Origin of the sequence: Comamonas sp. UBA7840, assembly GCF_002501455.1 — a bacterium.
Lineage (GTDB): Bacteria > Pseudomonadota > Gammaproteobacteria > Burkholderiales > Burkholderiaceae_C > Comamonas > Comamonas jiangduensis.
On the sequence record NZ_DLTI01000023.1, the window covers coordinates 114,554 to 171,080 of the forward strand.

A 56,527-nucleotide genomic window follows, 5' to 3' on the forward strand; every position below is an offset into this window, starting at 1 on the left:
AGACCGGTGAAGCGGTCAAGCTGGTCGTGGTCAAAAAAGACGACAGCCTGACCGAGGAAGTGCTGCGCAAGTTCTGCCGCGAGAATATGACGGGCTACAAGCAGCCTCGCGTGATCGAGTTCCGCACCGAACTACCCAAAACCCCGGTGGGCAAAATCTTGCGCCGCGAACTGCGTTGATCGCGGCGCCGTACACTGGCAGCACACCCTTTATCCACGGCCCTTCGGGGCCGTTTTTCATGCTTTGTGATTTCTTATGACGCTTGCAATTTTGAGTGCACTGCCCGAAGAGCAGCATGGCCTTGCGCACGCATTGACCCACCGCCAAGAAGTGCGCCGTGCAGGTCGCCACTTTGTCAAAGGCCGCCTCCAGGGGCTGGACGTGGTGCTTGCACTCAGCGGTATTGGCAAAGTTGCAGCAGCCACCACCACCACCACGCTGATTGAGCACTTTGGCATCGAAACACTGGTGTTTACCGGCGTGGCGGGTGGTATTGGCACCGGTGTGCAGGTGGGCGACGTGGTGGTGGCACAGCATTTCCTACAGCACGACATGGATGTGCGCCCCCTGTTTCCACGCTGGCAGGTTCCGGGCTACCCACACCCTACGTTTCACTGCCATCCCACACTCACCGAGCGCCTGTACCAGGCTGCGCTGGACTGCACCCGCACAGCAGCGCAGTGGAATGAGCCCTTGCTGCAAGGCCGTGCCCCGGCGGTACATGCCGGGCTGATTGCCAGTGGCGACCAATTCATTGTCTCTGCCAGCCTTTCCCAGGCCATGCATGGCGACTTCCAAGCGGCAGGCCTGCATGCTTTGGCCGTGGAAATGGAAGGCGCTGCGATTGCACAGGTCTGCGCGGACTACGGCATCGCTTTTGCGGCGGTGCGCACCATTTCAGACCGTGCCGACGATGCCGCGCACGTCGACTTCCCGGCCTTCGTCAGCGCAGTGGCCAGCCGCTACGCCCAGCACATCGTTGCGCAGTTTCTCAGCAGCGAGCGCGTGTAAAGACGGCGGCCACGCTGCTTGCGGATCACGGATTTTCGCTACGGGATTCATGGGGGAATTTTCTGGCTAATTCTTACAATGGCTGATTGGGCTGCGCTTTCTGAGTGCAACGGTGTGCTTTGATGCACATCTTTCTGCTTTTTCCGTTGATCCATCCATCTTCCAGCGCCTTCATGAAACCTGTGGCCTTCGCCCATCTTTCCTCTTCCGCTTCGCGCAGCCGCTCCGTGGCACGCCGCGTCACGGCCATAGGCATCGCCATGATGGCCTTGATCCTGCTCATTTTGAGTTGGGTGGTCTCTACCATCAGCACCCAGACTGCGCGGGAGCAACTCATCGCCAGCGTCACCCACACCACCGAGGGGCTGGTCGCCTCGATTGACACCGTCGATCAAGCCAACCGCCGCATGGTGGAGCGTGCTTCGTCCGCATTCGCCCGCTACTTCGCGGGCACGGTGGAGCTGGACACCGCAACCACCAGCTTGACGTTGGATGGGCAGGTGCTGAACGCACACTTTGGCGTGGTCGATCAGTTCAGCGAAGACACCGGCGGCGTGGCCACCATCTTTGCCCGCAAGGGCGATGACTTTGCGCGCATTAGCACCTCGCTGCGCAACCTGCAGGGCGAGCGCGTCATGCACACCTTGCTCGATCGCAACCACCCGGCCTATGCACGCATGCTCAGCGGGGCCCCTTATGTAGGACGCGCCAACTTGTTTGGCAAACCTTATATGACGGCCTACCAGCCGATGCGCAACGCCTCTGGTGATGTGGTGGGCATTTTGTTTGTGGGCACCGATTTGAGTGCCTTCCAAGCAGGCATGCAGCAGCAAGTCAGCAACACCCGCCTGTTTGAACATGGCGGGGCGATGGTGATTGCCCCCGGCGCCCGTCTGGAAGATGCGGTGTTCATTGCACACCCCACGCACCAAGGCCAAAAAGTACTGGAAGTAGCGCCCCAAGCGCGCGCCTCCCTTGAGCAATTGGCCAGTCGTAGCGATGGATTTGCGCGTGATGTCACCGCCTTGCTCCCAGAGCAAGGCAGCCACCCCTGGGCTGTGCTGCGCAAGACCCAGGAAGGCTGGTGGGTGATTACCGAGGTGTCCGATGACGAGGCCATGGCCGCACAGCGCCACGCGCTGGTGCTGCTGTGGTGCGCCATGGCCGTAGCCTTGGCGGTATTGGCTGCAGGGCTGCTGTTCACGCTCAAACGGGGTGTCTCCGCACCGCTGCATGAGTTAACCCAAGCCATCACGCGGATTGCGCAAGGCGATCTCACCCACCCTTTTCACAGCACGCGCCGGGATGAGGTGGGTGATTTGATCCACGAGGTGGAAGGCATGCGCCAGCGCTATGTCGACATGCTGCGCCAAGTGAATGTGGCCGCCCACAGCATTGCCAGCGCCAGCAGCCAGATTGCCCAAGGCAATGTGGACCTGTCGGAACGCACGGAAAACACGGCGCAAAGTCTGGCGCGCTCCGCCCAGAGCATCGAAGAAGTCACCCACGGCGTGCGCCAGTCTGCCGATGCAGCACGCCAGGCCCACCAGCTGTCAGCGTGTGCGGTGGAAGTGGCCTCACGCGGCGGGCAGGTGGTCAGCAACGTGGTAGCCACCATGGGCGCCATCAATGACAGCAGCCGCAAGATTGGCGACATCATCGGCGTGATTGATGGGATTGCGTTCCAGACCAACATTCTGGCCCTGAACGCAGCAGTCGAAGCCGCCCGTGCGGGTGAGCAAGGCCGTGGCTTTGCCGTGGTCGCAGGTGAAGTGCGCACGCTGGCGCAGCGCAGTGCAGCCGCCGCCAAGGAGATCAAGACGCTGATCAGCACCTCGGTGGACAAGGTGGAATCCGGTGCACGGTTGGTGCAAGACGCTGGCCAGACCATGGAGGAAATCGTGGGCTCCGTGCAGCGCGTGGGCGACATCATTGGCGAGATTTCTGCAGCGGCCAGCGAGCAAGCTACCCGCATCAGCCAGGTCAACCACGATGTGACGCAGCTTGACCAGTTGACCCAGCAAAACGCCGCCTTGGTCGAAGAATCGGCCGCAGCCTCGCAAAGCATGCGCGAACAAGCAGCTCGCCTGGAAGACGCGGTCAGCGTCTTCCAACTGACGGAGGCCCCAGACGACCACAGCCGCCCCGGCAGCAGCATGCCCCCAGCACTGCTGCAGCCTTAATCTACCCACATCAGCCGCACCTGTGCAGCCCCTGCGGCCACTGCTGCAGCGGGCTTGCGCAAGGGTGCACAATGCACGGATCAGCGGCCTGTGCGCCGCACTGCTTTCGGAGGTTCGCCATGAACGCACGCATGCCCTCCAGTGCTTTGAACACCGCTCAAGCCCTGGAACAAGTCAGCCAGAAGTGGGACAACGACATCGTTGGCCAGCTCAAGGACTACATTGCCATTCCCGCCAAATCCCCCATGTTTGCGCCCGACTGGGAGCAGCAGGGCCTGCTGGACACCGTGCTGCGCAACGCCGCCAGCTGGGTGCAGGCGCAGCAAGTGCCCGGCCTGAATCTGGAGATTGTGCGCATGCCGGGGCGTACCCCCGTGCTGTTTTTTGAAGTGGAAGGCACCCAGCCCGGCGCGAATGCCGCCGATGCCAACACCGTGCTGATGTACGGCCACCTCGACAAACAACCCGAATTTGAAGGCTGGCGCAGCGACCTGGGCCCCTGGACGCCCAAGTACGAGGACGGCAAGCTGTATGGCCGCGGCGGTGCCGATGACGGCTATGCCGTGTACGCCAGCGTGGCGGCCGTGCAAGCGCTCAAAAGCCAGAACGTGCTGCACCCGCGCATCGTCGGCATTATTGAAACCGCCGAAGAAAGCGGCTCGCGCGATCTGCTGCCTTATGTGGATGCGCTGCGCCCCCGCTTGGGCAATGTGGATTTGGTCATTTGCCTGGACAGCGGCGCAGGCAATTACGACCAGCTATGGCTGACCACCAGCCTGCGCGGCATGGCCAGCGGCACGCTCAAGGTCGAAATCCTCACCGAAGGCATTCACTCGGGCGACGCCTCGGGCGTGGTGCCCTCGTCGTTTCGCATCATGCGCCAGGTGCTCGATCGCCTGGAAGACAGCGCCACCGGCCGCATGCTGCCCGCTAGCTTTCACTGCGAGGTGCCTGCCGAGCGTCTGGCCCAGGCCCGCGCCACCGCCGCCATCCTGGGCGAGGAGACCTACCGGCGCTTCCCCTGGGCGCATCACGACTGCGGCGGCAGCACGCTGGTGGCCCTGCCCACCACCACCGACCCGGTGCAAGCCCTGCTCAAACGCACCTGGGAGCCCACGCTGTCCGTCACCGGTGCGGAGGGCTTTCCCACGCTGCAAAACGCTGGCAACGTGCTGCGGCCCTACACCGCCTTCAAGCTCAGCCTGCGCCTGCCGCCCCTGGTCGATGCCGCCACCTGCGTGCAGGAGATGAAGGCCTTGCTGGAGGACAACGCACCGTACCAGGCCAAGGTGACCTGGGAAGGCATGTCCAGCTCCAGCGGCTGGAATGCGCCAGACATGACGCCCTGGTTTGAAAATGCACTGAACCAAGCCAGCCGCGCCCACTTTGGCGCCGACTGCGGCTACATCGGCCAAGGCGGCACCATTCCGCTGATGAATTTGCTGAGCCAAGGTTTCCCCAAAGCCCAGATGATGGTCTGCGGCGTGCTCGGACCCAAGAGCAATGCCCACGGGCCCAACGAGTTCCTGCACGTGCCTTATGCCAAGAAACTGACCGCCGCCGTGGCCCAAGTGATTGCGGCCATGCCCGTGACGCACCCGGCACACGCAACGTCTGAGGCAGGCACAGACAGCACAAGCGCCTGAGTCACCCCTGCCACATCAAAAAAGAAAGCACCTTGCGCAGGTGCTTTCTTGCTTTCAGGGCTTAAAAACCTTGAAGTCTTTATAAATTGAACGCAAGACGCTCACTTTTACAGAGCATCTTCCTCACACAAGGCCGCTGCTTGGCGGGGCACCCAGCCTGCTGGCGCAGCAAGCTCGCCAAACATCACCTGATTGCGGCCCGCGCGCTTGGCGCTGTACAGGGCCTTGTCGGCGCGATCGAGGGTAACTTCCAACATCTCGCCCGCAATATGCTCGGCCAGACCGATCGAGACAGTCATCTGCATGCCCGGGGGGGCATCGGGCATGGTGGTGCCCTCCACCGCCGCACGCACCCGCTGCAGGGTGAGCATGGCGCCCGCCACATCGGTATCGCTGAGCAGCAGCACAAACTCTTCGCCACCCCAGCGCGCCAGCACATCGGAGTTGCGGATGTTGTCACGCACCGTTTGCGCAAACGCTTTCAACGCCATGTCGCCCACGCCATGGCCATAGGTGTCATTGATGCTTTTGAAATGGTCAATGTCCATCTGAGCCAGCAGCATGGTGCGCACACCCCGCACGCAGCGGCGCTGCTCCAGCTCCAGCAGCTCGCGCATGTGGCGGCGATTGATCAGCCCAGTGAGCGCATCGCGCGAGGCCAGCTCACGGTTTTCCTCCAGCGCCGCTGCCAGCTCCTGCCGTTGTTTGCGCAGCCGCCCGCGCAGCTGGTACAGACGCAAACTGAGCAGCATGCACCCCGTCAGCATCAACACCAGCACCAGCGCGTAGGCAATTTCAAGGGCTGGCTCGGTGCTGTTGTCGAGCTGGATGATGAACAGCACCGCCAAGGAAAAAGCGCCCAGTGCATACAGCGACACCGCCACAATTTGCTTGGCGCGCAGATTGAGCGCGGCAAACAGCATCGTCACAGCCAGCAGGCCCGGGACGATGCCGCGCGCCTCCGCGGCCAGCACATAGGCCACCGCACTGCAGGTGATGGCCCAGAGAATTTGCTGGAACGTCATGGAGGGGTCGCGCCAGCGTGCGCTCCAGCCACACCGCACCAGCGCCGCCATCACCGTCAGGCCACCCACCGCCACCACCGACCACCACGCCATCGCCTGCAGCGGCGCCAAACCGGTGTAGCCCAGCCACAGCATGACGCCCGCACTGCCCAGCATGAGCAACACCGCCAACATGGCCATACTGGAGCGAACGCGCAGCGTAGGATCGGCGGAAAACAGCCAATCTATGCCGCGCTGGCTGAGAGTGCACAAGTTGATGTCCTTGGGGTTGGAGGACGCGGCGTCAGATTCTGTCATCCGGGCGTCACTTGTAATATTTGGTTACGTGATTCTGGACAGAGTCTAAAAATCAAACCCCAGGGTTTTCCTTGTGCAATGTGAACTAATGTTTACCTCCCGCAGCACTCCCGACCGAAAGTTAAAGACGGCGCCTTGTCCTACAAAGTGGACAACACCAAGGCTGCCAAAGGAGCCGTTTCTGCACGCAAGGTGCGTGGCCCCAAGGTCACCGGCACAAAGCCACACCCCCGTGCCAGCGCCTCTTCTGCGGCCGTCAAGCCGCCTTCCGGGCCGGACAGAAAGAACACTGGCTGCGCATCCTCTGCGGGCGCCAGCACTTGCTGCAGCGGCTGGGTGCCTGCCGCCAAGGAAAGTACCGCGCGCAGGCCCGGTGCTGGCGCTGGCTGCAGCCACTGCGCCAGCGTGACTGCTTCGTGGATCACCGGCACGCGGTTGCGCCCGCATTGCTCACAGGCCGCCACCGCCACGGCCTGCCAATGCGCGCGTTTTTTGTCCCCGCGCTCGCCTTTGAGCTTGAGCACACTGCGCTCGGCCAGCAGCGGGGTGATGCTGGTCACACCCAGTTCCGTGGCTTTCTCGACCAGCCAGTCCATGCGCTCATTGGCGGTAATGCCGGCCAGCAGGTGCACGGGGCGCAGATTCTCACGGTCTGCAGCCACATGGCTGTCCACACGCACCTGCACATCGCTGCGGCCCATGCGCAAGATGGTGGCCTGCCATTCGCCGCCGGGGCCGTCTTGGCGGCCCTCAAACAAGGTGATGGTGTCGCCGGGCTGCATGCGCAGCACTTGCACGTGGCGGGCTGCTCCTGCAGGCAACTCCACGTCGATACCGGCAGACAGTGGAAGGGGGCAGTAGAAACGGGGCATGGCAGCCTTAAAAAAAGAAGCTGCTGGCGCACAGCAAATAATGATTTCAGATTGTTTTGATTCTGAAACCAAGTATTTACAAGCGCTAGCAGCTATGGTTTTACATGCGCCCGTAGGCGAAGCCTACTTGAGGCTGGATGTTTTCGATCTGGTCAATCAAGCGCAGCAGCGGGCCCAATTCACGGTAGCGGCTGCAGGTCGAGCGCAGGTAGTGGATAAAGCGCGGGGTGTCGGCCAGGTATTTGGGCTTGCCATCGCGCAGCGTCAGGCGCGCAAAAATGCCGGCCACCTTCAGGTGGCGCTGCAATCCCATCCACTCCACAGCGCGGTAGAACTCGCCAAAGTCATCACCCCAGCCGCTGGCGCTCTTGGCGCCCACCAGCCCGGCCTTGCGCGCCTTTTCCCAGTAACGCACGGTAATGTCGATGACAAAATCCTCCTCCCAGGTCAGGAAGGCGTCGCGCAGCAGGCTGGCAATGTCATAGGTGATGGGGCCGTAGACCGCATCCTGAAAGTCCAGGATGGACAGCCCCTTGCCCTCTTGGGCGGGCAGCATCAGATTGCGCGCCATGAAGTCGCGGTGCACATAGACGCTGGGCGCTGACAGGTTGTGCGCCACGATGGCGTCAAACGCTTTGGCCAGCACGGCTTGCTGCTTGTCGTCCAGCGTGACCTTGCGGTGCTGGGCGATGTACCAGTCTGGAAACAATTGCAGCTCGCGGCGCAGCAAGGCCTCGTCATACACCGGCAGCACACCGGGCTTGGAGGCCAGTTGCCACTGCAGCAGCAAGTCCGTCGCTTCGCGGTACCACGGCTCGGCAGCGCGGGGCTGCTCGGGGTTCAAGATTTCAATCAGCGTGCGGCTGCCCATATCGGTGAGCAACATAAAGCCGTTGGCCGCATCCCACGCCAGCACCTCAGGCACGGGCAGCCCCGCCTGCGCCATCAAGGCCTGCACCTGCACAAAAGGCTGGCAGTTTTCTTTGTCGGGCGGCGCGTCCATCACAATCAGGCTGTGGCCGCTGTCGGTATCAATGCGCAAGTAACGGCGAAAGCTTGCGTCCGCCGAAGCAGCGCGTAAACTTTGCGGCCGCAGCGCATGCTGCTGTGTCAGGCTGCTCAGCCATTGTTCAAACAATGCTTGACGGCCGGAATCGGCCCAAACAACGGTAGATGTGGGGAGGATAGGAGCGCTCATGGATAATCCGATTCTACAAACGGCCTGGATCCCCTCCGCGCTTGCCCTCTATCTCCGCCTTGATTGAATGCGCCTGTGAGCCCACACGCTTTTTCTTTGCCCCCACAAATTTCCTCGTACCGCCTGCGTCCGCTGGCGGCGTCCTTGGCAATGGCATGGGCCGCCACGGCGGCTTGGAGCGTGCAGGCACAGAGCGCAGCGCCCAGCCTGTGGGACACCGCGCTGCCCGCGCCGCAGCTGAAATCCAGCAGCCAGCTGCAAGAGTTGATTCCCGCCGCAACCCGCGAACAGCTGCCCTCGTACATCAAAGCCGAGCAAATTTCCGGGCAGGCCGATATCAATGCCGTTTTGGAAGGCGGCGCGGAATTGCGCCGTGGTGACACCGTGATTCGCGCCGACCGCGTGGAGTACACCCTGGCCGATGACACCGTCAACGCCGAAGGCAATGTGCACATCAACCGCGGCGGTAATGTCTACCAAGGCGCAGCCTTGAAGCTGCAAGTGGATGCGTTTCAGGGCGACTTCACCAATGCCACCTACCAGTTTCTGGAAACCCAGGGGCATGGTGACGCAGAGCGCGTGGAATTTATCGACCGCGACAACTCGGTCATCTACAAAGCCACCTACACCACCTGCCTGCGTGACGACAGCGCCAGCTGGGAACCTGACTGGATGATCCGCGCCAATCGGATTACGCTGGATCGTGTGGAAGATGTCGGCGTAGCCTATGGGGGAGCGCTGGAATTCAAAGGCGTGCCCATCCTCCCGGTGCCTGCCATCAGCTTTCCGCTGTCGGACAAACGCAAATCGGGTCTGCTGCCGCCCACCATTGGCATCGACAGCGTCAGTGGTGTGGAATACAGCCAGCCTTACTACTGGAACATTGCGCCCAATCGCGATGCCACCATCACACCTACGCTGATGTCCAAACGCGGCATTAGCCTGGGCACCGAGTTTCGCTACCTGGAGCCCACCTACTCCGGGGTGCTCGATACCCTGTACATGCCCAATGACAAACTGCGGGACCGTGATCGCTGGGGCTACAACTGGCGCCACGTCACCTCGCTGCACAGCCCGGTGGGCAATCTGGGCCTGCAGTGGAACCTCAAACGCGTCAGCGATGACAACTACTGGCGTGATTTTTCACGGATGCCAGGAGACGGCAGTCGCTTCGGCAGTTCCGACCAACGCTTGCTCAGCAGCGATGGGAAACTGTCGTGGAGCTCCGGCAAACACTATGTTTCGCTGTACGCGCAAAAGTGGCAGGTCTTGCAAGACATAGATGCTCCCATCGCCCCACCGTTTAACCGCATGCCACAACTACAGTGGCGCTACGACACGACATCCTGGGCAACCCAGGGTTGGGATGTCAATCTGATGGCGGAAACCACGCGCTTTGAGGCCGATACTTGGGACCAGCAAAAACGCCCCGATAACGGACAGCGCAGCTATGTGCTGAGCCAGATCAGCAAGCCATTTTTGCTGCCTGGTGGTTTCATCACGCCCAAGGTGCAGTTGCATGCCAGCAACTACCAGTTTGATGATTTGTCCAGCGCACGCCCTCGCACCAAGTCTTTCGCCATTCCAACGCTGAGCCTGGACAGCGGATTGGTGTATGAACGTGATACCGCACTGCTGGGGCGCAGCTACTTGCAAACGCTGGAGCCACGTGCGTTCTATACCTACACGCCCTACCGTGACCAAAGCATGGTGCCGCTGTATGACACCGCACTCACTGACTTTAACTTTGGCTCCATCTACAACGAAAACAGCTACACCGGGCACGACCGCATCGCTGACAACAACATGCTGACCCTGGGGGTGACCACCCGCTACCTCAAGCCCGATGACGGCTCTGAAGTGGCGCGCTTGGGCGTTGCGCAGCGGCTGCGCTTTCAAGACCAGCGCGTGGGCCTAGGCTATGACATTTTGGGCGAAAAAGGCTGGTCCGACATTTTGGTCGGCGGCGGTATCACCTGGAGTTCGAAATGGAGCACCGATGCCTTGGTGCAATACAACCGGGACATCCAGCGCACCACCCGCTCCTCCATCAGCGGGCGCTACACACCCGCTCCTTACAAGGTCCTCAGCGCCGCTTACCGCTATCAGCGCGCCAACAGCCTGCCGATCCTCAACCAGGGCAGCGAACAGGTGGACTTTGGCTGGCAATGGCCCCTCAACGGCGGTAATAAGAATGCCTTTGGCGAAGCCACTGGTGCAGGGCGCTGGTACAGCGTAGGGCGCCTGAACTACAGCATGCAGGACAAAAAACTGGTCGACGCCATCGTGGGCTTTGAATACGACAGCTGCTGCTGGATTGGCCGCGTAGTGGTGGAACGTCTGCAAAACAGCCGCCAAGCCGCCAACACCCGCCTTCTCTTTCAAATCGAATTTGTGGGCTTCTCTCGCTTGAGCCTGGGCGCAGATCCGCTGCGCAGCTTGCAAGAGTTCGTCCCTGGCTACCGCCCCTTGCGAGATAGCAATCGCACCGTGCCCAGCCGCTTTAGCAATTACGACTAATCCTTTTATGCGCCACTTGATTTCCTCGCCCCGCCATATCGCCCTAGGACTGGTTTGTGCCGCCGTCTTTTCGGCATGGTCTGCCCACGCACAAGGCATGCGCGCCCAGGGTGGCGACAAAACCCTCTCGCGTGCTTTGTCCACTTCCAGCCAGCCTGCAGCGGTGACCGCGCCGAGCCAAGGTCTGCGCTCGGCAGACTACATTGTGGCGGTGGTCAATGCAGAGCCCGTGACCAACAACGAGGTGCGGGCGCGCATGCAGCGGGTCTTGCAAGCCATGCAAGCGCAAGGCGCCAAACAAATCCCTCCCCGCGATGAGCTCGCCCGCGAAGTGCTGGAGCGCTTGATTGTAGAAAAAGCCCAGGTCCAAACCGCCAAAGAAACCGGCATCAAAGCCGACGACTATGCGGTAGACCAGGCCATCCAAAACATGGCACAGCAAAACGGTTTGAGCCCGGAAGCCATGCGTCGCGAAATGGCCCAGCAAGGCATTTCCGAGAAATCGTTCCGCGAAGAGATCCGCAACCAGTTGCTGATGCAGCGTCTGCAAAACCGCGAAGTCGATGGCCGCGTCAAGGTCAGCGAACACGACATCGACCAATACATGGCCGAGCAGCGCCGCCAAAACGGTCAGACCGACATGGCCAGCGCCACCATCAATCTGGGCCACATCCTGATCGCCGTGCCAGAGCGCGCCAGTCAGGCTGAAGTCGCACAGCTGCAAGCCCGCGCACAGCAAGCGCTGGAAGCTGCGCGCACGGAACCGGATTTTGCAGCCGTTGCCAAACGCTTTTCAGACGGCGGGCAAGCCGTTTTAGGCATGCGCCCTGCCAGCCGCTACCCCAGCTTGTTTGTCGAGTCCGTAGGTGCCACCCCTGTGGGCGGCATTGTGGGGCCCATTCGCTCGGCTGCGGGCTTTCACATCTTGAAAGTGATTGACAAGAGCGCCAGCGGCGTGGCCGCCGTGGTCACCCAAAACCATGCACGCCACATCTTGCTGCGAACTTCGCCACAATTGGGGGAGCGTGAAGCCGCTCAGCGCCTGTCTGATCTGCGCCAGCGTCTGGAAGGCGGAGCCAGCTTTGAAGACTTGGCCCGCCAGTACTCCGAAGATGGCAGTGCCAAAATGGGCGGAGACTTGGGCTGGGCAGGCCCCGGCCGCTATGTACCAGAGTTTGAGCAAGCCCTGAATGCCTTGCAACCCGGCCAAGTCAGCCAGCCCGTGGTTTCCCGCTTTGGTGTGCACCTGATTCAACTGGTGGATCGCCGCCAAGCCACATTGACTCCACGCGAGCAGCGCGAAATGCTGCGCGACGTGGTGCGCGAAGAAAAGCTGGAGAAGGCCCATGCCAACTGGCTGCAAGAATTGCGCGGACAAGCCTATGTGGAATACCGCGAGCCACCCCAATAATTTTTCCGCGTGAAACATATTCCCCGCAAACGTTTCGGCCAGAACTTTCTGACCGACCACGGCATCATCGACTCCATCGTCAAGGCGATTGACCCCAAACCCGGCCAACCGCTGGTTGAGATTGGCCCCGGCCTGATGGCGCTGACACAGCCCCTGGTCGAACGCACCGGCCACCTCACCGTGATTGAGCTGGATCGTGACTTGGCTGCGCGCCTGCGCACCAAGCCCCAGCTCAACGTGATCGAGTCGGACGTGCTCAAGGTCGATTTCACGGCCTTGGCCCAGAGCCTGAACGTGCCCAAACTGCGCGTCGCAGGCAACCTGCCCTACAACATCTCTTCGCCCATCCTGTTCCACCTGCTGGAACATGTCGATGTCGTGCAAGACCAGCACTTCATGCTGCAAAAAGAGGTGATTGACCGCATGGTGGCCGATGCAGGCAACGCCGACTACGGGCGCCTTTCGGTGATGCTGCAATGGCGCTACGCCATGGAGAACGTGCTGTTTGTGCCGCCTGAGAGCTTTGACCCACCACCCAAGGTCAACAGCGCCGTGGTGCGCATGGTGCCGCGCGAACAGCCCGCTGCGCTGAACCCCAAGCTGCTGGAAGAGCTGGTGCAGGTGGCCTTTAGTCAGCGCCGCAAGATTTTGCGCAACACGCTGGGCAAATGGCTGGACGAGAAAGGCTTTGCAGGCAACTTTGACGTGCAGCGTCGCGCCGAAGAAGTGCCCGTGGCGGAATATGAAGCCTTGGCCGCGCAGCTTGATCAAAAATAAGAGCTTTTGGCGCTTGCTGCATAAGCGCTAATGCCATATTTGATCCATAAAAAAAGCGCCCTGATGGGCGCTTTTTACGTGGCGACTGCAGTTACAAAAATGAGTAAAAGCAGCGAAAAGCAATTTTGCGCTCGGCCCAGTAGTCCGCCGCATCGCGAAAGCAATCCAGGAACTGCTCACGCACCTCTTTGTCAAACTTGTGCGCAATCGGCAACTGATCCAGCACCACCACAAAGCCAGGCTGGGGCCCCGCCTTGTGCAAGGGATCGGTCAGGCAGTCGTACAGGGCATCAAAGTTTTTGCCAAAGTGTGCGGGAAAGTGAAACTGCACCGCAATCAAATCCAGCGCATCTTGCTTGGTTTGGGCATGGGCCAAATTCGCGTACAGAAAATGCTGGCCCGTGGCTTGGGCCGCTTGCTGCAAATCCGCAATGCGGAAGGCACGAATGGATTGCACGATGTTGCTGCGCACACCCCGCAAAAGCTGCTGGGGCTCGGGACAAGACGGTGTGTCCATCTCCGTAATTCTTTCTATAGCTCGTAGTTGCCCACCCAAACCGGGGAGCGTAGGCGTAATGGAGAGCGCGCTGCCCCACAAGTTCCCGAATATGGCGGGGTGAAGTCCCCCCTCCAGGTCTAGAGCGCTCATGGCAGGATCTTCCGAAAACTGTTGTAGTGGTCGCTGGTGTAGTAACAGGCTTGCGGCTGCGTCGGTGGCTCCCCGCCACACACAATGCGCCGGGCCCCACGATCTCGGGCCCACGGTGTTTTGACGGTGTATTCGCGGTAGTAGCCCCGTGGGTGGCTGGGCAACAAGCGCTCGCGATTGCCAAACACGGTGCCGTCTTTGTCGTAAGGGAAAGGCCCACCCTTGAAAATCAACCGGTAGGTGGTGCGCGCTTGTGAAGGCAGCTCTGCCAAAGACACCTCGGGAAGCGCTGTCGGCAACGGCCCCCGAGCCTGCAGTGCGGGAACAGCTGCCGCCAGTGCCACCCCCACCACCAGTGCACCCGCCGCCCGACATACCGGACGGACGATTACATTCCGCATCACGCAACACCTTTCAGAAATTCCGGATCAGCCCAGAAATTCGAGGAGCAAGTGTGACGCAGCGATATTCAAATTGCAAGAACAAAGGGCTGATCGCCATCAGCAATCAGCCCTTTTCTGCCATGGATTAACGACCGACGTTGGCGTCTGCAACCGTCAATGCCGTCATATTCACAATGCGACGCACCGTGGTGCTCGGGGTCAGCACATGCACGGGCTGGCTTGCACCCAGCAGCACCGGGCCAATCGCAATACCTCCACCCGCAGCTTCCTTGAGCAGGTTGTAGGAGATGTTGGCTGCGTCCATGTTGGGCAGCACCAACAGATTGGCTTCACCACTCAAGGTGCTGTTGGGCATCAACTTGCCACGCGCTTCGGCGTCCAGCGCCACGTCGCCATGCATCTCGCCATCCACTTCCAGCCAAGGCGCTTGAATGCGCAGCAGCTCCAGGGTGGTGCGCATCTTCACAGCGCTGGGCTGGTTGCTGGAGCCGAAGTTGGAGTGGCTCAGCAGCGCCACCTTGGGCTTGATGCCAAAGCGCATCATCTCTTCGGCCGCCATCATGGTGATCTCAGCCAGTTGCTCTGCAGTGGGGTCGTAGTTCACGTGCGTGTCCACCAGGAACACCTGGCGCTCGGGCAGCATCAAGCCATTCATGCAGGCGTACGTCGTCGCCCCCGCCTTCTTGCCAATCACCTGGTCGATGTAGTTCAGGTGCATATGGGTGTTGTGCCAGGTACCGCAGATCAGTCCATCCACTTCACCCTTGTGCAAAAGCATGGAGCCAATCAGCGTCAGGCGGCGGCGCATTTCGATCTTGGCAATCGGAGCGGTGATGCCCTTGCGCTCCGTCATGCGGTGGTAGGTTTGCCAGAAGTCGCGGTAGCGGGGGTCGTCTTCCACATTCACCACATCGTAGTCTTTGCCTTGCTCCAGGCGAAGACCAAACTTTTCAATGCGCTGGGCAATCACGGCGGGGCGGCCGATCAGGGTGGGGCGGGCAATGCGCTCATCCACCACGATCTGCACGGCACGCAGCACGCGCTCTTCTTCCCCTTCGGAGTAGGCCACGCGCTTCTTGGCGGCCTTTTTGGCCACCATAAAGATGGGCTTCATCACGGTGCCCGAGGCATACACAAAGGTCTTCAGGTGCTCGCGGTACGCATCCATGTCTTGGATGGGGCGCTTGGCCACACCGCTCTGGGCAGCCGCTTGCGCCACGGCTGGGGCCACGATCAGCATCAAGCGCGGGTCAAACGGCTTGGGAATCAGGTATTCCGGGCCAAAGCTCAGCGGCTGGCCCACATAGGCGGCCGCAACTTCTTCGGATTGCTCGGCCTCTGCCAGTGCTGCGATGGCGTGCACGGCGGCAATTTCCATCTCGGTCGTGATGGTGGTGGCGCCGCAGTCCAAGGCCCCACGGAAGATGTAGGGGAAGCACAGAACGTTGTTGACCTGGTTGGGGTAGTCCGTGCGGCCGGTGGCGATGATGGCATCGTCGCGCACAGCCTTCACGTCTTCCGGCAGGATTTCGGGGTTGGGGTTGGCCAGGGCAAAAATGATGGGCGTGGCCGCCATCTTGGCGACCATGTCTTTTTTCAGCACATTGCCCGCCGACAGGCCCAAGAACGCATCAGCGCCTTCGATCACTTGGCTCAGGGTACGCAGGTCTGTCTTTTGCGCAAACTGGGCTTTGTCTTCGTCCATCAGCTCGGTGCGGCCTTCGTAGACCACGCCAGCAATATCGGTCACAAACACGTTCTCGCGCTTCAGGCCCACTTTGAGCAGCAGGTTCAAACACGCCAGTGCAGCCGCACCCGCGCCCGAAGCCACCAGCTTGATCTCCGCAATGTTTTTGCCCGCCACTTTCAGCGCATTGACCATGGCCGCAGCCACGGTGATGGCGGTGCCGTGCTGGTCGTCGTGGAAGACGGGAATGTTCATGCGTTTGCGCAACTCGCGCTCAACATAGAAGCACTCGGGCGCTTTGATGTCTTCCAAGTTGATGGCGCCAAAGGTGGGCTCCAGCGCGGCAATCACTTCCACCAGCTTTTGCGGGTCTTTTTCATCGATTTCGATGTCAAACACATCCACGCCGGCGAACTTCTTGAACAGCACGCCCTTGCCTTCCATGACCGGCTTGGAAGCCAGCGCGCCGATGTCGCCCAGGCCCAGCACGGCGGTGCCGTTGGAGATCACACCCACCAGGTTGCCACGGCTGGTGTACTTGAACGCGGCCGCTGGGTCTTTGACAATTTCTTCACAAGGCGCCGCTACGCCGGGCGAGTACGCCAGCGCCAAGTCATGCTGGTTGGCCATGGGCTTGGTGGCAGCAATCGCAATCTTGCCGGGCTTGGGAAACTCGTGGTATTCCAGTGCAGACTGGCGCAGCAGTGCACGTTTATCGGGCAAGGCGGGGGTGGTGTTCTCTGGCATATCGTCTCGTCTCCCAGGACGCAAAAGTGGTGATTGCACCAATCCATCTTTGCGGTGCAACCTTTGGAATTTATCGAGCCATTGTAGGTGGTTGCTATCAAAAACAGGGGGTGCTCAGGTGCTCCCTAGGGTCAAACACCTTCAACCCAGAGCACCTCAATCGTGGTTCGCGAAATTCAGCAAACCGACAGCCTACAAGCGCTGCACCCGCATAGAAGCCGCTATGCTCGGCATCGTTAACACTACTAAACATTGATTAGGGAATCTAATGAAGCAGTCGGCACATTCTTCTGTTGCGATGTGGCGCGCCACTTTGGGCGCCGTGACTTTGGCTGCGGCCAGCCTCAGCGGCGGCGCCCACGCCGCCGACGCTTACCCCAGCAAGCCCATCACGCTGGTGATTCCTTTCTCGCCAGGCGGCTCGACCGACATCTTGGGCCGTTTGCTGGCACAAAAGCTGAGCGAAGGCATGAAGGCGAATGTGATCGTCGAAAACAAGCCTGGCGCGAACGGCACCATCGGTGTGGACCGCGTGGCCAAGTCGGCCCCTGATGGTTACACCGTGGTGTTGGCCGACGTGGGTGGCATGGCGATTTCCACCAGCCTGTACCCCAAGCTGCCTTACCAGCCCCTGAAGGACTTGGTGCCCGTGAGCCTGGTGGGCCGCAGCCCCTTGGTGCTGACCGTGGGCACCAGCAGCCCGCTCAAGTCGCTGGCCGATTTGACAGCCAAGGCCAAGGCCAACCCCGCCAAGCTGAACTACCCCTCCTCGGGCACCGGCGGCCCCAACCACATGGGCAGCGAGCTGTACGCCATGCAAGCCAATGTGAAGGTGACCCATGTGCCTTACAAGGGCAGCGCGCCATCGGTGGTGTCGCTGGTGTCGGGGGAGACGGACTTCGGCTTTTTGACCGCCGTCACCATCAACGCCCAGCTCAAAGCAGGCAATCTGCGTGCACTGGCCGTGGCCCATGACAGCCGCCTGCCCGCCATGCCTGAAGTGCCCACCATGCACGAAGCGGGCCTGAAGGGCTTCACCGCCGATGCATGGTTTATGGCCGCCGTACCTGCAGGCACACCCCAGCCCATCATTGACCGTCTGTACCAGGAGATTGCCAAGATCCTGCCGCAGGAAGACGTCAAGGCCAAGCTGGACGCCGTGGGCGTGCTGCCCGCAGGCCTGAGCCCCCAGGCGTCGAGCGAATTCCTGTCCAAGGAAATCGTGAAATGGCGTGAAGTGGTCAAGACCGCCAAGATCACGCTGGACTAAGCCTGCTGCCCAGCGGCCCAACCATCCCCTTGCCTTGCCTTGCTGGGCAAGGGGATTTTTTTATGAGCATGCAGCGCTTTATTAAAAAGCAATTGCAATACTTTTAGTCTTAAAAGCTATCTATTACCAGCGCCAGCAGCTACTTTTTTAGATTTTTAGAGATGGTTTGGCGCCATACCTGCCAGCCGCTGCAGCAGCCACGATCCAAACCGCTTCCATGCTGTGGAGGTCATGCATGACTCCTTGGGCTTACGCACATCCAGCGGCAGAGCGCACGGCGCGCTGGGCCTTGTGCTCCCACAGCTTCTCGTGCACAAAGAAAAACAGCATTTGCACCGTAGGCTCCAGCAGGCTCAGCGTCAGGGCCATCCACCAGTCACCCGTCACGGCATACGCCACACCCGCCGCCACCACCAGGTGCACCGCGTAGTAGCTGGCCGTTTTGGCCAAGGTGCGCCAGCGCTGCAGCGGCACGCGCAGCCACGCGGTGTCATGCACAAAGTACGCCACCGCCTGAACGCTGGGCTCTAGCAGGCTCAGTGTCAGCGCAGCCAGCCAGTCGCCCGTCACGGCATACGCAACGCCTGCCGCCACCACAACGTGGACGATGTAATAACTGCCAGTTTTGCGCAGTGCACTTGCGTTCTTGTGCAGCAGATGATGGATGTGGGACATGGCGGGTGACGGAGGGAAGAATGAGCTCAAATGATAGTTAGCAGCAATTAATATTTGAATTCGATAGTCTCTATACCAAGAATAACGACAAGCTATCTGCCACATCCGCTGCCACCGCGTGAAATTTTTTGACCCAGTCTTGATAAGTTGCAGGATTTGTCCTACGCGCCGTGCTGGCAGGGCAAGATACGGCCCCCTCCTTTGCTCACGCTGGCTGCCATGTGGATCCGTTTTCTCTCTGACGACATCGCTTACGTGCCTATGCAGTGGGCATGGATGAACCCCACCCTGGTAGCCGTCAGCATTGCCGTGTCGGTGCTGACCGCAATGCTGGCGCTGGGGCTGGCAGGTGCTGCACGGCAAGGCCGCTACCGCCACCTGTCACAGGCTGCGGGCACTGTCAGCCTGGGTGCGGGCGTGTGGGCCATGCACTTTATCGGCATGCAGGCGTTCACGCCCTGCGGCTCCGGCAGCTTTGCGCTGCTGCACAGCGCGCTGTCTGCGCTGCCGAGCCTGCTGACCGCAGGCTTTGTGCTGCACACCCTCACGCGCCCCGCGCTGCGCTGCAGGGATGTGCTGCTCAGCGGCCTGGTGCTGGGCCTGGGCGTGGCCGCCATGCACTTTTGGGGCATGCGCGCTTCAGAGGCCACGCACTACATGGACTACGCCCCCATGGGCCTGGTGCTGGCGCTGTCACTGGGCATCGCCTTGGCGATTTTTTCCGTCACGGTGTACTGCCGCTTGCAGGAGATTGGCGCGAGCGCTATCACCACGGTGCTACTCAGCGGCAGCGTCATGGGGCTGGCCACCGCCAGCCTGCACTACATCGCCATGGATGCCATCCACCTGCCCGTGGGCTTGGACCCCGCAGGCAGCGTGCCCCGCGAAAGCCCTTGGACCCCGTTGACCATCGGCGCCAGCATTTGCCTGCTGCTGGGCTTTGCGCTGCTGGCGCTGAATATGGCTTTGCGCTGGCGCCAGCTTTTCTGGGACATCCGCCGCAGTGAGGCGCGATTGCGTGCCGTGGTCGACACGGCGGTGGACGGCATCATCATGATTGAAGGCGATGGCAGCATCGTGGCCTTCAACCCTGCGGCCGAACAATTGCTGGGCTGGAAAGCGGCAGACATCCTGGGCCGCAACGTCAGCATTCTGATGCCCGCGCCCCACCGCCAGGCACACGATGGTTATCTGCGGCACCATCTGGCCACCGGCCACACCAACGTCATTGGCTCGGGCCGAGAAGTGCAGGCCCTGCACCAAGACGGCAGCTTGATTGATGTGCGCCTGGCTGTCGGCCCGGTGGCGCAAGCAGACAAGCCCTTGTTCGTCGGCTTTTTGACCGACATGCGCCAGCGCAAAGCCATGGAATCTTCGCTGCTGCGCAGTGAAGAGCAGCACCGCACCCTGATCAGCAACATGCCCGGCGTCACCTTCCGCCGCGTTGCACAGCCGGCATGGCAGCCCCTGTTTCTCAGCACCCCGGTCGAAGCACTCACGGGCTGGCCTGCGGAGGCACTGCTGGCACACACCCAGCCGATGGAGCAACTGCTGCTGGAGAGCGACACTGCCGCACTGCACCAGGCGGTCACTGAGGCGCTGCAAGCGGGCGTGTCCTACGCCTGCGAATACCGCCTGCGCCACCGCGATGGCGACATTCGCTGGGTCACCGAAAGTGGGCGCGGCGTTTACGACGCTCAAGGCCAGGTGCAGTGGATCGATGGCGTCTTGATTGACCACACCGAAGCCAAAGCGCGCAACGCCGAGTTTGAAGGTACGGTGGCGGCCATTAACCGCGCCGTGGCCGTGGTGGAGTACAGCCTGGACGGGCATGTGCTCCACGCCAACCAGAACTTTTTGAAGCTGTTTGGCTACACGCTGGATGAGGTGCAAGGCCAGCACTACCGCCTGCTGTACCCCCAAACCCCCACCTTCCATGCGCAGGCAGCGCACATATGGCGCACGCTGCAGACTGGCGCTTTTGCCAGCATTGAATGCCAGGCGCTGCGCAAAGGCGGCAGCGCTTTTTGGGTGCAGACCACCTTCAGTCCTATCTTGGATGCCAATGGCACCACCTTGCGCATCACCCAGCTGCTGAGCGACATCACCGCCAGCAAAACCCTGGCAGACGCCTTGCTGCAAGCCAAAGAAAAAGCCGAAGCCGCCGCTGCGGCGCGCAGCACATTTCTGGCCAATATGAGCCACGAAATCCGCACGCCCATGAATGCCATCATTGGTTTTTCAGAAGCGCTGCTGGACACGCCCTTGCGCCCCACCCAGCAACGCTATGTGGACACGGTGTACCGCTCGGCACGTTCCATGCTGCGCCTGCTCAACGACATTCTGGACACCGCCAAGCTGGACAAAGGCGCCGTCGACCTGGAGATTACGGATTTCTCGGTGACCGACGTCTGCAATCTGGTGATTGGTGCACAGCGCATTCAGGCCGAGAAAAAAGGCCTGCAACTGCTGCTGCACATACACCGCGAAGTGCCGCGCTATCTGCAAGGTGACGCGCTGCGCATCCAGCAAATCGTGACCAACCTGATGGGCAATGCCGTCAAGTTCACCGAGCGTGGCCATGTGCGCCTGGAGGTGGGCTACGGCCAAGGCACGCTGCACCTGCGCATCCAAGACACAGGCATCGGGATTGCTGCCGACAAAATCGAACACATTTTTGCGCCTTTTGCGCAAGCCGATGCATCCACCACGCGGCGTTTTGGCGGCACGGGGCTGGGTACCACCATCTCGCGCCAATTGGCGCAGGTGATGGGCGGCGATATCCACATCCGCAGCACCCCGGGCCAAGGCACGGAATTTCATGTGCAACTGCCGCTGCCGCAAGGCCAGGCGCCACACAACGTCGCCGCGGTCGAGCCCACGCTCTTGCCCCCCCTGCAAATTTTGGCGGTCGATGACGTGCCTCAGAACCTGGAGCTGCTGCAACTGGTGCTGCGCCGCCACGGCCACACCGTGCATCTGGCCCCCGACGGCCAGGAAGCCGTGCGCATGCGCCAGACCCAGCCCTTCGATCTGATCTTGATGGATTTGCAGATGCCACACATGGATGGCATGGAAGCCGCGCGTGCCATTCGTGCATGGGAAGCGGACACCGGCACCGCCGCCATTCCCATCATCGCCCTGTCTGCCAGCGTGCTGGCGCAAGACCGCATGGCCTCTGACGCAGCAGGCATGAACGGCTTTGCAGCCAAGCCGCTGGAGCCCCACCAACTGATGCTGGAAATCGCCCGTGTGCTGCAGCGCGCCCCGGCCAGCACTGCCGCTGCCGCAGCCACGCCCTTGCCTGCCGAGCTACCGTTGCCCCTGGATGGCAGTGTGGCCGACTGGCACACCGGCATCCAGCTGTGGGGGGGCCAGGCCGCGCTGCGTGCGGCGTGGGTCCGCTTTATGGCAGAGCAGCACAACCGCATGCAAGAGCTGCGCACCTTGGTGCTACACAACGATGCGGCCACGGCGGCGGCCATCGTGCATCGCATGCGGGGTGCCGCTGGCAATTTGGCGCTGCCGCAACTGCATGCGGTGCTAACCGCGCTGGAAAACGCAGCCCACAACCACGATGCGGCCGCGTTTGACCAGCAGTTGCCGGCCTTAGGCTCGGCACTGGCCCAGGTGGAGGCCTTGTTGCGCGCCACCGAAGCCAGTTTCAGCGCAGCCGCACACCCCAGCGCTTTTCCCTCACCGCCCCTGTCGCATGCGGCCTTGGCCACAGCGGAAGTGGTGCAACTGCAGGCTGCATTGCAGGCCATGGCCAAGTCGCTTCAGAACGGCGAAATTGACAGCGCATCACTGCAGCGCCTGGACCAATGGCTGCCAGCCTTGCAGACGGCCCCGCTGCAAGCGGCACTGGATCTGTTTGACCTTGACCAAGCGCTGCACCATGTGCAGTTGCTGCTGGCTTCTCTTACCACTTTTGACCCAAGGAATGTTCCCGATGTTGCCCAGCCATGAAGACCGTAGGCCACGCCTGCTGTTGGTGGACGATGAGCCCACCAATTTGCATGTGCTGCGCCAAATTCTGGCCGACGACTATCGCTTGCAATTTGCCACCGATGGCCCCAAAGCCCTGCAGCTGGTGAAGCTGCAAAAACCCGACCTGATCTTGCTGGACATCATGATGCCTACCCTCAGTGGCTATGACGTCTGCCGCCAGCTCAAGGCCCACCCACAGACCCAGGACATTCCGGTGATTTTTGTCTCGGCCCTGTCCGAAACGGGCGATGAAACCGAGGGCTTTGAGGCCGGTGGTGTGGACTACATCACCAAACCCGTGCGCGCACCCATCGTGCGGGCACGCGTACGCACGCACCTGTCGCTGGTCAGAACCGAGGCCCTGCGCCAGTCGCGGCTGGAGATCGTGCAGCGCCTGGGCCGTGCCGCCGAGTACAAAGACAACGAAACCGGCATGCATGTGCTGCGCATGAGCCACTTCGCCCAGGCGTTGGCGCTGGCGATTGGCTGTTCGCCCGAATGGGCTGAGGACTTGCTGCACGCGGCACCCATGCACGATGTGGGCAAGATTGGCATTCCCGATGCCGTGCTGCTCAAACCTGGCCCGCTTACCGAGGCCGAATGGCACACCATGCGCCAGCACGCGGCGATTGGCGCCGCCATCATTGGCGAGCACGACAGCGGCATCTTGCAGCTGGCACGCAGCATTGCCCTGACCCACCATGAAAAATGGGATGGCACAGGCTACCCCGCTGGCCTGCGGGGGCTGGAAATTCCGCTGGCGGCACGCATCGTGGCGATTGCCGACGTATTTGATGCCCTGACCTCCGAGCGTCCCTACAAACACGCTTGGTCGGTGGATGACGCCATGGCACACCTTCAGGCCCAGTCCGGCAGACACTTTGACCCCGATTTGGTACCCGTCTTTCTCACGCTGCGTGCGGAGCTAGAAACCATTCGCACCCGTTGGCGAGACGAGGCGCCCGAGCCTGCGCTGGAGGACTGCCTTGGATAATGGCGGGCATGACTGTGTCTGCCTTGCCCTCACCCTGGGTGCTGCGCCCCCTGAATGCGCACGATGTTGACAGCCTGCTGCACATCCAAACCATTTGCTACGGCAACGCGTTCCTTGAAAGCCGTGAAGTATTTAGCCAGCGCCTGACGGCGCCGCACCACTGCTCGGTTGGTGTGGTGCGCGCCGGGGAGCACACACTCCAGGCGTATCTCGCGGCCTACTGGTCCACCCTCGGCAAGATAACGCCGCTGGATGGCCACTTCACCCCGGCCACGGCGGGCGATCCCGTGCTGTACCTGCACGATATGTCGGTGCTGCCCGAGCTGTCGGGCCAAGGCGTGGCCCGTTATCTGGTGCAACACCTGATGCACCAAGCGCGCCAGCAGGGACTGCGCCACGCGGCACTGGTTTCCGTGCAGGGCTCCCAGACCTACTGGGAACGTCAAGGTTTTTCTGTATGCCCCGTGCTGGATGCACAACAGTCCATGCACCTTGAAACCTACGGTGATGGTGCGCTGTACATGACAGCAGCGCTCTAATTTCTGATAGTTGCGGTGCTGACTGACAAGCGGCGCCTCCAGCGTCGCGATAATGCGCGCATGCCCAACCGATGGAAACCGAACGTCACCGTCTCTGCCGTTATTGAACGCGACCAGCGTTTTTTGCTGGTGGAAGAAAATACCGCTGACGGCTTGCGCCTGAACACCCCCGCCGGTCACCTGGACCCTGCGGAAACCCCTTTGCAGGCCTGCGCCCGCGAAGTGCTGGAAGAGACCGCCTACAGCTTCGTACCCACGGCCGTGGTCGGCATTTACATGAACCGGTTCATCCGCACCCGCACCGGCTCCGACATCACCTACATGCGCTTTGCCTTTACCGGCGACCTGGGCCAGCACCATGCGCACCGCGCACTGGACGAAGGCATTGTGCGCACCGTGTGGCTCACGCTGGAAGAGCTGCAAGCCACTGCCCACCTGCACCGCAGCCCCGTAGTGCTGCAGTCCGTGCGTGACTACCTGGCCGGCCAGCGCTTTGATACACGCCTGATTCAGGCCGACCCCAGCATCTACAGCGTGCCCGAACCCACGCCGCACACCCAGGATCTGCTGGCGCACCTGAAATAAACCATAGCTACCTGCGCTTACGCAGACTGCACTTCAAACACAAAAGATGCAGAAAGCACCATTTTGCAAGCGCCATCCGCTCTTGTTTATACAGCCCTGGCCCAGCGCCGCTGGAGCCACGTAGTAAGCGGTTAACACCCACGCCCGCCGCGCTTTCTTACCATGGAGGCAGCCCGCACCGAACGGGCCATCCCCCCATCCACCGGAGACCACCATGGCAGGCAAGAAAATTTTGATGATTTGCGGCGACTACTGCGAGGACTATGAAACCATGGTTCCCTTTCAGACGCTGCTGGCCGTGGGCCACACCGTGCACGCGGTCTGCCCCGACAAAAAAGCGGGTGAGCAGATCAAAACCGCCATCCACGACTTCGAGGGCGCGCAAACCTACAGCGAAAAGCCCGGCCACAACTTCACGCTCAACGCCACCTTTGCCGACGTGAAGCCCGAGCAGTACGACGCCCTGGTCATCCCCGGCGGGCGCGGCCCCGAATACCTGCGCGGCTACGAAAGCGTGCGCGCCGCAGTGCGCCACTTTTTTGACAGCAACAAGCCCGTGGCCGCCGTCTGCCACGGCGCGCAACTGCTGGCGGGCGCCGGCGTGCTCAAGGGCCGCACCTGCTCGGCCTACCCCGCCTGCCGCGCCGAAGTCGAGCTGGCCGGTGGCACCTATGCCGACATTCCCGTCGACCAGGCCCACACCGAAGGCAACCTGGTCAGCGCCCCCGCCTGGCCCGCCCACCCGGCCTGGATGGCGCAATTTCTGGCGTTGCTTGGCACCAAAATTTCACATTGAAATTCGGATTTTGCGCAGTGCTGGCAAGCGCTGACAGCTATTGCTTTTGAAAGCGCCTGCGCACAAACCAGCTTGACGCAACCCGCACCGGGCCACACCATGGCCCGGTTGGTTTTTCCGGGAGTGCGCCATGTGCCAAGTCTTTCTCAGCGCGGATCCGCAACTTTGGGCCCACCGCGCCCGTTCCATCCGCCTGCATGGCGTCGCCACCAGTTTGCGGCTGGAAAACCTGTTCTGGCAGGTGCTGCAAGACATTGCCACGCGTGACGGCTACAGCGTGCCCCAGCTGTGTACCAAGCTCTATGACGAGCTGCTGGCCGAGCGCGGGGCCGTCGACAACTTCACCTCGTTCCTGCGGGTGTGCTGCACGCGCTACCTGGCCCTCCAACTGAGCGGCGAGATTCCGCAGGATGTGCGCATCCCCATACGCACACTCACCCAGGCCAGCCACCGCAGCCCACCTACCCCGGCTCACACGCTGCACCATTGAGCCACCTGATGGTGCGGGCGGCTACACACCGCCGCCATTGCGATGGCGAGCACGAGTTGCGAGCGCCGTGGCTGATGGTCTATTGCGATGGCCCGCAAAAACGCGCCTGCACGCCCCCAAGGGGGCCCAGCGTGCGCCACCTGAATGGCCACGCCACAGGTGATGATCCAGAGGAAAAAAACACTCAAAAATGCTTGAACGCTTTGATAGATCAGCGTGAGCAGCTATCAAAACAAGTCATGGTGGTGGCTTGTTTTTGCCGCGCGTCTTATGGGCTGGGGGCCTGCTCCACCGCTTCTGGCTGCAAGAAGCGGCAATGCGGAAAACGCTCACAGCGCAAGAAATAACGCGCCATGCCAGCGCTATCGGGCAAGCTGCGGCGCACCACGCGGCCGCCACAGGCCGGGCAAGGCGCGGGCTCCAGCAGCGGTGCGGCCAGCGTGGGCGGCACCAACGCTGGCTGTGGCGGTGCGGCGGCCGAGTTAGCTGGCGCCAGTGCAGGCTGGCGCGGCACAGCGGGGGCTTTGGGTGTCATCCGTGGCTGGCTGGGCATGACCTTGCGGCGCGCGGTGCTGGTCGGGGGCAGGGCGTGGCGCTGCTGCAATTGCGCGACATGCGCCTTGTGCGTGCGGCGCGTGGGCTCCAAGCGTTGGTGCGACAAGGCGCTCACCAGCTGGGCCACGGCATGGGTGTCCAGCACCTCCTCGCGGTAGCTGCCAATCAGCGCCGTCACCGCCCGTCCCTGCGTGACATGGGCGGGCATGGCGGTTTTGAACTGGCAGTCGCCCGTGAACACCACCACCGAATGCAAGTGCTGCAGCGGCAGTTGCAACAGCTCTTCCAAGGCCTTGATATGGCCCCAGTTCTGGTGCAAGGGGCTGGGAAAGCTCGTGCGGTGGCGGTAGATGGTTTGTGTCCACGTGCGCTGTTTTTCGCCGCCAAAAATCCAGCCCCGCAGGTGCTTGGTCTCCAGCACAAACACGCCATAGCGTGAGATCACCACGTGGTCAATCTGGGTGGTGCTGCCGTCTTGCCGCCGCAAGGTGATGTTGTGCGCGCAGTGGTAGTGCTGCGCATCCAAATCCTGCGCCAGCCAGCGCCGCACCTTGTATTCGCCCCACCAACCCTTGAACGCCGCCGAGCGCACCAGCACCGACAGCAGCATGGCCCCCAGCGCCAGCCCCAAGACCAGCCACATCACACCCTGCACGTGTTGTAGTACCGCAGCCATCGCCATCCTCTCTGAGTGAGCGGCAAGCATAAGGCGCATGAAAAAGGAGCCACAAGGGCTCCTTTACAACACTTCAGTCGCTCTGGGGCGTCAATTCAGCGCCATGCTCAGTTTGCGGCGGTAGCTGTTGACCAATGCGGTCATCTCATCTTGCTCGGCCGTGTTTTTGCCCAGCAACTCAATGCCACCCGCGCTTTTGCCGGGCACCGCATCTTGCTTTTTGGGTTTGGCGGGGGCAATCAGCTCCAAGATGGCGACAAACAGCTTGCGGGCGGCCTGGTCGTTCCACGCCTTGTCGCGCATGATAATTTCCAGCAATTCGTCCATGCTGTGCGTCCACTGTCCTTCCGCTGCCAGCACCTGGGCCTTGGCAAAGCGGGTGTCAAAGTCGCGCTTGTTCTGGGCAATCACGGCGTCGAACTGCGCCCACTCCCAGTTGCCGCGCTCGTCTTGCTGCACAAACCGCATGCACTGCAGCCACTGCTGCAGCGCATCAAACTGCAGCGGCTTGGGAATGCGCTTGAGGGGTTCGTGCAGCAAGTCTGCGGCTTGCTCGTAATCGCCCGTGGTGATGAGCAGGCGCACATAGTCAAAGCGGGCATCGTCGTTGCTGGGGTCGGCCTGCAGGGCTTCGGCCAGTTTTTGCAGCGCAGCCTGGGTGTCTCCCGACTGCAGCAACTGCTCGGCCTCATCCACCTCGGCCTCGGCGGCCAGTTCGTTGGCGCTGGGCAGGTGCTTGTCCAAGAACTGGCGCACCTGGCCTTCGGTTTGCGCGCCCATAAAGCCATCTACCGGCTTGCCTTCCACCATCAGCACACAGGTGGGTACGCTGCGAATGCCAAACATGCCTGCGATCTGCTGGTTGGCATCGACATCCACCTTGGCCAGTTTGAAGCGGCCAGCGTATTCGACCTCCAGCTTCTCCAGCGTGGGCACCAGCGTCTTGCAGGGGCCGCACCATGTGGCCCAGAAGTCCACCAGCACGGGCACCGCCATCGAAGTGGCAACCACCTCGGCTTCAAAATTTTCAATGGTGATATCAATCATGGATCTGTCCCTGTGCAGTGCGCCCGGTGCGCACCGCGTTGTCGTCTGCGCCGCAGCGGCGTACAGCGCGCATTCTCTTCGCAATTGCGCACGATTCCTACACATAAGCCTGTTGCGCGGAATTTCAAGCCTGCGCCAAGGGCGACGCTCCCGCTGAGCACGCGTCCATCGAGGGATGGCCTTAAAATCGCTGGCTCCACTAGGCCGGGCGGTTTGCCCTGAAGAACATGAACCCCATCCAAGTTGGCGTGGTCATGGGTTCCAGCAGCGACTGGGACACCATGCAACACGCAGTTGCCATCCTCCAGCAATTCGGTATCGCTTTTGAAGCACAGGTCGTGTCGGCCCACCGCATGCCGGATGACATGTTCCGCTTTGCCGAGGCCGCAGCCGAGCGCGGCCTCAAGGCCATCATCGCCGGCGCCGGCGGCGCGGCCCACCTGCCCGGCATGATTGCTGCCAAGACCACCGTGCCCGTGCTGGGCGTGCCTGTGGCCAGCCGCCACCTGCAGGGCGTGGACTCGCTGCACTCCATCGTGCAAATGCCCAAGGGCGTGCCTGTGGCGACGTTTGCCATCGGCAACGCCGGTGCCGCCAACGCGGCGCTGTTTGCCGTGGCCCTGCTGGCCAACGAAGACCCCGCGCTGCGCGCCAAGCTTGAAGCCTTCCGCGTCGAGCAGACCGAAGCCGCGCGCGCCATGACCTTGCCGGTGAACGCATGAGTGCCAATGACACGCAAGTGATCCTGCCCGGCGCCACGCTGGGCGTGCTCGGCGGCGGCCAGCTGGGCCGTATGTTTGCCCATGCCGCGCAGGCCATGGGCTACTTCACCGCCGTGCTGGACCAAGACGCCACCAGCCCCGCCGGCCGGGTCAGTCACCACCATGTGCGCACCGGTTACGAAGACGCGCAGGGCCTGGCCGAGCTGGCCCAGCTGTGCGCGGCCGTGACCACCGAATTTGAAAACGTACCCGCCGACTCTTTAAACAAGCTGGCCGAGCGCCTGCCCGTGTCGCCCGCCGGCTCTGCCGTGGCGATTGCCCAGGACCGCGCTGCCGAGAAGGCTCACTTCGTGAAGTGCGGCGTGCCCTGCGCGCCCTACGCCGTGATCGAGACGGCCGAGCAACTGGCGACCGTCAACGACGCGCTGCTGCCCGGCATCCTGAAGACCGCGCGCATGGGCTACGACGGCAAGGGCCAAATCCGCGTCAAGACCCGCGACGAGCTGGTGGCGGGCTGGAACGAACTGGGCAACGTGGCCTGCGTGCTCGAAAAAATGCTGCCGCTGGCGCACGAATGCTCGGTCATCGTGGCGCGCGGCCGTGACGGCACCATCGTCCACCTGCCGGTGCAGCGCAACCTGCACCGCGACGGCATCCTGGCCGTGACCGAGGTGTATGAAGGCAATCTGCCCGCAGCGCAGGCGGAGCAAGCGGTAGCCGCTGCGAAATCCGTAGCTATCGGCCTGAACTACGTGGGCGTGCTGTGCGTGGAATTCTTTGTGCTGGACAACGGCCAGCTGGTGGTCAACGAGATCGCCCCGCGCCCGCACAACAGCGGCCACTACAGCCAGAACGCGCTGGACGTGTCGCAGTTCGAACTGCAGGTGCGCTGCATGACCAACCTGCCCCTGGTGCAGCCGCGCCAGCACAGCGCCACCGTGATGCTGAACCTGCTGGGCGACCTGTGGTTCAAGGATGGCGACACCGCCCAGACGCCCGCCTGGGAGCAGATCCTGGCCCTGCCCGGCGCCCACCTGCACCTGTACGGCAAGGTCGATGCCAAGCGCGCCCGCAAAATGGGGCACCTGAACATCACCGCGGCCACGCCCGAGCAAGCCCGCGCGACTGCGCTGAAGGCCGCCGACATCCTCGGCATCCCGGCGTTTTAAGGAACTGACGTGATTCTGGATGGAACGCTGGACGCGTCGGTGCAAGCTGCTGCGCTGGCCCTGCAACAAGGCAAGCTGCTGGGCTTGCCCACCGAAACGGTCTACGGCCTGGCCGCGGACAGCGACAACGACGCCGCCGTAGCGCAGATCTTTGCCGCCAAGGGACGCCCGGCCAACCATCCGCTGATCGTGCATGTGGCCGATGCTGCCGCCATCACCCGCTATGCCCAGGCCGTGCCGGTCTTTGCGCAGCAACTGATCGACGCGTTCTGGCCGGGGCCACTCACCTTGATCCTGCCGCGCCTGCCGCAGGCCGCCAAGGCCTCGACCGGCGGCCAGGACAGCGTGGGCCTGCGCTGCCCCTCTCACCCCGTGGCGCATGCGGTGCTCCAAGCATGCCAGCAACTGAACCCGCCGGTCTGGGGTGTCTCCGCCCCCAGCGCCAACAAGTTTGGCCGCGTCAGCCCCACCACGGCCCAGCATGTGGCCGCCGAGTTTGGCGACGAGCTGCTGGTGCTGGACGGCGGCCCCTGCGAAGTGGGCATTGAATCGACCATCGTCGACTGCACGCGCGGCGTGCCCGTGCTGCTGCGCCCCGGCGCCATCACGCGCGACGATATTGAACGTGCGTGCGGCACCCGACCACTCTCGAAAGAAGAGCTGCCTGCGCAGACCCCACGCGCGTCAGGCACACTTTTGGCTCATTACGCACCGAATGCCAAGGTGCGCCTGATGGAGGCGGGGCAGCTGCAAGCGGCTTTGGAGGTGCTGGGTGCGGCGGGCAAAAACATTGCCGTCTACCACCGCAGCCCGCTGAAAACGGCCGCCCCCGCCATCCATTTGCGTACCATGCCCGATAACGCCATGGCCACGGCCCGCGAGCTGTTTGGCACGCTGCGCGACTTTGACGAGCTGGGCGCCCAACTGATCTGGATCGAAACCCCGCCCGACAGCGCCGACTGGGAAGGCGTGCGCGACCGCCTGCAGCGCGCTGCGGCAGCTGGTTAACGCCAACACCCCAGTCGCGAAAAAAGCCGGTAGCACATCAACGGTTGCTACCGGCTTTTTTTTGTGTGACCTACGCGCCACGGCACAGCGTAACGGTCGCCCACGGGCAGCCCCTCGGTTCTGGGTAAGGCGCCTCAGGGAGCGCCATTAATCCTGCGCCACCCAGTCCACCAAGGCATCCATGACGGGCCGCGCAGCACCGGCATTGGGGTGATTGATCAGGGCCACCAGCACATAGCGCTGCCCACTGTTGCCATGCACATAGCCCGCCAGGGCGTTGGTGTCACGCAGTGACCCAGTCTTCAAATGCGCGCTGGCACTGGCTTTGCTGCGGCGCAGCGTGCCATCCATGCCCGAGATCGGCATGGAGGCCACAAATTCCGGCATCACCGACGAGCCCCACGCTGTTTGCAGCATGCGCCCAAGCGCCTGCGCGCTGATGCGCGCATGGCGGCTCAAGCCGGCACCGTTTTCTACCTGCGGCATCTCTGCCGCTGGCCAGCGCAGCTGCCACCACTGTGCCAGCGCCGCACGCCCTGCCTCCAAGCTGCCCACGCCCATGCGCTCTTTGCCCAAGGTCAGCAGCACTTGCTGGGTCATCACGTTGTTGCTGTATTTGTTGATATCGCGCACCACTTCCGCCAGGGCGGGGGACTGGTTTTCCCACGCAGGTTTCAGCCCTGCAGGCACCACGCCGTCGCGCACGCTGCCCGTGAGCTGCCCGCCCATGCTGCGCCACATGCCTTCCACAGCCTTGAGGGCAAAACTGTTCGGGTCTGGCAAGGCGATGGCCCAGTTTTTATCGCCGCAGCTGGCGGGGTAACGGCCTTGGAGCTGAATGCGCTGCGGGTCACTCCAGTCCGCCTGCAGCTGGCTGCGCCAGTCACCACATGCGGTGCCGGGGGGCGCCAGTGGCACACTGGTGGGTGCCTGCAGCTGCCCCATTGGCAGCTCATAGTGAATGCGTGCCACGCCCGCTGCCCCATCGGGGATAAAGCCCAGCACCTGCGTTTTGTAGTTGATCAGCAGGGCATCCGGCCCCGCGTTGTAGGGCTTGAACGGCTCACCATCAAAGGCCGCTGCATCATGGCCCTGCACCTGAAAGGCCGAGCGGTCCACCACGATGTCGCCCACAATCACTTTCACGCCCATGCCTTGCAAGCGCCCCAGCATGAGCCACAGACGCTCGGACACCAGCTTGGGGTCGCCAGCGCCCTTGATATAGACCGTGCCACGAAAAGCGCCGTTGTCCACCACGCCATCCAGATACACCGGGGTGCGCCACACATAGGTTGGGCCCAGCTGCTCCAAGGCAGCATAGGTGGTGACCAGTTTCATCACCGATGCGGGGTTCATGGCCTGCATGGCCTGCCAGGCCAGCCGTGCGGGCTTGCGGCCTTCCACCGGCGCCACGTACAGCGAGACGGCATCGCGCCCAATCTGGGCGCGCGCCAAGGCGGCTTCTACCGGCGGGGGGAGGGACTGCGCCAGCACATGGCCAGCACCGGCCAGCGCCACGCTGGCCACACTCAGGCGCAGGCTGCGCCACATCAGGGTTTGCAACATAGCTGCAAAGTGTAGTGGCGGGCCACGCGGTTTTGGCTGGGCCGCTGCACGCAACTACGCCACGCGCCCGATAATTGAGCGCTTTGGCGCCTTGGCGCGCCAGGCTTACCTTTGCAGCGCGCACCATGAATTTGCTTGCTTTTGACACCAGCACCGACACCTTGTTTATCGCCATTCAACGTGGCGACCAGCTGTGGCAACACCAGGCAGCCGGTGGCGCTAACTCGTCGGCCACCCTGATCCCCGCCATCCAGGCCGGACTGCAGGCTCTGGACCTGAAGCTCGTCGACCTCAAGGCGATTGTGTTTGGCCGTGGCCCCGGCTCTTTCACGGGCTTGCGCACCTCCTGCGCGATTGCCCAGGGCCTGGCCTTGGGTGCGGAGTTGCCCCTGGTGCCTATCGACACCTTGCTGGCCGTCGCTGAAGAAGCCCGCCACCAACATGGCTGCACCGATGTCATGGCCGTGCTGGATGCGCGCATGTCCGAGGTCTACCACGCAGGCTACCGCTGGACCGATGGCCTGTGGCAGTCCACGCACGCGCTGGGCGTGTGCGCGCCCGAAGCCTTGACCGTGCCCGCCCTCGCCGTGGTGGTGGGCAATGCCCAAGCCGCCTACCCAGACCGCCTGGCCCCAGCGGCCCAGCACCTGGCCGCCCTGCCCACGGCCACTGCCCTGCTCCGTCTGGCGCCCACGCTGATGGCCGACGGCCACTTGATTGAAGCCTCCTACGCGCTGCCGCTGTACATCCGCGATAAGGTCGCCAAAACCACGGCAGAGCGCGAAGCCGAGCGCCAAGCTGCAGAGCCACCACACCCGCACGCATGATGCACCCCCAACTGCCCCCCGCTTCCGCCAACACCTGCGCCTTGCCGCCGGATGGGTTGCCTGCGCCTGGGGCGCAAAGTCACCGCGTGGTGCCACTGACCGAAGCCCTGCTGGGTGCCATCTTGCCGATTGAACAGGTGGCTTATACCCACCCGTGGAGCCGTGGCAACTTTGCCGACGCCCTGCGCAGCGGCTACTGCGCCCAGGTGCTGATGCAAGGCGAAGCCGTGCTGGGTTACTTCATCGCCATGCAAATCCTGGATGAGGTGCACCTGCTCAACATCACCGTCTCACCCCTGCACCAGAAACAAGGGCTGGGCCGTAAGTTGCTGGACATCTTGGCGCACTGGAGCCGCCACACCGCCAAAGCCCAGTGGCTGTGGCTGGAGGTGCGTGAGAGCAACACGCGCGCACGCCATATCTATGAACGCCACGGATTTACCCAAGTCGGCGCACGCAAGAAGTACTATCCGGTGCACCATGGCGAGCGTGAAACCGCCATTTTGATGAGCATGCACCTATGGCCCTGAACCTCGACCCCCGCCAACGCGCCATGCTGCAGGAAATGGGCATCACCTTGTGGATGCCCACCGCCGCTGTAGCTGCCTCGCCTGCCGCACCTGTGCCGCAGCGCGAAGCCGTGGCTGTTGCGGACACGCAGGAGGCCGTAGCCCCTGCCTTGCCCGCAGTGGCTGCGATTACGGTGGCAAGCCCGGCCATCCCTGCGGCGCCCGTCGCTGCTGCCGCCAGCGAGGCTTCGCCCAGCGCCGAGTGGCAGATTGCCCCCGCCGTGCAGGCTTACCCCGCCGCCACGGGGGGCAGCCCGCAGGATGCATGGCTGGTCATTTGGGAAGCACCCAACCCCAGCGCACCGCTGGAGGGCGATACGGGCAAGCTGCTGCACCACATGCTGCGTGCGCTGTGGCTGCACCACAGCCCCCATGTCTGGATTGCAGGCGTGCAACGCCCTGGCCATGAGGCATTGCCTGTTGCCGGGGTACCTGCGCAACCCGTGGCGTGGCAAAGCCTGTCACAGGGCTTGGCGGCCCATGTGCAGCACACCCAGCCCGCGCGCATTCTGGTGCTAGGCATGCACGCAGCACGCGCCGTGCTGGGCAGCGAAGAAGCGCTGGGCCGCCTGCGCGCCCAAGTACACCAGGTGCAGCACATTCCCACCGTGGTCAGCTATGACCCGGCCTACCTGCTGCGCTCTCCCCATGCCAAACCCGCAGCCTGGGCCGACCTGTGCCGCGCCCACACCCTGCGCCCACCCTCTTCGTGATGCCCGTGCGGCGGCAGAGGCTGCCGCTGCACACTGCGGGCAGCCCCGGCATAATCGCGGGCTTGTCATATTTTCGAGATATCACCGTGGAAACCTACCCTAGTTGGTAGCTTCCATCCTCTCCCAAGGCCTTGCGGCATGAGACTGGATTGGAAGCGCACCCAATCATTCCCCGCTAAAGCCACAACAACATTTGGGAGAGCCGTATGCTCAATATTTTCTCGCTGTCCAACGGCCGCTTGGTTCAGGAAGAAATCGAATCACTGGAAGAGCTGGCGCAGTTTCAGCCCATCTGGGTGGACCTGGAGTCCCCCACCCTTGAAGAAAAGCGCTGGGTCAAGCAGCACTATGGACTGTCCATTCCCGATGACGCGATGGACCTGGACATTGAAGAATCCGCCCGCTTTTACGAAGAAGACAACGGCGAGCTGCACATCCGCAGTGACTTCTTGCTCGACGATGAAGAAGACCCGCGCAGCGTGCGGGTGGCCTACATCCTGAACCAGCACAACACCGAGCTCAAATCCTGCGGCGTGCTGTTTTCCATCCACGACGAAGACATTCCTGTCTTTCGCCTGCTGCGCCTGCGCGCGCGCCGCGCGCCGGGGCTGATTGAAGATGCCAAGGACGTGCTGCTGAAGCTGTTTGACGCCGACGCCGAGTACTCTGCCGACACGCTTGAAGGCATTTACGACGACCTCAAGCACGTCAGCGCCCGCGTGCTGGACGGCAACGTGACCGATGATTACGCGCAGGAAGTGCTGGCCGATATTGCCCGCCAGGAAGACTTGAACGGCCGCATCCGCCGCAACATGCTGGACACGCGCCGCGCCGTCAGCTTCATGATGCGCAGCAAAATGCTCAATGCCGAACAGTTTGAAGATGCGCGCCAGATTCTGCGCGACATTGAGTCGCTGGACAGCCACACGCAGTTCCTGTTCGACAAGATCAACTTCTTGATGGACGCCACCGTGGGTTTCCTGAGCATCAACCAGAACAAGGTCATCAAGATCTTCTCGGTGGCCAGCGTGGCGTTGCTGCCCCCCACCCTGATTGCCAGCGTGTACGGCATGAACTTCCGCGTGATGCCCGAGCTGGAGTGGACCTATGGCTACGTCTACGTCATCTTGCTGATGATTGCCAGCGCCGTCGGCCCCATGCTGTACTTCCGCAAACGCGGCTGGCTCAAATAACACCGCGCAAAAAAACAGAGCGCCTTGCGCTCTGTTTTAGGTGTTTTCAGATATTTTTCATATTGAAAACAAGAATAGACGCGCACCAGACGCTCTCTTTTTTCATTTAGCTATCACCCAAGTTTACAGCAGCGTAGCCATCCAGGCCAGCCCTTGGCTGGTGTCTTGGCGGGGCCGGTACTCGCAACCCACCCAGCCGCTGTAGCCCAGCGCATCTATCACGCTGAACAGATAGCGGTAGTTCAGCTCCCCCACATCCGGCTCCTGGCGTTCAGGCACGCCGGCAATCTGGATGTGGCCCACGCGCCCCGTGGGCAGGTACTGGCGCAGCTTGCTGGCCACATCGCCTTCAGTGATCTGGCAGTGGTACAGATCCATCTGCACCTTCAAATTGGGAGCTGCCACGGTTTGCGCCAGGCTGTGCGCCTGGTCCTGCGTTTGCAGGTAGTAGCCGGGCATGTCGCGGTGGTTGATGGGCTCGATCATGATGTCCACCCCCACATCGGCGGCGGCCTGCGCCGCCCAGCGCAGATTGGAGAGCACGCGGCTGCGCAGCGCATAGCGCGCCGCGCCATTGGGGATCAGGCCGCTCATCACATGGATGCGCGGGCACTGCAGCACTTGCGCATAGCGCAGCGCCTCCCACACCCCGTTGCGAAAGCTGTCTTCTTGCCCGTTCAGGCACAGGGTGCCGCGCATGCCTGCATCCCACGCCTGCGCCATTTCTTGCAGATTGCGCCCCCCGGGCGGTGCGTTGAACAGCACTTGCTGCAAGCCATGCTTGTCCAGCAGCTCGGCCAGTTCCTCGGCAGGATAGGCATAGGGAAACAGGTATTCCACCGCCTGAAAACCATCTCGGGCAGCCGCTGCAAAGCGGGCCAAAAATGGCAGTTCGGTGTACATCAGGGAAAGGTTGGCAGCAAAGCGTGGCATAGGCGGATGATCAAAACTTCTGGGCGGCACACTGTCACGCCCGTTGGGCCATTCAGTGCCGCACAGACCACGAGTACATCAAAGACTTGGCGTTCAGTGAAGGCAGCACAGGCAAAAACTCGCTGGCAGGCCTAACCACGCTCCAGACAAAACACCGATGTGCTGGCGCGCAGATTGGGCAGCGTGCGGATGATTTTTCCTTCTTGCAGGCCAAACGCATCCACCACATGCAAGCGGTTCTTGTGGGCCAGCACCTCAAAGTCTTTGAACGTGCCCACGCGGATGTTGGGCGTGTCATACCACTGGTAAGGCAGATGGCGCGTCACCGGCATGCGCCCGCGCAATACCGAGAAACGGTTGGGCCAGTGCGCAAAGTTGGGAAAACTCACCACGCTCATACGGCCCACGCGTGCGGTTTCGCGCAGCATGGTCTCGGCATTGCGCAGGTGCTGCAGGGTGTTGATCTGCAGCACCATGTCAAAGCTGTTGTCATCAAAGATGGCCAGGCCTTCGTCCAGGTTGAGTTGCAGCACATTGACGCCACGCTGCACACAGGCCAGCACATTGGCATCGTCAATTTCTACACCGTAACCTGTACAACCACGTTCGCGCTGCAAAAACGACATGAAGCTGCCGTCGCCGCAGCCCAGATCCAGCACGCGCGCGCCTTGTGGCACCAGTTGGGCCAATGCTTGCATCGTTGGGGTGGCAGTCATGCGGCAAACTCCTTGGCAATACCTTCAAAGTAAGCGCGCATGGCGCTCAAATAACGCGGGTCATCCAGCAAAAATGCGTCGTGTCCGTGGGGCGCATCGATTTCGGCATAGCTGACATCACGGCCGTTTTGCAGCAGCGCCTGTACCATCTCGCGGCTGCGGCCCGGGGCAAAGCGCCAGTCGGTCGTAAAGCTCACCAGGAAGAACTTGGCCAGGCTCTGGGCCAGCGCAGCTTTCAAGCTGCCGCCGTACTGCTTGGCGGGATCAAAATAGTCCAGCGCCCGCGTAATCAGCAAATAGGTGTTGGCATCAAAGTAACCGCTGAATTTGTCGCCCTGGTAGCGCAGGTAGCTCTCGATCTCAAACTCAATGTCTTGCGTGGTGAACTTGATGTTCGGCCCTTCGCGCAGCGCGCGGCCAAATTTTTGGTTCATCACATCGTCACTCAGATAGGTGATGTGACCAATCATGCGGGCAATGCGCAGCCCCCGCTTGGGCACCACGCCATGGGCATAAAAATCGCCGCCATGAAAATCCGGGTCGGTCACGATGGCGCGGCGCGCCACTTCGTTGAAGGCGATGTTCTCGGCGTTCAGGTTGGGCGCACTGGCCACCACCACCGCATGGCGCATGCGCTCGGGGTATTGCAACGTCCAGCTCAGGGCTTGCATGCCACCCAGACTCCCTCCCAGCACCGCCGCCAGCTGCGAGATGCCCAGCTGATCCAGCAAAAGCGCCTGAGCGTTGACCCAGTCTTCCACCGTCAGCACCGGGAAGCTGGAGCCATACACCTCGCCCGTATCCGGATTGGTGTGCATCGGGCCGGTCGAACCAAAGCACGAGCCCAGGTTGTTCACGCCGATAACAAAAAACTTGTTGGTATCGACCGACTTGCCCGGGCCAATCATGTTGTCCCACCAGCCCTCGCTCTTGGGCTGGCCTTCGTACACACCAGCCACGTGGTGCGAGGCATTCAGGGCATGGCAAACCAGAATGGCATTGGATTTGTCGGCATTGAGTTGCCCGTAGGTCTCAAATGCCAGGGTGTAGTCGCGAATGCTTTTGCCGCTTCGCAGCGGCAGCGCATCCGGAAAGTGCATGGATTGGGGTGTGGCGATGAAGGACATAAAAAAACCCGGCATCGCTAAAAACGAGGCCGGGTTGGGATATGCGGTTTCGTCTTTAGCAGTATTTGTAAAGCGCCCGCAAGCAGAAGCAAATCAGCGCATGAGGCCCATTATGCCAAACCCGGCACGCTCTGGGCGAACAAAGCCACCAGCCCCAGCACCAAGAAGATGACCGCAGAGATGACATGTACCAAGCGAATTGGCACCTTTTTGACCAGCTTGTCACCCAGCCAGACCACGGGCGCATTCGCCAGCATCATGCCCAATGTGGTGCCCAGCACCACCCACAAGTAGGCGTTGTACTGCGCCGCCAGCATGACGGTGGCAATTTGGGTTTTGTCCCCCATCTCGGCCAAGAAGAAAGCAACCACCGTGGTGCCAAATACCCCCCAGCGCGAAAAGCTCTTGACCGCTTCATCCTCAAGCTTGTCCGGAATCAGCATCCAGACTGCCATCGCAATGAACGACAGCCCCAAAATCCAGCGCATGACATCGGGGCCAATGAAGGCATTCACCCAAGCGCCCACCGCACCCGCCAAGCCGTGGTTCACCACGGTCGCGACAAAGATACCCAGAACAATAGGCCAAGGTTTGCGAAAACGTGCGGCAAGCACCAAAGAGAGCAACTGGGTTTTGTCGCCCATTTCTGCCAGCGCAACAATACCAGTGGATACGAGAAAGGCTTCCATGTGTGGGAACGTAGAGATATAGGCTGGCTCAAGCGCACATTGACTACCACCGTGCCAGCCATAGGAACGGTTGCAGTCAATGGTCTTGCCCAGCTTCTGTCGAAGCCGCATGCACCATAGCGCTGAGCGCCAAGTCTGTTGATACATGCTTTTGGCGCGTTGCACGCCAAACGGACTACTCCCCAAGGACTTCGCTATTGTAGCTATTTGCAACCTCTATTACGCGTGCCGCCCCCGGGAAAGCCCGCAAACTATGTTGTATAGGAGCATAAATTTGACAAAAACCCCATTGTCTGCGTGACAGCTTGCCTCATAATGGCTTCGCTCACGAATGCGATAGCACATGAGCAAGTGCGTTTGCGTCTCTAAGGTAGGTCACATCAAGTTGGCTTTCGGTTAGGGCTCCATCGCGTTTTAAGTTTTTTTCTAGGAGTCCAGCATGGGCAACAAACTGTATGTAGGCAACCTGCCTTACGCTTTCCGCGACAACGACCTCGAGCAGGCGTTCTCCGAATTCGGCGCTGTGCAAAGTGCAAAGGTCATGATGGAGCGCGACACTGGTCGCTCCAAGGGTTTCGGCTTTGTGGAAATGGGCAGCGATGCCGAAGCACAAGCTGCTATCCAAGGCCTGCACGGCCAAAACTACGGCGGCCGTGATCTGGTTGTGAACGAAGCTCGCCCCATGGAACCCCGCCCTCCCCGTAGCGGTGGCTTCGGTGGTGGCAATGGCGGCGGCTTCGGCGGCGGCCGTGGCAATGGCGGCGGCTACGGCGGTGGCCGCGGCGGTTACTAAGCCAAACCTCTAGCGCTTAATCAGCGCTTTGGTAATAAAAAAGGAATCCTAGGGTTCCTTTTTTATTTGCGAAACCTATTCTTACTCCGAGCGCTTGTCATTTATTAACTATTTCACCAATAATATTTATGCAGTTATTTATTTGCTGCATTCAAATAGTTTGAAATAAAAAAGCATCGGGTTAACGGCACAGGAGTACGTGATGGGTATGAAGTTGTACGTGGGAAATTTGCCCTACGGGTTACGTGATCATGATCTGCAGCAATCCTTTACGCAGTTTGGCAACGTGGTAAGTGCCAAAGTCATGATGGAACGAGACACTGGGCGTTCTAAAGGATTCGGCTTTGTAGAAATGGGCAGCGATAGTGAAGCTCAAACTGCCATTCAGCGCATGAATGGCCAGACTCTGGGTGGCCGCAGCATAGTGGTTAATGAAGCGCGCCCCATGGAGGCACGTACACCGCGCACCCAATCCTATGGAGGTAGCTTATCTCCGTCCAACGGACATGCTGGGCGCAACGAAGACAACTTCCGCAGTCCTTACGGTATAGGATCCCGCAATCGCGGCAGCCAAGGTAACGAGCAAGGCAACCCGAGTGGCAACCGTTTTCGCAACAATTAACGTATCGATACCCCCAATAAAAAAGACCCAAATGGGTCTTTTTTATTTATAAGAAAAATCTTACATTCACTTGGGATAAATGATTATTTATTTTTCCCAGGATAAATAATCCCTTTTACACGGCCATTTAATTCAATCACTTGGGATAAGTTATCGTATTGCATACGCTCGCCTGTGAATTGATTATTCCCACGTGTAATTTCCACCGGCAAATGTGAAACGACACGCTCCTCGTTGGTCCACGCATGCAAAAATTCTCCGCTATAGCGCGTGGTCAAGTTTGGTTGCTGAGGTTGTACACGCTCGACCTTGGCATTGCCCAACAGCTGTACCTCCGAAGAGTCAGAATTGCTGATACCACGATCGGCCGAGGTAGTGGTCACCATGCCGTTGAGCGCAATGCTACGGGTACGCACCTCGTCGACTTCCATGGTGTCTGTCTTCGGAAAATGGCGGGCTTGGGCTCCTGTCATCACGCTTTGCAAGCGCCCCTTTCCATCAAACTGGTGTACTGAGAATTTCTCCATGATGTAGTCTGGCGCATCCGACACCACCTGATCGACATTGCTTTGCAACGGCTTGGGGGCATTGCGCACCAGCCACCATGTACCCATGGCCAGCATGGCCATCAGCAACATGGGCAGATAGATGGAGGCTTGCTCCCACATACGCTGCAAAGTTTTTCTCATTGCTGATAAGTCTCCAACAATGCGCGGTAGCGCCCACTGGCAATCAAGAGCAAATCACACAACTGGCGTACCGCCCCTTGGCCTGCGGCCACATCGGTCACAAAGTCAGCAATCGCTAAATTTTCCGCATGCGCATTGCTGGGCGCGCAGGCGAATGCGCAGCGTTGCATCACAGGCAAATCCGGCCAGTCATCTCCCATCATCGCAGCTTGGCCCCATGTCAGGCCCAATTCATCAAGAATGGACTGCGCTGCAGGCACTTTGTCTTCTGTGCCATAGACCGCATGCTGCACCCCCAGTTGTTGCAACCGCAAACGCAAAGGCGCAGAATCTCGTCCCGTCACGATAGCCGGCACAATCCCCGCCTTTTGCAGCAGCTTGATGCCGTGTCCATCCAGTGTATGAAAGCGCTTGATGGCTTCGCCATGTTCCGTAAAGTGCAGCCCCCCATCGGTGAGCACCCCGTCTACATCCAAGAAGACCACTCGGATGGACTGCGCTTGCAGCAAGAGTTCTGGTGCAAAACGCACTGCAGGTGAAACAAAAGGCTTTGGCATCAGATCACCTTAGCAAGCATCAGGTCGCGGATGTGCACCATGCCTACCAAGCGAGACTGCGCGTCCACCACCAAGACCGAAGTAATCCCGTGCTGCTCCATCAACTGTGCTGCATCTACGGCCAAGGCTTCTTCAGAAATAGTGCGAGGGTGCTTGTGCATCAATGCGCCCGCAGTGGCATGCCGCAGATCGGTGCCATCCTCAATACGTCGGCGCAAATCACCATCCGTAAAAATGCCTTGTACGCGGCCTTCGGAGTCCACCACTGCACTCGCACCCATATTCTTGGCACTGATCTCGCGCATCAGGCGATCAAAACCATCTTCAGCCCGTACACGCGGCACGTCATCGCCGCTGCGCATCACGTCACGCACATGGGTCAGCAACCTGCGGCCCAGCGAGCCACCAGGGTGCGACAGTGCAAAATCTTCTGTTTTGAACCCTCTGGCATCCAGCAACGCCGTGGCCAATGCGTCACCAAGTGCCAGTTGTACTGTGGTGCTGGCTGTCGGCGCCAGGTTCAAAGGGCACGCTTCACGCTCCACACTGGTGTCCAGCACCCAGTCTGAATATTTGGCCAAACTCGATTGCAAGCCTCCCGTCATGCCTGCAATGCGCACTCCTTGGCGCTTGAGGGCGGGCAGCAACGACGTCAGCTCATTGCTTTCGCCACTGTTGGATATGGCCAGCACCAAGTCCTTGCTGGTCACCATGCCCAAGTCCCCATGGCTGGCTTCTGCAGGGTGCATAAAGAAGGCAGGAGTCCCTGTGGAAGCCAGCGTGGCGGCAATCTTGCACCCAATGTGACCGCTTTTTCCCATGCCCGTCACCACAACGCGACCTGGCGTTACCAGTATGGCCTGCACCACTTGCACAAAGCTCTCATCCAACCGCTGTGCCAAGGCTTGCAACGATTGAATCTCAATGGCCAAAGTTTCGCGCGCCATAGCCAGCGCTTGCGAAGCACCCAGAAGAGGTGGTGTGTGCATGGGGGTATTCATGGAGTAATTTTATCGAGGCCCGCAAGACCACTCTATGTCGCACGGACTCCTTCCTTGAAATAAAGGTGCTTGCCCGGTGTTGGCCACCGCTGCATTGATCGTACGCGGTGCAATCAATGCAGATAACAACAAACGCTGATTGATTGCTGTGCGCAACACATACGCAAATCTGGCGCTCTGATTACACTTTTGTCCATTAGCGGTATCTGGATCTGCAGCAGACCATGGTGCCTTCCGTCTTTGCAGCCCCCGCCTGCCAACGCAGGGCCTCAGCCTCACTTCTTTTGCCCCTCTGCCATGCACACGACCAGCGTCAACGACTATCTTCGCCAGCACATCCGCACCGTCTCTGATTGGCCCGCACCTGGCGTGCAGTTCCGAGACATCACCCCTTTGCTACAAGATCCCAAGGTTTTTCGCATTCTGATTGATGCGTTCGTGCACCGCTACATGGACACTGACATGCGCCCCGATGTCGTAGCAGGTCTGGATGCCCGCGGTTTCATTTTGGGCGCAGTGATTGCCTATGAATTGAACGTAGGTTTTGTGCCCATTCGCAAAAAAGGCAAGCTGCCCTTCACCACGGTGGAAGAGACCTACGAGCTGGAATACGGCAGCGCTACGGTGGAGTTGCACACCGATGCCGTCAAGCCCGGCGACAAGGTGCTGCTGATTGATGACTTGATCGCCACCGGCGGCACCATGATGGCTGGCAAAAAATTACTGGAAAAACTCGGCGCTACCGTCATGGAAGGCGCAGCCATCGTGGATTTGCCCGAGCTTGGAGGCTCCAAACTATTGCAAAACACTGGCAAGTTGCCGCTGTTTACATTGGTGGATTTTGAAGGCCACTGATCGCCTCACCTCTCCCCTGCAAGCCGGCCATGCCGGCTTTTTTGTTGCCCCCTGTTGACCAAACAGAATGCAAAAGATACACATCAACACAGCATCTATCATCTTGTCACGGCAAACTGCGCTTTTTTACACACTTACCCCTATCTCTCATGCCTCGAATACCACGCAACCACCTCATGCCTGTTTCGTCCAAATGGCAAACATGGTGCATGGCTGGCGCATGGCTCTTGGTCACCGCCCTGGGCCTGCTATGCGCTGCATGGGGTTGCATGGCATTGCTGGCGCAAGCGCCCCAGCGCTACAACATCGCAGCAGCCTTGACATTGGTCTGGGGGTTTGCCTGGCTGATTTTGTTTGGCTACGGCGCACTTCAGCAACGCGTCCTGCCCATCTTGGCTGGGGGCCTGGCCTTGATGCTCGGGTTGCTCATTTGGTGGGGCACGATTGATCCGCAGTCAGACCGTGAATGGGCCGCCGATGTGGCCCGGCTCGTGGCCATCGAAAGCGACAAGCACCAGCCCGATGTGGTGCATCTGCGCAATGTGCGTAACTTTACCTGGCGCAGCGATAGCGATTTCACCCCCCGCTGGGAAGACCGCAGCTACGACCTCTCACAGCTGTCAAGTGTTGATGTCGCCCTGTCGTATTGGATGGGGCCGGCCATTGCCCACACTTTGGTGTCCTTTGGTTTTGCCGATGGACAACACGTGGTGTTTTCCATCGAAATCCGCAAAGAGCAGCACGAGCAATTCGATGCGCTCGCAGGTTTTTTCAAGCAGTATGAAATGGCACTGGTGGCCGCCGATGAGCGCGATATCTTGGCTGTGCGAACGAATGTGCGCGGTGAGCAGGTGCACCTGTACCAGGTCAACATGTCGCAAGACAGCATGCGCGACCTGTTCATGGCCTATGCCCGCCAGGCCAGCCAGCTGGCGTTTGCCCCGCGTTTTTACAACACCCTCACGGCCAATTGCACCACCATCGTCTGGCAACTGGCGCGGCGTATTGGCCAAGCGCTGCCCACCGACTGGCGCTTGCTCGCCTCAGGCTATCTTCCCGAATATCTGCGCGATGTCGGGGGGCTGGCCTCCATGCAGCCGCTGGAGCTGCAACGCGCGCAAGGCAACATCACCCAGCGCGCCCAAACTTGGCAAGCACCAGCGCATGGCACAGATGCCGAGCGCAGTGCCGATTTTTCGCGCCATATCCGCCAGGGCATGTAAGGCCCCGCCTTGCACCCGGAGCGGCACCGGGCGTGTCAGCGCGGACACCGCCTGCGCTCTACACTCGCGGCCTATGACGTTGTTTTCGCGCTTTCGTTGGACATTTCCTCTGCTGGCAGCCCTGCTGACAGGCTGCGCAGGGGTCACTGTACAAACTGCAGACCCCGCCCACTACCTGGCCGAACGCCGCAGTGATGTGCTGACGTCGGGCGAGCTCAGCCCGGCCACCCAGGAATCGCTGCGCGTGCTGGATCTGGACCCCAAATCCTGCTTGGCCGATGTGCCCATGTGCCACTACACCCTGTCGTCTGCCACGGGCTTGTACGCCGAGCAGCGCATGGCTTCGTTGGCAGAGCTGTGGACGCTGCAGGCCCGCAAGGCCCAGCAAGCGCCCTCTTTGCCGGGCACACGCACCGCCGACGAAGTACAGGCGTGGCTGGAAGCCGCACGCCATGCCTGGGCCTACTTCTTCTTTACCGAACGCAAGCCCAGTGACCGCGCTTTTGAAGACCGCCAGATTCAGGTGCGTGACTATTACAACCATGCGGTGCAACAAGCCGTCACCGGCATGTTTGCCCTGCGGCAGCACAACGACACCGCCCAGATAGAGCGCTTTGGCAACTGGCACATCAGCACCGACTTTTCTGGGGTGTGGCTGCCCGCCAACAAAAGCATTCCGCAGGAGCTGATTCCGGCGACCTCGCTGCGCTTTTCGGGCCTGCGCAACCAGTACCGCCGCAACGGCTTTGGCGCAGAGCTGGTGGCCGTGTTTCAGGACAACGTACCATCTCACCCCGGCATTGCGATGGCCGCGGACAGTGCCATCGCCGGGCCACCGCAGGCCCCTTTCCAAGAATCGCTTTTCCCGGCCTTGACGGTGGTGCTGCGTTTTGCGGGCAACACCCTGCAAGAGGTGCTGTCGACCAACGTTGTGCAGTTGCAGGCGTTTGACCCCTACCGGGTGCGCCAGGTGGACATGGGCAACACCGCAGTGCCACTGGCGGGCAATTTTTCATCGGGCTACGGGCTGTGGCTGGCGCGCTCAGGGTTTTCCACCCAAGCGCTGCGCACCTTGGTGGGCTTGAGCAACGGGATTGTCAAACCCACCATCTACTTGATGCAGCCCTATGACCCCAACCGCCGCACCATCGTCATGCTGCATGGCCTGGCCAGCAGCCCGGAGGCCTGGATCAACGTGGCCAATGAGGTACTGGGCGATGAAACCCTGCGCCGCAACTACCAAATCTGGCAGGTTTACTACCCCACCAATGCCCCGCTGGCGCTGAACAACTACGCCATTCGCCAGGCGCTGCAACGCACGCTGCAGCACTTTGACCCGCAAGGCACGGCGCGGGCGTCGCACGACCTCACGCTGGTTGGGCACAGCATGGGCGGCGTGCTCGCGCGCTTGCTGGTCAGCAACACCGAGGGGCAAATGCTGGCTTCCGTCGAAAAGAGCGTCGGCGCACAAGCGGCCGATGACAAAGCGCTGCGCGCCAAGTTGCGCCCCTATCTGGAGTTTGAGGCCCTGCCCCAGGTCAGCAGCGCCATCTTTATTGCCGCCCCGCACCGCGGCACCGACTTTGCCAACCACCGCATTGCGCGCTGGGTGTCCAACCTCATCACCTTGCCGTTTTCCATGGTGGAGCAGTTTGGCGACATCACGCGCGCCATCGCCAATGCCTCGCCGCGCATTGGCAAGCAGTCGCTGCTGCGCATTCCCAACAGCATCGACAACCTCAGCGATACGGACGACTACGTGCGCCTGGCGGCCGACCTGCCGATTGCCCCCGGCGTGCGCTACCACTCCATCATTGGCAACTACACCCCCAACGTGCCGCTGCAAGCCAGCAGCGATGGCATCGTGCCGTACCGCAGCGCGCATTTGGACGGTGCCGCCTCAGAGCTGATCGTGCCGTTCAGCCACAGCGTGCAGGAACACCCACGTGCCATCGTGGAAATCCGCCGCATTTTGCACAACCAGCTGCTGCCACAAAACCAGAAAAAGTGATCAGCTAGCGCAAAAAGTAAAAGGACTTCAAAGCGTTTTTACTTTGAAGTCCTTTTTTCATAATCGTAAGGCGCTATGTTTTTATAAGTTCTGCGTTTTATTTCCCAATACAGAAGCTAGAAAAAATCACGCCCAGCAAGTCGTCGGAGGTGAATTCACCCGTGATGCTGTTCAGCGCCGTCTGCGCCAGGCGCAACTCTTCAGCCAGGATGTCCAGCGCCGGGCCAGGTACGTTGAGCTGGTCGTGCGCTTCTTGCAGATGCGCGCCCACGGCCTGCAGCGCTTCTACATGGCGCGCGCGGGCAATGTACAGGCCTTCGGCCGCCGACTGCCAACCCGCCACCTGCAGCAGGCGCTGGCGCACGGCGTCCAACCCCTCACCCGTGCGCGCCGACAGGCTCAGGCTTTGCTCCGTCCCCTTGCGGCCCACCAACGGCGCCAGCGGCTGCATCTGCGCACCGGGTGCGGCTAGGTCGGTCTTGTTCCACAGGTCGATGACGGGAATGTTCGGCGCAATCCGTGCGGCCAGCGTGTGCGCAATCTCCAGATCGTCGGTCACGTAACCGGCCTCGGCCATGCGCGAGAGGTCGTGCAGGAACAGCACGGCATCGGCGGCGGCAATCTCATCCCAGGCACGGGCAATGCCGATGCGCTCCACCTCGTCGTCGCTCTCGCGCAGACCGGCGGTGTCAATCACGTGCAGCGGCACACCGTCGATCTGGATGGTCTGCTGCACCTTGTCGCGCGTGGTGCCGGCGATCGGGGTAACGATGGCCAGCTCAGCCCCCGCCAGCGCGTTCAGCAGCGAGCTTTTGCCAGCATTGGGCTGGCCGGCGATCACCACCTTGATGCCTTCGCGCAGCAGCGCGCCCTGCTGGGTGCGCGCCAGCACCTGGCCCAGCTGGTCGCGCAGCGCATCCAGCTGGCCATAGGCATCGGCTTTTTGCAGGAAGTCGATTTCTTCCTCGGGGAAATCCAGCGTGGCCTCCACCAGCATGCGCAGGTGCACCAGCGCTTCGCGCAGCTCGCCAATCTCGCGCGAGAAGTCGCCTGACAGCGAGCGGCTGGCGCTGCGCGCCGCGGCCTCGGTGCTGGCGTCGATCAAATCGGCAATCGCCTCGGCCTGCGCCAGATCGATTTTGTCGTTCATGAAGGCACGCTGGGTGAACTCACCAGGCTCGGCCAGACGCAGGCTGGGCAGGCCATTGCCCTCTTGCGCGGCTTCCAGACAGCGCGCCAGCAGCAGTTGCAGCACCACAGGGCCACCGTGGGCCTGCAACTCCAGCACGTCTTCGCCGGTATAGCTGTTCGGGCCGGGAAAGTAGATGGCCAAGCCGTGGTCAATCGGCGCACCCTTGGCGTCTTTGAACGGCAGGTAAGTCGCTTCGCGCGGCTTCAGGTCTTTGCCCAGCAAGTGGCGCACAAAGCCCGCAATCTGCTTGCCCGATACGCGCACAATGCCCACGGCACCGCGCCCGGGGGCGGTGGCAATGGCAACGATGGGATCGGTTTGGCGCGCGAGCATGGCTTATATCCTTGGATGAACAACTGACTGCCCATGATAGCCACGGGCAAATACACACAGACTTCAAAAACAGGAGCGCTTGGCGTCTGCCAAAAAAGGCATTGCTGCACCAATCCTCGTCAAACGATGCATTGGCAAGCGCAAAGCGCTCTTGTTTTTAAAAAATTCTCTCTGGAAACATCAAAGGCCGCAGATGCGGCCTTTGAGGGATGGAGTAAGCCGCGGCTTACTTCTTCTTGGCTTTGACGTCTGTCACAGCAGCGTCGGCCTTCTTGAAGCTAGGCAGGTTGAACTGCGGTGGCACGCCCATGCGGGTGTTGATGACCCACTGCTGGGCAATCGACAAGATGTTGTTGGTCAGCCAGTACAGCACCAGACCAGCCGGGAACATGAAGAACATGACGCTGAAGATCAGGGGCATGAACCACATCATCTTGGCCTGCATCGGATCGGGTGGCACAGGGTTCAACGCGGTTTGCAGCAGCGAAGACAGGGTCATCAGCAGCGGCAGGATGAAGAAGGGGTCCTTGGCCGACAGGTCGGTGATCCACAAAATCCAGGGCGCGTGGCGGATTTCCACCGACGACAGCAGCACCCAGTACAGCGCGATGAACACGGGGATCTGGATCATGATGGGGAAGCAACCGCCCATGGGGTTGACCTTCTCCTCACGGTAGATACGCATCATCTCCTGCTGCATCTGCTGCGGGTTGCCCTTCAGGCGCTCACGCATCTCCATGATCTTGGGGTTGATGGCCTTCATCTTGGCCATCGAGGCGTAGGCCTTGGCGTTCAACCAGTAGAACAAGATCTTCAGGAACAGCACCAGACCGACGATGGACCAGCCCCAGTTGCCCAGGATGCCGTGGATTTTGTCCAGCAGCCAGTACAGGGGTTTGGCCAGGATGGTCAGCCAGCCGTAGTCCTTGACCAGCTCCAGGCCGGGGGCCAGGGCTTCCAGCGTTTTTTCCAGCTGCGGGCCGGCAAACAAGCGGGCGTCCAGCACCTTGGTTTCACCAGGCTGCAGCGTACCCACGGGGGTAATCATGCCGGCGGCGTACAGGTTGTCGCCCACCTTGCGCGCGTAGTTGTCGCGCTGGATGCCATCGCCCAGCAACCAGGCAGAGGCAAAGTAGTGCTGCACCATGGCGACGTAGCCGCTGGTGGCGGTCTTTTCAAACTCGGCCTTGTCCTTGTCGATGTTCTTGAACTCCACCTTCTGGTACTTGCCAGTGTCGGTATAGATCGCCGGGCCGGTAAAGGTGGAATAGAAGGCATTGCCGCCGTCCAGCGCATTGCCATCACGCAGCAGCTGCAGGTACAGCTGGGGGGTGATGGCGGCAGTGCCAGCGTTCACCACTTCGTGCTTCACGCCGATGTCGTAGGCACCACGCTTGAGCGTGAACGTCTTGACCAGTTTCACGCCGTCTTGCACGGGCGATTCAAAACGCACTTGCAACTCGTTGTCGCCGTCCTTGAGCGCACGCTCACCGGGCAGCACGTTCATCACGGTCTTGTGGTTGGGGTAGTTGCCACCAATCAGCCCCGTCTGGGCCATGTACACACGCTCGGCGCTTTCGTCGAACAGCACAAAGGGCTTGGACTTGTCGGCATCGCTGCCGTACTTGAGCAGCTCAGCGTGTACCAGCGCGCCGCCTTGGCCATCAAAGGTCAGGCGCATCACGTCGGTGGTGACGGTGATGGTTTCGCGGGCCACCGGAGCGGCTTCTGCCGCGCCGGGAACATCGCTGGCAGAAGCAGCAGGCGTTGCGGCCGTCAGGGCATCGGGCATATCGGCAGGCTGCTTGTCAGCAGGCGCTGTCGTTGCCACCGTCTTGGGCGCCGATGGGAAGAACGTGGCTTGTTTGCCATTGTGGATTTGCCATTGGTCCCACAGCAAAACCATGGAAAAGCCAAATATCACCCACAGGATGGTGCGGCGAATGTCGTTCATGAAGACTTCTTTGGTGAGGAAGAGGAGGTCAAACCGGTAAACAGCTTGGGCGCTTTGTCAGGCACAGGATCATGCCCGCCATCACACCACGGATGACAGCGTACCAGTCGCCGCAGTGTCAAATACGTGCCGGCCGCTGCGCCGTGCTGCTCTAAAGCCTTCAGAGAGTAGGCCGAACAGGTTGGTTCAAAACGGCAAGCAGAGCCCAGCCACGGACTCAAAAAAAAGCGATAGCCACGCACCAAGGCCATGAGCAGGGCTTTCACCATGGGCTTATCCCGCGCCTTCTAAAGCTGCGACAGAAGGCGGTGCAAGTTCGGCTGGCGCCACTGGCTTCGGGCTTTTACGCCGCGTGGCATGCGCCAAGAGTTGCTGCAATTCGGCACGCACAGCACGCTTGAGCGGCTCTGACGTCGCACTGATGAACTGCTTGCGGTCAAACCCGGCGCGCAGGCGCACCACATACGCCGCAGGCGGCAAAGCCTGTAGCGGGGCGTCAAATTCGCTGGCAACGGCATAAATCTGCCGCTTGATGGTGTGACGCGTTACTGAACGCTTGGCCCAGCGCTTGGGCACCAGCGCACCCAGCCACACTTGCGGTGCTTGGCACCCGGGCACGACAAACAGGGCCTGCGGTGCTTGCTCAGAGAGCGTTGCACCGGGCCCTGTTGGCTCAGCGTCCTTGACAACATCCGCACTGCTCAGCACCAAACGGTGCAGCGCAAAGTGCGGCGTCCGGGAAATGGTTCCCCCGGACATGGTTGCCTGAAATTGGGGGCGCGTTTGTAGCCGTTGCATCACAGCACACCCCGCCTGGTTGCAGGAGATGGTGTCAGGCAGTCGGCCAAGCGAGCCTGCCTTAGACGGCCAGACGCTTGCGGCCCTTGGCGCGACGTGCGTTGATCACGGCACGGCCGCCCTTGGTCTTCATGCGCACCAGGAAACCGTGGGTGCGAGCGCGCTTGGTCTTGGAGGGTTGGTATGTACGCTTCATGTTCGTTCCTTGAGAAGGTTCAGTTTTTTACTGGCCCATGCACTCCGCATGAGTGCACACTGCCCAAATTTCCCCCGCCAAGCATGCCTGCAAACGCAGCCGACCATTGGCCAGCTGCCGCAAATAAAAGCTTCGCGCGGGGCTTATCACCCTGAACACATTCAGGGAAACCCGAAATTATCTCAGTGTTACGCCCCTCTTGCAATGCCCCTCTAAACATGGGCCAAAATACACACCCTGTGAAACCGTGATGGAAAAGCGCCACAAATTTGTGGATAACTTTTTGAAAAGCTACAATCACAGCCCCATTCACGTTCCTCCTATCCACAAAAAGCGCACCCATTGAAATGACAGAGGAACCCTCCAACGATGCAGGTCTGGGCCTATGGCTTGCCTGCGTTGAGCAGCTCAGCCAAGACCTGCCCGAACAACAGTTCAACACCTGGATCAAGCCTTTGACCGCCGTCGTGGCCGAAGACTTTTCCAAGGTGACGGTATATGTGGCCAACCGCTTCAAGCTCGATTGGATACGCGCCCAGTACGCTGCCCGCATCTCGGGTTTGCTGGAAGATTTGTACGGCCACCCTGTTGCACTGGAGTTAGCACTCGCTCAGCGCGAAAGCGTTGTCAGAACCTATATTCGCCCCATGCAATCCGAGCGCAGCAGCCCCGCAGAGGCTCCTACGCTGATGCCTGTGAACGCGGGCTCTGGAGAGGCTGCCCCCCCCGCTTTTCGCAACCGCCTGAATGCCGCCCTGACGTTTGAAACACTGGTGGAAGGCACGGCCAACCGCATGGCACGCTCGGCGGCCATGCACGTAGCGGGATCACCGGGCCATCTGTACAACCCGCTGTTTATCTACGGCGGCGTCGGTCTGGGTAAAACCCACTTGGTGCACGCCGTGGGCAACCAGTTGCTCAAAGACAAGCCAGACGCCAAGGTTCTCTACATCCACGCTGAACAATTCGTTTCGGATGTGGTTAAAGCCTACCAGCGCCGCACATTTGACGAGTTCAAAGAGCGCTACCACTCGCTCGATCTTTTGTTGATCGATGACGTCCAGTTCTTTGCCAACAAAGACCGTACGCAGGAAGAGTTCTTCAACGCCTTTGAAGCGCTGCTGGCCAAAAAGAGCCACATCGTGATGACGTCAGACACCTATCCCAAGGGTCTGACCAACATCCACGAGCGCCTGGTCTCGCGCTTTGACTCGGGCCTGACGGTGGCGATCGAGCCGCCCGAGCTGGAAATGCGCGTGGCGATTCTGATTAACAAGGCACGCGCCGAGAACGCCGAAATGCCTGAAGAAGTTGCCTTCTTTGTGGCTAAAAACGTGCGCTCCAACGTGCGTGAGCTGGAAGGCGCGCTGCGCAAGATTCTTGCTTATTCGCGCTTTAACCAAAAGGAAGTCTCCATCCAGCTGGCGCGCGAGGCGCTGCGCGATCTGCTGTCGATTCAAAACCGCCAGATCAGCGTGGAGAACATCCAAAAAACCGTGGCCGACTACTACAAGATCAAGGTCGCCGACATGTACAGCAAGAAGCGCCCCGCGTCGATTGCCCGTCCGCGCCAGATCGCCATGTATTTGGCCAAGGAATTGACGCAAAAAAGTCTGCCGGAAATTGGCGAGCTGTTTGGCGGTCGCGACCACACCACGGTGCTGCACGCGGTGCGCAAGATTGCTGCCGAGCGCCAGCAGCTGACCGAGCTGAACCAGCAATTGCATGTGCTGGAGCAAACGCTCAAAGGTTGATCCAGATGCCGTGGGAATTTCCCCTCGCCCAGCCCCGCTTGACCGGGCAAAATGAGGGAGTTTGCGTAGCACGAGGGGGCGTTAAGGTTGCGCCGCTGCCCAAACTACAAAGAGACCCGAATCCTGAAACTCAGAGGTTGACATGATCGTCCTGAAAGCCACACAAGACAAAGTTCTCGCGGTCCTGCAATCGGTGTCCGGCATTGTTGAACGCCGCCACACCTTGCCTATTTTGGCGAACGTGCTGATCAAAAAGACCGGCAACGCCATCCAGCTCACCACCAGCGACCTGGAAATCCAAATCCGCACCACGGCCGAACTGGGCGGTGACACCGGTGACTTCGCCACCACCATCGGTGCGCGCAAGCTGATCGACATTTTGAAGACCATGCCCGGCGACCAGACCGTAGCCCTGGAGTCGCAGCAGTCCAAGATGATCTTGAAGGGCGGCAAGAGCCGCTTCACGCTGCAGACCCTGCCTGCCGAAGACTTCCCGCTGGTGCAGGAAGCCGCCAACTTTGGCCCCGCCTTCAGCGTGCCGCAAAAGGTGCTGAAAGACTTGATGGGCCAGGTCTCGTTTGCCATGGCCGTGCAAGACATCCGCTACTACCTGAACGGCATTTTATTTGTGGCCGAGGGCAACACGCTGAGCCTGGTGGCCACCGACGGCCACCGCCTGGCGTTTGCCAGCGCCGAGCTGGATGTGGACGTGGGCGAAAAGCAAGAAGTCATACTGCCGCGCAAGACCGTGCTGGAACTGCAGCGCCTGCTGTCCGACGTGGGCGGCGAGAACTCCCCCCGCATCGAGATGCAGTTTGCCAACAACCAGGCCAAGTTCACCTTTGCCGGCATGGAGTTCGTGACCAAGCTGGTCGAGGGCAAGTTCCCCGACTACAACCGCGTCATTCCGCGCAACCACCACAACAGCATCACGCTGGGCCGCGCGCCACTGCTGGCCTCGCTGCAGCGCACGGCCATCATGACCAGCGACAAGTTCAAGGGCGTGCGCCTGACGATTGAGCCAGGCACGCTGCGTGTGGCGTCCAACAACGCCGACCAGGAAGAAGCGGTGGACGAGCTGGACATCGACTACGGCGGCGACCTGATCGATATCGGTTTTAACGTGACTTACCTGCTGGACGTGCTGTCCAATATGTCGCAAGACATGGTCAAGATTGACCTGGCCGACAGCAACAGCTCCGCGCTGGTCACCATTCCCGGCAACGACAACTTCAAGTACGTCGTCATGCCCATGCGCATCTAACGTCTGACGGGTGCGCCCTGAGGGCAGGCGTGTTAGCCTGCCCTATTAAAAAAGTAGCTGCTAACGCTTGTTAGCAGTGCTTTTCACAACGAATTATTGGTATTTCCTAGGTAATACAAGCGCTCAAAGCTCTTGTTATTGCAGCAGCAAGGCAACTTCATGACCGACCAGATCCAGCCAGAAAACCAGAGCAACGCACCCGCAGACACGGGTTACGGCGAAGGCGCCATCCAAATTTTGGAAGGCCTGGAGGCCGTGCGCAAGCGCCCCGGTATGTACATTGGCGACACGTCCGATGGCACCGGCTTGCACCACCTGGTGTTCGAGGTGGTAGACAACTCCATCGACGAAGCACTGGCTGGCCACTGCGATGACATTCTGGTCACCATCCACGCCGATGGTTCGCTGTCAGTCATTGACAACGGCCGTGGCATTCCCACCGGCGTGAAGATGGACGACAAGCACGAGCCCAAGCGCTCGGCCGCTGAAATCGCGCTGACCGAGCTGCACGCGGGCGGCAAGTTCAACCAGAACAGCTACAAGGTCTCCGGCGGTCTGCACGGCGTGGGTGTGTCCTGCGTGAACGCGCTGTCCATCTGGCTGAAGCTGACCGTGCGCCGCGACGGCAAGGTGCATGAAATCGACTTTTCGCGCGGCTTTGTGCAAAACCGCCTGATAGAGGTGGTCGACGGCTTCGAGACCTCGCCCATGCGCGTCATCGGCGAGACCGACAAGCGCGGCACCAAGGTGCACTTTTTGCCCGACCAGGAAATCTTCAAAGAAAACTTCGAGTTCCGTTACGAAATTCTGGCCAAGCGCCTGCGCGAACTCTCGTTCCTGAATAACGGCGTGCGTATTCGCCTCAAGGACGAGCGCGACGGCAAGGAAGACGACTTCTCCGGCGCCGGCGGCGTCAAGGGCTTTGTCGAGTTCATCAACGGCGCCAAGAAGGTGCTGCACCCCACCACCTTCTACGCTACCGGCACACGCCCTGCGGACAGCTATGGCGGCATTCCCGGCACCGAAATCGGTGTGGAAGTGGCCATGCAGTGGAACGACAGCTATGCCGAACAGGTGCTGTGCTTCACCAACAACATCCCGCAGCGCGACGGCGGCACCCACCTGACCGGCCTGCGCGCAGCCATGACCCGCGTGATCGGCAAATACATTGCCGACCACGAACTGGCCAAGAAGGCCAAGGTTGAAGTCAGCGGTGACGACATGCGTGAAGGCCTGTGTGCCGTGCTGTCCGTGAAAGTGCCGGAGCCCAAATTCTCCAGCCAGACCAAGGACAAGCTGGTCAGCTCCGAAGTGCGCGCCCCCGTGGAAGACATCGTGGGTAAGCTGCTGACCGACTACCTGGAAGAAAACCCCAACGACGCCAAGATCCTGACCGGCAAGATCATCGAAGCCGCGCGCGCCCGTGAAGCCGCGCGCAAGGCCCGCGAAATGACGCGCCGCAAGGGTGTGCTGGACGGCATGGGCCTGCCCGGCAAGCTGGCCGACTGCCAGGAAAAAGACCCCGCGCTGTGCGAAATTTACATAGTGGAGGGTGACTCTGCCGGTGGCTCTGCCAAGCAGGGCCGCGACCGCAAGTTCCAAGCCATCCTGCCCCTGCGCGGCAAGATCTTGAACGTGGAAAAAGCCCGCTACGAAAAGCTGCTGTCCAGCCAGGAAATCATCACCCTGATTACGGCGCTGGGCACCGGCATTGGCAAGGTGAGCGCCGATTCGGGCAAGAGCAACTCGGACGACTACAACCCCGACAAGCTGCGCTACCACCGCATCATCATCATGACCGACGCGGACGTGGACGGTGCGCACATCCGCACGCTGCTGCTGACGTTCTTTTACCGCCAGATGCCCGAACTGGTCGAGCGCGGCCACATCTACATCGCTCAGCCACCGCTGTACAAGGTCAAGAATGGCAAGGAAGAGTTGTACCTCAAAGACGGCCCTGCGCTGAACAAGTACCTGCTCAAGATTGCGCTGAACCACGCCTCGGTGGC

General features: G+C 60.9%; 51 protein-coding genes, 1 pseudogene and 1 riboswitch (2 of these 53 cut by a window edge). Of the genes and pseudogenes, 29 read left to right on the forward strand and 23 right to left on the reverse strand.

Annotated features, from left to right (window positions below):
• From B3R00_RS08545 to B3R00_RS08560, 4 genes are all read left to right on the forward strand, one after another.
• A protein-coding gene (locus tag B3R00_RS08545) for a long-chain-fatty-acid--CoA ligase (RefSeq protein ID WP_286998644.1) crosses the window boundary here: on the forward strand, positions 1–179 show its end. It extends 1,495 nt beyond the left edge of the window; only the last 179 of its 1,674 coding nucleotides appear in the window; its start codon lies off the left edge, out of view; its stop codon occupies positions 177–179.
• Positions 180–255: 76 nt separating this feature from the next.
• Entirely contained in the window at positions 256–1,011 is a 756-nt protein-coding gene (locus B3R00_RS08550; protein WP_286998645.1) for a 5'-methylthioadenosine/adenosylhomocysteine nucleosidase, read from the forward strand.
• Between the two features lie 122 nt (positions 1,012–1,133).
• Entirely contained in the window at positions 1,134–3,194 is a 2,061-nt protein-coding gene (locus B3R00_RS08555; protein ID WP_286998646.1) for a methyl-accepting chemotaxis protein, read from the forward strand.
• A gap of 119 nt (positions 3,195–3,313) precedes the next feature.
• Positions 3,314–4,840 carry a M20 family metallopeptidase gene (locus B3R00_RS08560; RefSeq protein ID WP_286998647.1) on the forward strand — a complete coding sequence of 509 codons (1,527 nt, stop codon included), beginning with the start codon at positions 3,314–3,316 and terminating at the stop codon, positions 4,838–4,840.
• Between the two features lie 107 nt (positions 4,841–4,947).
• On the opposite strand, the gene B3R00_RS08565 is transcribed toward B3R00_RS08560, so the two are convergent.
• From B3R00_RS08565 to B3R00_RS08575, 3 genes are all read right to left on the reverse strand, one after another.
• Positions 4,948–6,162 (reverse strand): GGDEF domain-containing protein, encoded by a 1,215-nt coding sequence (locus B3R00_RS08565; RefSeq protein WP_286998648.1) that lies wholly within the window; start codon positions 6,160–6,162, stop codon positions 4,948–4,950.
• A 140-nt stretch (positions 6,163–6,302) separates the two neighbouring features.
• The gene (locus tag B3R00_RS08570; protein ID WP_286998649.1) at positions 6,303–7,034 is read right to left on the reverse strand and encodes a 16S rRNA (uracil(1498)-N(3))-methyltransferase; all 732 of its coding nucleotides are present in this window, start codon (positions 7,032–7,034) and stop codon (positions 6,303–6,305) included.
• 100 nt (positions 7,035–7,134) lie between these two features.
• Complete coding sequence (locus tag B3R00_RS08575) at positions 7,135–8,232, reverse strand: aminoglycoside phosphotransferase family protein (RefSeq protein ID WP_286998650.1); 1,098 nt, start codon at positions 8,230–8,232, stop codon at positions 7,135–7,137.
• A gap of 150 nt (positions 8,233–8,382) precedes the next feature.
• On the opposite strand from B3R00_RS08575, the gene B3R00_RS08580 reads away from it, so the two are divergent.
• Genes B3R00_RS08580 through rsmA form a run of 3 tightly spaced genes read left to right on the forward strand, consistent with a single transcriptional unit; the run spans position 8,383 to position 12,940 of the window.
• On the forward strand, positions 8,383–10,752 hold the full coding sequence (locus tag B3R00_RS08580; RefSeq protein ID WP_286998691.1) for an LPS-assembly protein LptD: 2,370 nt from the start codon (positions 8,383–8,385) through the stop codon (positions 10,750–10,752).
• Positions 10,753–10,759: 7 nt separating this feature from the next.
• On the forward strand, positions 10,760–12,163 hold the full coding sequence (locus B3R00_RS08585; protein ID WP_286998651.1) for a peptidylprolyl isomerase: 1,404 nt from the start codon (positions 10,760–10,762) through the stop codon (positions 12,161–12,163).
• Positions 12,164–12,172: 9 nt separating this feature from the next.
• Positions 12,173–12,940 carry a 16S rRNA (adenine(1518)-N(6)/adenine(1519)-N(6))-dimethyltransferase RsmA gene (gene rsmA, locus B3R00_RS08590; RefSeq protein WP_286998652.1) on the forward strand — a complete coding sequence of 256 codons (768 nt, stop codon included), beginning with the start codon at positions 12,173–12,175 and terminating at the stop codon, positions 12,938–12,940.
• A gap of 91 nt (positions 12,941–13,031) precedes the next feature.
• On the opposite strand, the gene B3R00_RS08595 is transcribed toward rsmA, so the two are convergent.
• The 3 genes from B3R00_RS08595 to B3R00_RS08605 all read right to left on the reverse strand — a co-directional run bounded on the left by B3R00_RS08595 (position 13,032) and on the right by B3R00_RS08605 (position 16,427).
• Positions 13,032–13,457 carry a barstar family protein gene (locus tag B3R00_RS08595; protein ID WP_219164868.1) on the reverse strand — a complete coding sequence of 142 codons (426 nt, stop codon included), beginning with the start codon at positions 13,455–13,457 and terminating at the stop codon, positions 13,032–13,034.
• Positions 13,458–13,585: 128 nt separating this feature from the next.
• Entirely contained in the window at positions 13,586–13,990 is a 405-nt protein-coding gene (locus tag B3R00_RS08600) for a ribonuclease (RefSeq protein ID WP_286998653.1), read from the reverse strand.
• A 127-nt stretch (positions 13,991–14,117) separates the two neighbouring features.
• The gene (locus B3R00_RS08605; RefSeq protein WP_286998654.1) at positions 14,118–16,427 is read right to left on the reverse strand and encodes an NADP-dependent malic enzyme; all 2,310 of its coding nucleotides are present in this window, start codon (positions 16,425–16,427) and stop codon (positions 14,118–14,120) included.
• A gap of 298 nt (positions 16,428–16,725) precedes the next feature.
• Between B3R00_RS08605 and B3R00_RS08610 the strand changes: the two genes are divergently transcribed.
• A complete protein-coding gene (locus B3R00_RS08610; RefSeq protein WP_286998655.1) occupies positions 16,726–17,697 on the forward strand; it encodes a Bug family tripartite tricarboxylate transporter substrate binding protein in 972 nt (323 codons plus the stop codon).
• Positions 17,698–17,946: 249 nt separating this feature from the next.
• Here B3R00_RS08610 and B3R00_RS08615 read toward each other — a convergent pair whose 3' ends face one another.
• Together B3R00_RS08615 and B3R00_RS08620 are read right to left on the reverse strand one after the other, a co-directional pair.
• The gene (locus B3R00_RS08615) at positions 17,947–18,177 is read right to left on the reverse strand and encodes a DUF2061 domain-containing protein (RefSeq protein ID WP_286998692.1); all 231 of its coding nucleotides are present in this window, start codon (positions 18,175–18,177) and stop codon (positions 17,947–17,949) included.
• Positions 18,172–18,372: pseudogene (locus tag B3R00_RS08620) on the reverse strand (DUF2061 domain-containing protein); the annotation flags it as partial. The gene B3R00_RS08615 and the pseudogene B3R00_RS08620, both read right to left, overlap by 6 nt.
• Positions 18,373–18,591: 219 nt before the next feature.
• Between B3R00_RS08620 and B3R00_RS08625 the strand changes: the two are divergent.
• The 6 genes from B3R00_RS08625 (at position 18,592) to B3R00_RS08650 (ending at position 25,766) form a co-directional block, all read left to right on the forward strand.
• Complete coding sequence (locus B3R00_RS08625; RefSeq protein ID WP_286998656.1) at positions 18,592–22,341, forward strand: PAS domain S-box protein; 3,750 nt, start codon at positions 18,592–18,594, stop codon at positions 22,339–22,341.
• On the forward strand, positions 22,325–23,356 hold the full coding sequence (locus B3R00_RS08630) for a response regulator (RefSeq protein ID WP_286998657.1): 1,032 nt from the start codon (positions 22,325–22,327) through the stop codon (positions 23,354–23,356). Before B3R00_RS08625 ends, B3R00_RS08630 begins: the two co-directional genes overlap by 17 nt.
• 8 nt (positions 23,357–23,364) lie before the next feature.
• A complete protein-coding gene (locus tag B3R00_RS08635) occupies positions 23,365–23,895 on the forward strand; it encodes a GNAT family N-acetyltransferase (protein WP_286998658.1) in 531 nt (176 codons plus the stop codon).
• 60 nt (positions 23,896–23,955) lie between these two features.
• Positions 23,956–24,480: an NUDIX hydrolase gene (locus tag B3R00_RS08640; protein WP_286998659.1), complete on the forward strand. Its 525-nt coding sequence runs from the start codon at positions 23,956–23,958 to the stop codon at positions 24,478–24,480.
• A 214-nt stretch (positions 24,481–24,694) separates the two neighbouring features.
• Positions 24,695–25,276: a DJ-1/PfpI family protein gene (locus B3R00_RS08645; RefSeq protein WP_219163321.1), complete on the forward strand. Its 582-nt coding sequence runs from the start codon at positions 24,695–24,697 to the stop codon at positions 25,274–25,276.
• Between the two features lie 130 nt (positions 25,277–25,406).
• Positions 25,407–25,766: a ribbon-helix-helix domain-containing protein gene (locus tag B3R00_RS08650; protein WP_286998660.1), complete on the forward strand. Its 360-nt coding sequence runs from the start codon at positions 25,407–25,409 to the stop codon at positions 25,764–25,766.
• Between the two features lie 268 nt (positions 25,767–26,034).
• Here the strand turns inward: B3R00_RS08650 and B3R00_RS08655 are convergent, their stop codons facing one another.
• Both B3R00_RS08655 and trxA read right to left on the reverse strand, forming a co-directional pair.
• Positions 26,035–26,997, reverse strand: coding sequence for a nuclease-related domain-containing protein (locus tag B3R00_RS08655; protein WP_286998661.1), 963 nt, complete (start codon positions 26,995–26,997; stop codon positions 26,035–26,037).
• 90 nt (positions 26,998–27,087) lie between these two features.
• A complete protein-coding gene (gene trxA, locus B3R00_RS08660; protein WP_286998662.1) occupies positions 27,088–28,044 on the reverse strand; it encodes a thioredoxin in 957 nt (318 codons plus the stop codon).
• A 227-nt stretch (positions 28,045–28,271) separates the two neighbouring features.
• Between trxA and purE the strand changes: the two genes are divergently transcribed.
• Genes purE through B3R00_RS08675 form a run of 3 tightly spaced genes read left to right on the forward strand, consistent with a single transcriptional unit; the run spans position 28,272 to position 30,943 of the window.
• On the forward strand, positions 28,272–28,766 hold the full coding sequence (purE, locus tag B3R00_RS08665) for a 5-(carboxyamino)imidazole ribonucleotide mutase (protein ID WP_286998663.1): 495 nt from the start codon (positions 28,272–28,274) through the stop codon (positions 28,764–28,766).
• Complete coding sequence (locus tag B3R00_RS08670) at positions 28,763–29,935, forward strand: 5-(carboxyamino)imidazole ribonucleotide synthase (protein WP_286998664.1); 1,173 nt, start codon at positions 28,763–28,765, stop codon at positions 29,933–29,935. Before purE ends, B3R00_RS08670 begins: the two co-directional genes overlap by 4 nt.
• A 9-nt stretch (positions 29,936–29,944) precedes the next feature.
• Complete coding sequence (locus tag B3R00_RS08675) at positions 29,945–30,943, forward strand: L-threonylcarbamoyladenylate synthase (RefSeq protein WP_286998665.1); 999 nt, start codon at positions 29,945–29,947, stop codon at positions 30,941–30,943.
• Positions 30,944–31,090: 147 nt separating this feature from the next.
• On the opposite strand, the gene dacB is transcribed toward B3R00_RS08675, so the two are convergent.
• Positions 31,091–32,509 carry a D-alanyl-D-alanine carboxypeptidase/D-alanyl-D-alanine endopeptidase gene (gene dacB / locus B3R00_RS08680; RefSeq protein WP_286998666.1) on the reverse strand — a complete coding sequence of 473 codons (1,419 nt, stop codon included), beginning with the start codon at positions 32,507–32,509 and terminating at the stop codon, positions 31,091–31,093.
• A gap of 125 nt (positions 32,510–32,634) precedes the next feature.
• On the opposite strand from dacB, the gene tsaB reads away from it, so the two are divergent.
• From tsaB to corA, 4 genes are all read left to right on the forward strand, one after another.
• The gene (gene tsaB / locus B3R00_RS08685) at positions 32,635–33,336 is read left to right on the forward strand and encodes a tRNA (adenosine(37)-N6)-threonylcarbamoyltransferase complex dimerization subunit type 1 TsaB (protein WP_286998667.1); all 702 of its coding nucleotides are present in this window, start codon (positions 32,635–32,637) and stop codon (positions 33,334–33,336) included.
• Positions 33,336–33,866: a ribosomal protein S18-alanine N-acetyltransferase gene (rimI, locus tag B3R00_RS08690; protein ID WP_376747651.1), complete on the forward strand. Its 531-nt coding sequence runs from the start codon at positions 33,336–33,338 to the stop codon at positions 33,864–33,866. The genes tsaB and rimI overlap by 1 nt, the downstream gene beginning before the upstream one ends.
• Positions 33,857–34,618 (forward strand): uracil-DNA glycosylase family protein, encoded by a 762-nt coding sequence (locus B3R00_RS08695; RefSeq protein ID WP_286998669.1) that lies wholly within the window; start codon positions 33,857–33,859, stop codon positions 34,616–34,618. The genes rimI and B3R00_RS08695 overlap by 10 nt, the downstream gene beginning before the upstream one ends.
• A 206-nt stretch (positions 34,619–34,824) precedes the next feature.
• Positions 34,825–35,811 carry a magnesium/cobalt transporter CorA gene (gene corA / locus B3R00_RS08700; protein WP_219163331.1) on the forward strand — a complete coding sequence of 329 codons (987 nt, stop codon included), beginning with the start codon at positions 34,825–34,827 and terminating at the stop codon, positions 35,809–35,811.
• Positions 35,812–35,934: 123 nt separating this feature from the next.
• On the opposite strand, the gene otnI is transcribed toward corA, so the two are convergent.
• From otnI to B3R00_RS08720, 4 genes are all read right to left on the reverse strand, one after another.
• Complete coding sequence (gene otnI / locus B3R00_RS08705; RefSeq protein ID WP_286998670.1) at positions 35,935–36,744, reverse strand: 2-oxo-tetronate isomerase; 810 nt, start codon at positions 36,742–36,744, stop codon at positions 35,935–35,937.
• Between the two features lie 131 nt (positions 36,745–36,875).
• Positions 36,876–37,460, reverse strand: coding sequence for a methionine biosynthesis protein MetW (gene metW, locus B3R00_RS08710; RefSeq protein WP_286998671.1), 585 nt, complete (start codon positions 37,458–37,460; stop codon positions 36,876–36,878).
• Positions 37,457–38,587, reverse strand: a complete 1,131-nt coding sequence (metX, locus tag B3R00_RS08715) for a homoserine O-succinyltransferase MetX (RefSeq protein WP_219163335.1) — start codon at positions 38,585–38,587, stop codon at positions 37,457–37,459. Before metX ends, metW begins: the two co-directional genes overlap by 4 nt.
• A 110-nt stretch (positions 38,588–38,697) precedes the next feature.
• Positions 38,698–39,276: a TMEM165/GDT1 family protein gene (locus B3R00_RS08720; protein ID WP_219163336.1), complete on the reverse strand. Its 579-nt coding sequence runs from the start codon at positions 39,274–39,276 to the stop codon at positions 38,698–38,700.
• Positions 39,277–39,367: 91 nt separating this feature from the next.
• Positions 39,368–39,477: riboswitch (yybP-ykoY riboswitch) on the reverse strand.
• A 238-nt stretch (positions 39,478–39,715) separates the two neighbouring features.
• Between B3R00_RS08720 and B3R00_RS08725 the strand changes: the two genes are divergently transcribed.
• The gene (locus B3R00_RS08725; RefSeq protein WP_286998672.1) at positions 39,716–40,069 is read left to right on the forward strand and encodes an RNA recognition motif domain-containing protein; all 354 of its coding nucleotides are present in this window, start codon (positions 39,716–39,718) and stop codon (positions 40,067–40,069) included.
• 202 nt (positions 40,070–40,271) lie between these two features.
• Complete coding sequence (locus B3R00_RS08730) at positions 40,272–40,691, forward strand: RNA recognition motif domain-containing protein (RefSeq protein ID WP_286998673.1); 420 nt, start codon at positions 40,272–40,274, stop codon at positions 40,689–40,691.
• Between the two features lie 83 nt (positions 40,692–40,774).
• Here the strand turns inward: B3R00_RS08730 and lptC are convergent, their stop codons facing one another.
• Genes lptC through B3R00_RS08745 form a run of 3 tightly spaced genes read right to left on the reverse strand, consistent with a single transcriptional unit; the run spans position 40,775 to position 42,938 of the window.
• The gene (gene lptC, locus B3R00_RS08735) at positions 40,775–41,380 is read right to left on the reverse strand and encodes an LPS export ABC transporter periplasmic protein LptC (RefSeq protein WP_286998674.1); all 606 of its coding nucleotides are present in this window, start codon (positions 41,378–41,380) and stop codon (positions 40,775–40,777) included.
• On the reverse strand, positions 41,377–41,937 hold the full coding sequence (locus B3R00_RS08740; RefSeq protein WP_286998675.1) for a KdsC family phosphatase: 561 nt from the start codon (positions 41,935–41,937) through the stop codon (positions 41,377–41,379). The genes lptC and B3R00_RS08740 overlap by 4 nt, the downstream gene beginning before the upstream one ends.
• Positions 41,937–42,938 (reverse strand): KpsF/GutQ family sugar-phosphate isomerase, encoded by a 1,002-nt coding sequence (locus B3R00_RS08745; RefSeq protein ID WP_286998676.1) that lies wholly within the window; start codon positions 42,936–42,938, stop codon positions 41,937–41,939. Before B3R00_RS08745 ends, B3R00_RS08740 begins: the two co-directional genes overlap by 1 nt.
• 297 nt (positions 42,939–43,235) lie before the next feature.
• Here B3R00_RS08745 and B3R00_RS08750 point away from each other — a divergent pair, with 297 nt between their 5' ends.
• The 3 genes from B3R00_RS08750 (at position 43,236) to B3R00_RS08760 (ending at position 47,027) form a co-directional block, all read left to right on the forward strand.
• Positions 43,236–43,793 carry an adenine phosphoribosyltransferase gene (locus B3R00_RS08750; RefSeq protein WP_286998677.1) on the forward strand — a complete coding sequence of 186 codons (558 nt, stop codon included), beginning with the start codon at positions 43,236–43,238 and terminating at the stop codon, positions 43,791–43,793.
• A 176-nt stretch (positions 43,794–43,969) separates the two neighbouring features.
• On the forward strand, positions 43,970–45,016 hold the full coding sequence (locus B3R00_RS08755) for a DUF4105 domain-containing protein (RefSeq protein WP_286998678.1): 1,047 nt from the start codon (positions 43,970–43,972) through the stop codon (positions 45,014–45,016).
• Positions 45,017–45,089: 73 nt separating this feature from the next.
• The gene (locus tag B3R00_RS08760; RefSeq protein ID WP_286998679.1) at positions 45,090–47,027 is read left to right on the forward strand and encodes an esterase/lipase family protein; all 1,938 of its coding nucleotides are present in this window, start codon (positions 45,090–45,092) and stop codon (positions 47,025–47,027) included.
• A 97-nt stretch (positions 47,028–47,124) separates the two neighbouring features.
• On the opposite strand, the gene mnmE is transcribed toward B3R00_RS08760, so the two are convergent.
• From mnmE to rpmH, 5 genes are all read right to left on the reverse strand, one after another.
• Complete coding sequence (gene mnmE / locus B3R00_RS08765) at positions 47,125–48,552, reverse strand: tRNA uridine-5-carboxymethylaminomethyl(34) synthesis GTPase MnmE (protein WP_286998680.1); 1,428 nt, start codon at positions 48,550–48,552, stop codon at positions 47,125–47,127.
• A gap of 226 nt (positions 48,553–48,778) precedes the next feature.
• A complete protein-coding gene (yidC, locus tag B3R00_RS08770) occupies positions 48,779–50,506 on the reverse strand; it encodes a membrane protein insertase YidC (RefSeq protein WP_286998681.1) in 1,728 nt (575 codons plus the stop codon).
• Positions 50,503–50,775, reverse strand: coding sequence for a membrane protein insertion efficiency factor YidD (gene yidD / locus B3R00_RS08775; RefSeq protein ID WP_219163350.1), 273 nt, complete (start codon positions 50,773–50,775; stop codon positions 50,503–50,505). Before yidD ends, yidC begins: the two co-directional genes overlap by 4 nt.
• 4 nt (positions 50,776–50,779) lie before the next feature.
• Positions 50,780–51,304 carry a ribonuclease P protein component gene (locus B3R00_RS08780; protein WP_286998682.1) on the reverse strand — a complete coding sequence of 175 codons (525 nt, stop codon included), beginning with the start codon at positions 51,302–51,304 and terminating at the stop codon, positions 50,780–50,782.
• A 61-nt stretch (positions 51,305–51,365) separates the two neighbouring features.
• On the reverse strand, positions 51,366–51,500 hold the full coding sequence (gene rpmH / locus B3R00_RS08785; RefSeq protein ID WP_042412105.1) for a 50S ribosomal protein L34: 135 nt from the start codon (positions 51,498–51,500) through the stop codon (positions 51,366–51,368).
• 347 nt (positions 51,501–51,847) lie between these two features.
• Here rpmH and dnaA point away from each other — a divergent pair, with 347 nt between their 5' ends.
• The 3 genes from dnaA to gyrB all read left to right on the forward strand — a co-directional run.
• The gene (gene dnaA / locus B3R00_RS08790; protein ID WP_286998683.1) at positions 51,848–53,254 is read left to right on the forward strand and encodes a chromosomal replication initiator protein DnaA; all 1,407 of its coding nucleotides are present in this window, start codon (positions 51,848–51,850) and stop codon (positions 53,252–53,254) included.
• A 142-nt stretch (positions 53,255–53,396) separates the two neighbouring features.
• Complete coding sequence (dnaN, locus tag B3R00_RS08795; protein ID WP_219163353.1) at positions 53,397–54,518, forward strand: DNA polymerase III subunit beta; 1,122 nt, start codon at positions 53,397–53,399, stop codon at positions 54,516–54,518.
• A 159-nt stretch (positions 54,519–54,677) separates the two neighbouring features.
• Positions 54,678–56,527, forward strand: the 5' portion of a protein-coding gene (gyrB, locus tag B3R00_RS08800; protein WP_286998684.1) for a DNA topoisomerase (ATP-hydrolyzing) subunit B. The gene runs 721 nt beyond the window's last position; only the first 1,850 of its 2,571 coding nucleotides appear in the window; the start codon lies at positions 54,678–54,680; its stop codon lies beyond the right edge, outside the window.

Excerpts from the sequence above, each read along its gene's own strand:
- B3R00_RS08580 (WP_286998691.1), top strand. The coding sequence starts at position 8,383 with ATGGCATGGGCCGCCACGGCGGCTTGGAGCGTGCAGGCACAGAGCGCA.
- B3R00_RS08570 (WP_286998649.1), bottom strand. The coding sequence starts at position 7,034 with ATGCCCCGTTTCTACTGCCCCCTTCCACTGTCTGCCGGTATCGACGTG.
- B3R00_RS08725 (WP_286998672.1), top strand. The coding sequence starts at position 39,716 with ATGGGCAACAAACTGTATGTAGGCAACCTGCCTTACGCTTTCCGCGAC.
- B3R00_RS08750 (WP_286998677.1), top strand. The coding sequence starts at position 43,236 with ATGCACACGACCAGCGTCAACGACTATCTTCGCCAGCACATCCGCACC.
- metX (WP_219163335.1), bottom strand. The coding sequence starts at position 38,587 with ATGTCCTTCATCGCCACACCCCAATCCATGCACTTTCCGGATGCGCTG.
- B3R00_RS08585 (WP_286998651.1), top strand. The coding sequence starts at position 10,760 with ATGCGCCACTTGATTTCCTCGCCCCGCCATATCGCCCTAGGACTGGTT.
- B3R00_RS08600 (WP_286998653.1), bottom strand. The coding sequence starts at position 13,990 with ATGCGGAATGTAATCGTCCGTCCGGTATGTCGGGCGGCGGGTGCACTG.
- B3R00_RS08650 (WP_286998660.1), top strand. The coding sequence starts at position 25,407 with ATGTGCCAAGTCTTTCTCAGCGCGGATCCGCAACTTTGGGCCCACCGC.
- B3R00_RS08720 (WP_219163336.1), bottom strand. The coding sequence starts at position 39,276 with ATGGAAGCCTTTCTCGTATCCACTGGTATTGTTGCGCTGGCAGAAATG.
- dnaA (WP_286998683.1), top strand. The coding sequence starts at position 51,848 with ATGACAGAGGAACCCTCCAACGATGCAGGTCTGGGCCTATGGCTTGCC.
- corA (WP_219163331.1), top strand. The coding sequence starts at position 34,825 with ATGCTCAATATTTTCTCGCTGTCCAACGGCCGCTTGGTTCAGGAAGAA.
- B3R00_RS08550 (WP_286998645.1), top strand. The coding sequence starts at position 256 with ATGACGCTTGCAATTTTGAGTGCACTGCCCGAAGAGCAGCATGGCCTT.
- B3R00_RS08605 (WP_286998654.1), bottom strand. The coding sequence starts at position 16,427 with ATGCCAGAGAACACCACCCCCGCCTTGCCCGATAAACGTGCACTGCTG.
- yidC (WP_286998681.1), bottom strand. The coding sequence starts at position 50,506 with ATGAACGACATTCGCCGCACCATCCTGTGGGTGATATTTGGCTTTTCC.
- B3R00_RS08695 (WP_286998669.1), top strand. The coding sequence starts at position 33,857 with ATGGCCCTGAACCTCGACCCCCGCCAACGCGCCATGCTGCAGGAAATG.
- B3R00_RS08655 (WP_286998661.1), bottom strand. The coding sequence starts at position 26,997 with ATGGCTGCGGTACTACAACACGTGCAGGGTGTGATGTGGCTGGTCTTG.
- dacB (WP_286998666.1), bottom strand. The coding sequence starts at position 32,509 with ATGTTGCAAACCCTGATGTGGCGCAGCCTGCGCCTGAGTGTGGCCAGC.
- B3R00_RS08640 (WP_286998659.1), top strand. The coding sequence starts at position 23,956 with ATGCCCAACCGATGGAAACCGAACGTCACCGTCTCTGCCGTTATTGAA.
- purE (WP_286998663.1), top strand. The coding sequence starts at position 28,272 with ATGAACCCCATCCAAGTTGGCGTGGTCATGGGTTCCAGCAGCGACTGG.
- B3R00_RS08730 (WP_286998673.1), top strand. The coding sequence starts at position 40,272 with ATGGGTATGAAGTTGTACGTGGGAAATTTGCCCTACGGGTTACGTGAT.
- B3R00_RS08780 (WP_286998682.1), bottom strand. The coding sequence starts at position 51,304 with ATGCAACGGCTACAAACGCGCCCCCAATTTCAGGCAACCATGTCCGGG.
- B3R00_RS08745 (WP_286998676.1), bottom strand. The coding sequence starts at position 42,938 with ATGAATACCCCCATGCACACACCACCTCTTCTGGGTGCTTCGCAAGCG.
- B3R00_RS08575 (WP_286998650.1), bottom strand. The coding sequence starts at position 8,232 with ATGAGCGCTCCTATCCTCCCCACATCTACCGTTGTTTGGGCCGATTCC.
- yidD (WP_219163350.1), bottom strand. The coding sequence starts at position 50,775 with ATGGTGAAAGCCCTGCTCATGGCCTTGGTGCGTGGCTATCGCTTTTTT.
- B3R00_RS08755 (WP_286998678.1), top strand. The coding sequence starts at position 43,970 with ATGCCTGTTTCGTCCAAATGGCAAACATGGTGCATGGCTGGCGCATGG.
- tsaB (WP_286998667.1), top strand. The coding sequence starts at position 32,635 with ATGAATTTGCTTGCTTTTGACACCAGCACCGACACCTTGTTTATCGCC.
- mnmE (WP_286998680.1), bottom strand. The coding sequence starts at position 48,552 with ATGCTCGCGCGCCAAACCGATCCCATCGTTGCCATTGCCACCGCCCCC.
- trxA (WP_286998662.1), bottom strand. The coding sequence starts at position 28,044 with ATGATTGATATCACCATTGAAAATTTTGAAGCCGAGGTGGTTGCCACT.
- B3R00_RS08610 (WP_286998655.1), top strand. The coding sequence starts at position 16,726 with ATGTGGCGCGCCACTTTGGGCGCCGTGACTTTGGCTGCGGCCAGCCTC.
- B3R00_RS08565 (WP_286998648.1), bottom strand. The coding sequence starts at position 6,162 with ATGACAGAATCTGACGCCGCGTCCTCCAACCCCAAGGACATCAACTTG.
- B3R00_RS08560 (WP_286998647.1), top strand. The coding sequence starts at position 3,314 with ATGAACGCACGCATGCCCTCCAGTGCTTTGAACACCGCTCAAGCCCTG.
- dnaN (WP_219163353.1), top strand. The coding sequence starts at position 53,397 with ATGATCGTCCTGAAAGCCACACAAGACAAAGTTCTCGCGGTCCTGCAA.
- B3R00_RS08740 (WP_286998675.1), bottom strand. The coding sequence starts at position 41,937 with ATGCCAAAGCCTTTTGTTTCACCTGCAGTGCGTTTTGCACCAGAACTC.
- B3R00_RS08595 (WP_219164868.1), bottom strand. The coding sequence starts at position 13,457 with ATGGACACACCGTCTTGTCCCGAGCCCCAGCAGCTTTTGCGGGGTGTG.
- B3R00_RS08635 (WP_286998658.1), top strand. The coding sequence starts at position 23,365 with ATGACTGTGTCTGCCTTGCCCTCACCCTGGGTGCTGCGCCCCCTGAAT.
- lptC (WP_286998674.1), bottom strand. The coding sequence starts at position 41,380 with ATGAGAAAAACTTTGCAGCGTATGTGGGAGCAAGCCTCCATCTATCTG.
- rpmH (WP_042412105.1), bottom strand. The coding sequence starts at position 51,500 with ATGAAGCGTACATACCAACCCTCCAAGACCAAGCGCGCTCGCACCCAC.
- B3R00_RS08555 (WP_286998646.1), top strand. The coding sequence starts at position 1,134 with ATGCACATCTTTCTGCTTTTTCCGTTGATCCATCCATCTTCCAGCGCC.
- otnI (WP_286998670.1), bottom strand. The coding sequence starts at position 36,744 with ATGCCACGCTTTGCTGCCAACCTTTCCCTGATGTACACCGAACTGCCA.
- B3R00_RS08645 (WP_219163321.1), top strand. The coding sequence starts at position 24,695 with ATGGCAGGCAAGAAAATTTTGATGATTTGCGGCGACTACTGCGAGGAC.
- B3R00_RS08760 (WP_286998679.1), top strand. The coding sequence starts at position 45,090 with ATGACGTTGTTTTCGCGCTTTCGTTGGACATTTCCTCTGCTGGCAGCC.
- B3R00_RS08625 (WP_286998656.1), top strand. The coding sequence starts at position 18,592 with ATGTGGATCCGTTTTCTCTCTGACGACATCGCTTACGTGCCTATGCAG.
- B3R00_RS08670 (WP_286998664.1), top strand. The coding sequence starts at position 28,763 with ATGAGTGCCAATGACACGCAAGTGATCCTGCCCGGCGCCACGCTGGGC.
- rimI (WP_376747651.1), top strand. The coding sequence starts at position 33,336 with ATGCACCCCCAACTGCCCCCCGCTTCCGCCAACACCTGCGCCTTGCCG.
- metW (WP_286998671.1), bottom strand. The coding sequence starts at position 37,460 with ATGACTGCCACCCCAACGATGCAAGCATTGGCCCAACTGGTGCCACAA.
- B3R00_RS08630 (WP_286998657.1), top strand. The coding sequence starts at position 22,325 with ATGTTGCCCAGCCATGAAGACCGTAGGCCACGCCTGCTGTTGGTGGAC.